Source organism: Micromonospora sp. NPDC005161 (assembly GCF_053599855.1).
In genome coordinates this window covers 1-57,022 of record NZ_JBSFYQ010000027.1, presented here as the reverse complement: position 1 = coordinate 57,022, position 57,022 = coordinate 1, and the positions used below count along the sequence as shown (strand labels likewise).

The following is a 57,022-nucleotide window of genomic DNA, read 5'->3' as shown; positions in this document are numbered from 1 at the left end:
AGGGCCTGGCGAAGGGCGCCTACGTGCAGCCGACGATCTTCGCGGACGTCGACCCGAACTCCGCGATCGCCCAGGAGGAGATCTTCGGCCCGGTGCTGACGATCATCCCGTACGCCGACGAGGATGAGGCCGTAACCATCGCCAACGGCACGCTGTACGGCCTGACCAGCGGCGTCTTCGGCGAGCCGGAGCACGCCCTCGCGGTCGCGAAGCGGCTGCACGTGGGCCAGGTCGACGTGAACGCCGGTCACTGGAACCCGCTCGCCCCCTTCGGCGGCTACAAGCGGTCCGGCAACGGCCGCGAGTTCGGCCGCTTCGGCCTGGAGGAGTTCCTGGAGACCAAGTCCATCCAGCGCTGATCGCGCCCGGCGTCCCGGCCCGCGCCGTCGGGCCGGGGCTGTCCCGCGCCGTCGGGGCCGGGCCGCCCGGTCCCGCCCTCCGCGCGCTTTTTGCTCTGCTTCAACCGGCGCAACACCGGTTGTCCGGATAGCGGACGTCTGGTGTTGCGTGGGGTGAAGCAGAGCAAAGGACTGATGCAAGGCCGCCGCCCCCGGCATCCTCGGGGCGCCGGAGCGGAACACCCCGCCCCGGTTCGCCTGTTGCAGTCACTGTGCCGGTCCCCCACCGGCACCCACCGATCGAGGAGCCACCGTGGACCGCGCCCAACTCGCCAGCTTCCTGCGTACCCGACGCGAGGCGCTCCAGCCCGAGGACGTGGGGCTGCCCCGGGGCCGGCGCCGGCGTACCGGAGGGCTACGACGCGAGGAAGTCGCCGCACTGAGCGGAATGTCCACCGACTACTACAGCCGGCTGGAGCAGCAGCGGGGGCCGCACCCCTCGGAGCAGATGCTCGCCGCCCTTGCCCGTGGCCTGCGACTCTCCCTGGCCGAGCGGGACCACCTGTTCCAGCTCGCCGGTCACGCCGTCCCGCACCGTACGGTCCGGGCCGACCACGTCAACCCGGGCATGATGCGGATCCTCGACCGGCTGCACGACACCCCCGCCCAGGTGGTGAACCACCTCGGCGAGACCCTGGCGCAGACCGTGCCGGCGATCGCGCTGCTCGGCGACGAGACCCGGCACACCGGGCTGGCGCGCAGCCTGCACCACCGCTGGTTCACCGACCCGCAGACCCGGCAGCTACACCCGGCGGAGGACCACCAGACGCAGAGCCGGCTCCTCGTGGCGCACCTGCACGCGGCGTACACCCGCGACGGCCGGGGCTCGCGGGCGGCGACGATCGTCGACTCCCTGCTGGCCACGAGCCCGGAGTTCGCCCAGCTGTGGCGGGAGCACCCGGTGCAGGCCGGCTACTGCCTTCCGAAGCGCTTCGTCCACCCGGAGGTGGGGCCGCTGGAGCTGCACTGCCAGACGCTGGTGGATCCCGACCAGTCCCAGACGCTGCTGGTCTTCACCGCCGTGCCCGGGTCGGAGAGCGACGAGAAGCTGCGGCTGCTCACCGTCATCGGCGCCCAGCTCGTCTGACCCCGGTCAGCTCCGCAGGAACGCGAGCAGATCCTTGTTGACCTGGTCCTGGATCGTCGCCGTCATGCCGTGCGGTGCGCCCGGGTAGTAGATCTCCTTGGCATTCGCGACGAGCTTCGCGGTCTTGTGCGCCGAGTCCTTCACGGGCACGATCTGGTCGTCCTCGCCGTGCATCACCAGCGTCGGGATGTCGAACTTCGCCAGGTCGTCCCGGAAGTCCGTCTCGGAGAACGCCTTGATGCTCTCGTAGGCGTTCCACATGCCGGACTGCATGCTCCACAGCCAGAACTGGTCGAGGATCCCCTTCGACACCTTCGCACCCGGCCGGTTGGCGCCGTAGAACATCTGCGCCAGGTCCTGGTAGAACTGCGACCGGTCGGCGAAGAGCTGGGCCCGCAGGTCGTCGAAGACGCTGATCGGCAGCCCCTCCGGGTTGTCCGCGCTCTGCACCATGATCGGCGGTACGGCGGACATGAGCACGGCCTTGGCGACCCGCTCCGTCCCGTGCCGGCCGATGTAGCGGGCCACCTCTCCCCCGCCGGTGGAATGACCGACCAGGGTGGCGTCCCGCAGGTCCAGTGCCTCGATGACGGCGGCCAGGTCGTCGGCGTACCCGTTCATGTCGTTGCCGCTGCGGGCCTGGCTCGACCGGCCGTGCCCGCGCCGGTCGTGCGCGACCACCCGGAACCCGTTCTGGACGAGGAAGAGCATCTGCCCGTCCCAGGCGTCGGCGCTCAACGGCCAGCCGTGGGAGAAGGTGACGACAGGCCCCTCGCCCCAGTCCTTGTAGTAGAGCTTGGTGCCGTCCTTGGCCTTGACGTAGCTCATGCCGATGCCTCCTGGTCGCGGGTCGGGAATCGGACGGACGGGCCACGGCGGGCACCCCGTGCCGGCGCCGTACCTGCGGACACCATTGAACGGGTCCGGGACGGTCCTCCCCCGATGCTAGGTGCGGCCGGCGGGCGGGACGGCCGCTTCGCCCGAACGCGGTCCGTGCCAGCGCTGCGCGGCCGGGTAGCGGGCCGGGCTGACGCCCAGGTGACGCCGGAAGTGGCGGGTCAGATGAGCCTGGTCGAAGAACCCCGCCGCGGCGGCGACCTCGGCGGGACGCCGCCCCTCGAGGAGCAGGCGACGCGCGAGCTCGACCCGGCGACCGGTCAGGTACGAGTGCGGCGGCAGCCCGTGCACGTGGGTGAACGCCCGGACCAGATGGGTCGGGTGGGCGTGCAGCAGGGCGGCGGCCTCCCGCAGCGGGACGCCCTCGACGGTGCGGGCGTCCAGCAGCTCACGCAGTTGGACGGCGAGGCCGCGCGCGGCCGGCTGGACGCTGGCTCGGGCCGGCTGCCTGAGCTGCTGGCGGAGCCGGTCCAGGATGAGCGCGAGCTGGCTGTCGGCCTCGAACTCGTCGCCGGGTACGGCGAGCACCTGATGCAGGTGGTGGATCCGGTGCCGCAGTCGCGGATCGGCCAGGTTCGGCTGGTCGACCGCGCGGCCGACCAGCTCCGCACCGAGCGTCGAGGTGTCGAGATACAGGACCCGCTTGCGGAAGCCGTGCGGCGTGGCGGCGCGGCCGTCGTGCGGTACGTACGGCGGCAGCAGGGTGACGGACGTCCGCAGCGCGCCGTGCCGGTGCCGGTCGAGGTCGAACCGGACCGCGCCATCGTCGACGATCAGCAGCGTCCACGCGTCGTGGGTGTGCGGCGGGTACGCGTGATCCACGAAGTGGGCGTGGAAGACCTCGGCGACCCCGGCTACCGAGGGTCGCCACGCGCTGACGTGCGAGCCCGCTGGCCGGGTGACCACGCTAAGAACGTACAAGACCTGCCGGTACCGGTTCGGGCAGGTTCGACGCCATGACCGAACCGATCCGCTTTCCCACCAAGATTGCCGTGCTGCTCCGCAACGACCTGGCGGGCTGGCAACAGCTGAACGTCACCGCCTTCCTGATCAGCGGCGTCGCGAACGCCGAGCCGGAGTTGCTCGGCGAGGAGTACCGCGACGCGGACGGCACCACGTACCTGCCGATGTTCCGCCAGCCGGTGCTGGTCTTCGCTGGCGACCGGGCCGTGCTGGCCGGCGCGCACTCGCGTGCGCTCAGCCGTGGGTTACGCCTCTCGATCTTCACGCAGGAGCTGTTCGCCACCGGTAACGACCGGGACAACCGGGCCGCCGTGCGGGCGGCGGGTCGGGAGAAGATCGACCTCGTGGGGTTGGCGCTGCACGCCCCGCGCAACGTGGTGGACAAGGTGCTCAAGGGTGCCACCATGCATCCCTGACCGGGTCGCCGCGGGTCGGCGCCGGGCTTCCGGCGCCGACCCGCGGCGGTGCTCAGCCATCGGCCCCCAGCGCCACCACCGGGCTGACCCGCGACGCCCGCCGGGCCGGCAGTACCCCGGCCAACGCGGTCAGGACGATCAGCGCCACGAAGAGCCCGACCAGCGGCAGCACCGGCACGGTCAGCGGCGCGTTGATTCCGAGGGTCTGGACCGCCAACCAGGCGTACGGGACGCCGAGCAGCAGACCGATGGTCGCACCGATCACCCCGTAGAGGCCGGACTCGACGGTCAGCATCGTGCGCAGGCCGGGCCGGGACAGGCCGATCGCCCGAAGCAACCCGGACTCGCGTACCCGCTCCACCACCGAGAGCGCGGTCGTGGAGCCGACGCCGACGACCGCGATCAGCACGGTCAGGCCGACCAGGCCGACCGCGATCCAGACCAGGGTGCTCACCACCTCGTCGTTGCGGTCCCGTTCGTCGGCGAGCACCGCGAGGCCCACCCCCTCGCTGCCCCCGATCGCCTGCCGCAGCGCCCGCACGCCGGCGGTGCGGCCGTCCTCGCCGGAGCCGGCCGCGTCGGCCAGCAGACCGGTGTACGCCGTCGGCACGCCGAGCCGGTCCAGGTCAGCCCGGTCGGTGAGGATGCCCGCGTGCAGCGGGCCGTCGCCGGGCAGGACCGCGGCCACCCGCACGTCGACCCTGCGCGCGGCGATGGCGAGCGTGACGGCGTCGCCGGCCCGAAGACCGGCGTTCCCGGCGACCCAGCTGTTCAGCACGATCCGGCCGGGGCCGCGGTCGGCCAGCGTGCCCTCCGCCACGTCCAGATCGCCGGTGCTCGGCAACACCGCCAGGTCCAGGTCGTTCGTCGGGTACCCGAACTCGGCGTCGCCGAGCCTGTCGGCACCGCGCATCAGCGTGACGTCGTCGATGCGCCGGTAGGGCACCACTCGGGACAGCGCGCCCCGCGCTGCCTCGGCCCGGGTCACGACAGCGGCCGGCAGTGTCCCACCGTTGCTGGTGACCTCGAAGTCGCTCGGTGCCGAGAGCGCCATCTCGCGCTCGGCGAGCACCTGCAGCGACGCGCCGCCGATGACCACCCCGGAGATCAGGGTCACGCCGAGCGCGACCACGACGGAGACCGCTGCCGCCCGGCGCGGCGCCCCGCCGATCCCGCCGACCGACATCCGCCCGAGCGACCCGAGCTGGCGCAGCGGCCAACCCACCACGGCCAGCACCGGACGCACCAGCAGCGGCCCGAGCGCGACCAACGCGAAGAACGCCAGCGCACCGGACCCGACCAGCAGGAGCAGCGGCTCCGTCGGGTCGTACGACCGCTGCTCCGGCTCCGGCAACTGGCTGATCGTCGCGACAGCGGCCAGGGCCGCGCCGGCGACCAGGAGCAACCCGAACACCAGGCGCAGTACGCCGATGCCGCGCCGACCGGCGGTGGTGCTCGCCGTGCGCAGTGCCTCCAGGGGGGAGACGCGGGCGGCCGAGAGTGCCGGCGCCAGAACGGCCAGCACGGTGATCACGACGGCGCCGATCACCACCGCGACCGCCGCCGCCAGTGGCAGGCCCGGCGACGAGACCGCGTGGCCGGTGGAGCGCAGGACCGCCGGCAGCGCGTACCCGAGGGCGAGGGCGCTGGCGACGCCGGCGACGCCGGCGACGAACCCGGTCACGGCTCCCTCGGCGGTCAACGCCCCGACCAGGGTGCCCCGGTTCGCGCCGACCGCGCGCAGCAGCGCCAGCTGCCGCATCCGCTGGGCGAAGACGATGCGGAAGGTCGAGGTGACCACCAGCGCCGCCGCGACGACCGCGATCGAGACGAACATGCCGACCAGGATGAAGAGCCTCCCGATCTCCTGGGCCGCCGCGTCGGCCTCCGCCTGGCGTACCTCCGCGCCGGAGCGGACCGGCTGGCCTGCCGCGACCACCTCGGTCACCCGTTGACGGACGGCCTCCGACTCGCCCGGGGCCGCCCGCACATCGACGCGCTCCACGGTCGTCAGGTGCGCCCAGGAGATCACGAGACGGTCCGGGGCGTACGCGTCGGAGCCGGCGTCGACGGCGGTTTCGACCACGCCGGTCACGGTGAGCCGGGTCGGCGTGGTGAGTTCACCGGCCGTGCCGTTGGTCGTGCTGCCGACCCGGAGCCCGAGCCGCTCGGCGGTACGCGGGGTGATCGCGATCTCGCCGGGGCCCTCGGGATAGCTGCCCTCGACCACCCGGACCGTGGCCAGCGGGCCGGTGCCGGGGTCGGCCTGCAGGTTGAGGTATCCCTCGCCGAAGGAGACCCCGATCGCCACCCGGCCCACCGCCTCGGCCACACCGGGCACGGCGCGAACGCGCTGCAAGTCCGTCACGGTGGGTGGCGGCTGCTCGGAGTCGCCGATCACCAGGTCGGTGGCGGCCGGGGTGCCGCTGAGGTTGTCCCGCACGGTCCGTTCGGTGATCTGCTGCACCAGCACGGTGCCGAAGACGACGAACGACGCGACCAGGATCGCCAGCCCGGTCAGGACCAGCCGGCCGGGGCGCCGGGCCGCGGCGCTCGTCTGGGTACGCAGCACCGTCGCCCTCACGCGCCGGCCGCCAGATCACGCAGCGCGTCGGTGACCGACATCTGGTCCGGCTTGTCGATCTCGCCGGCGACCCGGCCGTCGGCGAGCAGCACCACCCGGTCGGCGTACGCGGCGGCGATCGGGTCGTGGGTGACCATGACGACGGTCTGGCCGAGGTCGCGTACCGAGTCGCGCAGGATGGTGAGCACCTCAGCGCCGGAGCGGGAGTCGAGGTTGCCGGTCGGCTCGTCGGCGAAGACCACCTCGGGGCGCGCCACCAGCGCCCGGGCCAGCGCCACCCGCTGCTGCTGGCCACCGGAGAGCTCGCTGGGGCGGTGCCGGAGCCGCTGGCCGAGCCCCAGCACGCCGACCAGGTGTGCGAAGAGTTCCGCGTCGGGCTGCCGGCCGGCGAGATCCAGCGGCAGGGTGATGTTCTGCGCGGCGGTGAGCTGCGGCAGCAGGTTGAAGGACTGGAAGACGAACCCGATCCGCTCGCGGCGCACCCGGGTCAGCGTCCGGTCCGACTGGCCCGTCAGCTCCGCCCCGCCGAGCAGGACCCGGCCCGAGGTGGCCGTGTCGAGGCCGGCCAGGCAGTGCATCAGGGTCGACTTGCCGGACCCGGACGAGCCCATGATCGCGGTGAACTCGGCCCGGCTGAAGCCGACCGAGACCCCGTCCAGGGCCCGGACCGCGGTGTCCCCGCTGCCGTACACCTTCACCAGGTCGACCGCGGCGACCGCGGCGTGGCTGGTCTCCGGCGGGGCATGCGTCGTCATTGTTCCTCCAGTGGCTGCGATGTGACGTGGGAAGCGTCGCCGCCGCCGGACGGTGGGCGCATCGGCCCGGGGTGAGGTATCGCCAACGCCGGGTCTGTCTTTCGGCTGATCTGGCAGCCCCACCTGGCTGGCTACGCTGGGTCACCATGAGCACGCCGGACCTTCGACGTCTGTCGGTACGCCTGGCCCAGGCTGCCGGCCTGTTGGCCATTGGCCTGCTCACTCTCTTCGACCTGCGGTTCAGCGCGTCCGGGAGCATGAGCACGGGCGCTCTCCTGCTCCTGCTGGTGCGGCTGGGGCTGGCGGTGGCGACGGTGCCGCTCTGGCTGCCGGTGCACCGTCCGAACTCCCGCCGACTGCCGCTGGGCGCCCTGGCGCTCGCCACCGCCTCACTTGCCGTGACCGCGGGGATCCGGGTCGTCGCCCATAACAGCGACGTGCTCGGCGGCAGCTGGGGGCTCGCCGAGTCGGCCGGGCTGCTCGGGGTCGTTTTCGTGGTGACCCGCTGGGGCGCGCCTCGGCTCGCCCCATGGGCGGCGGTGGCCGCCGGACTGGCCGTCGCCGCGGTGCCGCTGCGCACCGGCACCGACAGCCTGCTCGTGATCTTCGGTCTGCTTCAGGTGCTCGCCGCGGCCGGCGCCGCCGGGGTGGGGCTCTACCTGCGGATCATCGCCGCCGGTCGGGAGCGGGCGATCGCGCTGGTCCGGGCCGAGCAGCGCGCCGAGTTCGCCCGTGACCTGCACGACTTCATCGCCCACCACGTGACCGGCATCGTGGTGCAGGCGCAGGGTGCCCGGTTCGTCGCCGAGCAGGACCCGCAGCGGGTGATCGTCGCCCTGGAGCAGATCGAGCGGGCCGGCGCGGAGACGATGGCGTCGATGCGGCGGATGGTGGGGATCCTGCGCAACCCGGACGCCCCGCCGGACGCGCCGCTGGCCCCGCTGGCCGGTGTGGCGGACCTGGCGCCGCTGCTGACGGGGTTCAACGGCACGGCGAGCGCACCGGCCCGGCTACACGTCGACGGCGACCTGGACGGGCTGCCGGTGGAGGTCTCGACCTCGGCGTACCGGGTGGTGATGGAGGGGCTGACCAACACCCGTCAGCACGCGCCGGACGCCCGGTCCGTGGACGTGGCGGTGCGACGTACCCCCGACTGGTTGCTGGTCCGGGTGGCCGACGACGGCGCGTCTGCGCGCACCACGCCGGCCCGGGGACACGGCTTCGGCCTGATCGGCCTCACCGAACGGGTACGCGCCCTCGGCGGCACGATCTCCGCCGGGCCCGGCGTCACCGGCGGCTGGGTGCTCGATGCGGCGTTCCCGCTGCGCACGGCGGTGAGCCGATGATCCGGGTGCTGATCGCCGACGACCAGGCGATGGTCCGCACCGGCTTCGGCATGATCATCGGGGCACAGCCGGACATGGAGGTGATCGGCGAGGCCGCCGACGGGGTCGTCGCCGTCGAGCTGGCCCGGCGACTCCGCCCGGACGTGGTGCTGCTGGACATCCGGATGCCCCGCCTCGACGGCCTCGAAGCGCTGCGGCTGCTCGCCGGGCCGGGCGTAGCCGACCCGGTCCGGGTGGTCGTGGTGACGACCTTCGACCTGGACGAGTACGTGCACACCGCACTCTCCAACGGCGCCTGCGGTTTCCTGCTCAAGGACTCCGGCCCGGCGCTCCTCGTGGAAGCGGTCCGCGCGGCCGTCTCCGGTGACGCGCTGATCAGCCCGTCGATCACGGTACGACTGCTGGAGCACCTCAGCTCACCCGCTCCGGCGCGCGACGACGCCGGCCTGTCCCCGCGGGAACTCGACGTCGTCAAGCTCGTCGCCCGGGGCCTGACCAATGCCGAGATCGCCACGCAGCTCTTCATCGCCGTCGGCACGGTCAAGACCCACCTGGCCAGCGTGCAGATGAAGCTCAAGGCCCGCAACCGGGTCGAGATCGCCGCCTGGGCCTGGGAACGCCGCCTCGTCGGCTGACCCGAGGTCTGGCGCAGAGCGCGGCATCTTGCGACGCTAGCGGTTGTGTATGACTACGACCTGGTGGTGCTGGGCTCCGGACCCAGCGGGCAGAAGGCCGCGATCGCCGCCGCCAAGCTCGGCAGGCGGGTCGGCATCGTGGACCGCCGCGACATGATCGGTGGGGTGTGCATCAACACCGGCACCGTCCCGTCCAAGACGCTGCGCGAGGCTGTGCTCTATCTGACCGGGCTCAGCCAGCGGGACCTCTACGGCAGCAGCTACCGGGTCAAGGAGGAGATCACGGTCAGCGACCTGGCCGCCCGGACCCAGCACGTGATCACCCGGCAGACCGACGTCATCCGCAACCAGCTCGCCCGCAACCGGGTCGCGATGATCACCGGCACCGGCAGGTTCGCGGACGCGCACTCGATCTGGGTCGACGGCGGCTCCGGCCGCGAGTCCAGGGTGACGTTCGACAAAATCATCATCGCGGCGGGCACCCGCCCGGCCCGCCCGGACAGCGTCGACTTCGACGACCGGACCATCGTGGACTCCGACGGCGTCATCAACCTCCAGGCCGTACCCCGCAGCATGGTCGTGGTCGGCGCCGGTGTCATCGGCATGGAGTACGCGTCCATGTTCGCCGCCCTCGGCACCAAGGTGACCGTGGTGGAACGCCGGGACCGGATGCTCGAATTCTGCGACGAGGAGATCGTCGAGTCGCTCAAGTACCACCTGCGCGACCTGTCCGTGGCGTTCCGCTTCGGCGAGGAGGTCGCCGCCGTCGAGAAACACCAGACTGCGGCGCTGTGCATCCTGAAGAGCGGCAAGAAGATCGTCGCGGACACGGTCATGTACTCGGCCGGCCGGCAGGGCCAGACCGACGACCTCGCTCTGGAGGCAGCCGGGCTGGAGGCGGACCGGCGCGGCCGGATCAAGGTGGACGCCAACTACCGCACCTCGGTGGAGAACATCTACGCGGTCGGTGACGTGATCGGCTTCCCGGCCCTCGCGTCCACGTCGATGGAGCAGGGCCGGCTGGCCGCGCAGCACGCCTGCGGCGAGCCGATCCGGGAGATGCACGGCCTCCAGCCGATCGGCATCTACACGATTCCGGAGATCAGCTTCGTGGGGCAGACCGAGGCGCAGCTGACCGACACGTCGACGCCGTTCGAGGTGGGCATCGCGCGCTACCGCGAGCTGGCTCGCGGCCAGATCGTGGGTGACTCGTACGGGATGCTGAAGCTGCTCGTCTCACCCGACGACGGCCGGCTGCTCGGCGTGCACGTGTTCGGGACGGCCGCCACCGAGATCGTCCACATCGGGCAGGCCGTGATCGGCTGCGGCGGCACGATCGACTACCTGGTCGACGCGGTGTTCAACTACCCGACGCTGGCCGAGGCGTACAAGGTGGCCGCCCTGGACGCGTCCAACAAGATCCGCAACATCACCCGCATCGACGGCTGAACCCCTCCAGGTCGGGAGAACGCATGGATGCAAGCTCAATCATCGCGGCTTGCGCGACGACGATCGCTATCGCTTCCCTGGTGGTGTCGATCGGGGAGATGAGGGCGACGCGGCGACACAACTGGCAGTCCGTCCGACCTTTGTTGGGCTTCGAATGCCTACGAAACGACGGGCATACGGCAGGCATCAAAATCACCAATGCCGGCCTCGGGCCAGCCATCATCAAAACCACCATGCTGTTCCTCGACGGCGAAGCCGTCGGCCCATGGGAGAAGCACGTCGTCGACCCCCTGCGCGGCACCTTCCCGCTCTGGCCGCACTTCGTGTCACTCCGTCCCGGCAGGCACATCCCGGTCGGTCACGAGATGATGATCTTTGCTCTTGAGGCGTATGACCCCGCGAGAGACGCCGATTTCTGGACGGCGGTGAAGCAGCGAATCACAATTCGGGTGCAGTATGAGTCGCTCTACGGCACGGAACACGAATCCTGGTTCGAGGGGTCGTGGGCCCACGGCGCCACTGAGATCACGCACACAGCATCACGGTCGGGAACGCCGGGAGTCGAGCACGGCAACCCTGCGTAGCCCGGCCGTACGTCGGTAGCTGGCGTCGAGTAACTCGTCGACTTCGTCCCAGTCGGTGTCCCCGGTCAGGTCCACCCCGATCCACCCGTAGGGCCCCAGGTAGGCCGGCACGAAGCAGCGCTCCTCGTCCAACAGCGCCGCTCGCTCGTCGGGATCAACCAGCACGAGCAACGAATGTTCATGCTGCCGATGGACCCCGTCGACTTTCACCGATCCCCCGTAGTAGGCGAAGACCTTGGTGGTGAAGAAGGCGGGATGGCCGTGGGAGATCTTCTCGGCCGCGTCGGGGAAGGCCAGGGCGAGCGCCCGCAGCCGGCTCAGGAGTGGGTCTGCCTCGTCAAACATCATGGGGTGCGGCATATCGGAAGGTAAACACACGGTGGACCGCAGTGGTGTCCTGCCGCCAGGGCTGCCTTGAAGATGAGTTTCCGGGATGGTGTCGTATCGAGGCGCAGCCGTTCGTGGAACCAGTGGTGCGGCCGGCCGGCCGGGCCGACGGACACGAGGAGTCGGGAAAGGCCCTCGTCCGGGGACTGAGAGGAGACGACCATGACGGAGTACCTGATCACCTTCAACGACGAGTGGGTGCCCGACCACACGGCGGAGGAGATACGCGAGAAGGGCACGGCCGCCCGGGTCGTGATCGAGGAGATGCAGGCCGAGGGTGTCCTGATCTTCAGCAACGGCGGGCTCGACCGGTCCACCGCGGTGTGCAGTGTCGAGCGGGTTGACGGCAAGCCCGTCTTCACCGACGGCCCGTACGTCGAGACCAAGGAGCACCTCGGCGGCTTCGCCGTCGTGGACGTGCCCGACGACGCGGCGGCGCGATACTGGGCCGGCCGGCTCGCGACCGTGCTCGACTGGCCGCAGGAGGTTCACCGGTTCCGAGGTCCCGGGGAGGCCCGGCGTGACGGCTCCGGGAAGGAGTGAACGCGGCGCCCAGGCACCTACTGTCCGAGAAATCCGTCCGAGCGCTGCCGGAGCCGTGACCGATCCCACCGTCGAGCAGGCGATCACCCGTGTCCACCACGAGGAGTGGGCGCGGGTGGTCGCCGGCCTCGCGCGCCGTTTCGGCGACCTCGACGTCGCCGAGGAAGCGACGGCCGAGGCGTTCGTAGCGGCGGCGGAGCGGTGGCCGCGTGACGGCGTACCGCCCAGTCCCGGCGGTTGGCTCGCCACCACCGCGACCCGCAAGGCGATCGATCGGCTCCGTCGCGAATCGCAGCGCGACGCCAAGCACGAGGCGGCCCGGATCGTGTACGACGACACCCCTCATGAGCCGACCGGCCCGGTCGAGGACGACCGGCTCAGACTGGTCTTCACCTGCTGCCACCCTGCGCTCGCGTTGGCGGCCCGGGTGGCGCTCACCCTGCGCCTGCTCGGCGGCCTCACCGTCCCCGAGATCGCCCGCGCCTTTCTGGTGCAGGAGACCACGATGGCGCGACGGATCACCCGCGCCAAGGCAAAGATCAAGGCAGCACACATTCCCTACCGGGTGCCCAGGGACGACGACATCCGCGAGCGGCTCGCCGGTGTGCTCGCGGTCGTCTACCTCGTCTTCAACGAGGGCTATCTCGCCACCGAGGGGGAAGAGCCGGTGCGCGTCGACCTCACCGGCGAGGCGATCCGCCTTGGCCGCCTGCTCCGAACTCTCCTGCCGGACGACGGCGAGGTAGCCGGCCTGCTTGCCCTGATGCTCCTCACCGACGCCCGGCGGCCGGCGCGCGTGTCCCGCACCGGGGAACTGGTGACCCTCGACGAGCAGGACCGCGGCGCCTGGGACCGCACCCTCATAGCCGAGGGCAGAGCCTTGATCCGCGAGCGGGTCGAGGTGGTGGCGGCCGGCGGTGACCCAGCGGGGCGCTACCAACTGCAGGCCGCGATCAACGTGGTCCACATGGATGTCTCATCCGCCCGAGACACCGACTGGTCCACCATCGTCGCCCTCTACGGCCGCATGATGCTGCTCGACCCCTCGCCGATCGTGCGGCTCAACCGGGCGGTCGCGGTCGCCGAGGTCGACGGACCCGAGGTCGGGCTCGCCGAGATCGACCGTCTCGCCGAGATCCTCGACGGCTATCACGCCTTCCACGCCGCGCGCGCCGACCTGCTGCGGCGACTCGGGCGCGGCGGCGAGTCGCGGGCGGCGTACGACCGGGTCATCGGTCTCGCCGGCAACCCCGCCGAGCGGGCCTACCTCACCCGCCGCCGCGACCAACTCGCCAGCTGACCGACACGTGGAGCCAGCCCGTTCCAGCACCGGTTCGCGGGATGAGCGTGCGTCGTTGGTAGGGTCGCCGCGGCAGGAAGGTGGGCGTTGGGTGGGCCATTGGCGGCGGTTCGAGCGGGTCCAAGGCGGCGCCTGTGAGTTCTGGCAGATTCGTCAGGAAGGCATCCGCTGCTTCATAAGTTGGGGCCGTGACGGTAGCCGTCGTGGCGGGTCGACGACCGTGGCATTGCTGGATGAGCGTCACGCGAAGTCGCACGTCGAGAAGAAGATCAGGGGACAGCTTCGCAAGGGCTTCCTCGAGGTAGCCGGCCTACCCGCACCGATCGGCGACCCGGACGCGCTCGTGGTAGGGACTATCGCCGACGCGGTAGCAAAGCGGGCTTACGGGCTTCCGCGACCGCAGTATCGGCCCGTGGAGGAATTCCGTGACGTGGTTTGCCACGCACAGATCTATCCGAAGTCTCCAGGTAAAGGGTTCTACCGCTACCTGATCTTGCGTGACCAGGGCCGCAGTGCTCTCGCGTTCAACGTCCACGAATCGTCGCATCGACCGGAGTCCGTCGCGGAGTTCCTGGAGACGGTCGTCACCGTTCGCGACCTTCCCTTCGACGGGCAATCGCACCACAAGATCGCCCTGTCGCGCCCGGCAGGGCCGTTCAGCCACGCGCTGCTGTGCTCGCCCGCGCTGGGCCAAGCCGCCGTCGCTCACCCGACGATCGCAGCCAAGGTGGCCACCGTCTTTCCGATCTACGACTGCGAGATCGGCGACGCCGATGCGGAGGCCTTCGTCGACGCCCGGATCCACGGGCACGGGGCGCTGCCCTACAGCGACTGGGCGCGTCGACCGCATCCGGTCGTCGACCTGCGCTTCGACATCCAAGGCCCCTACCCCGAGCGCGATCGCACGTTCAAGGTGTACCCACGCCCCCGCCTGGACACCCTGCTGCCCAAGCTCGCGGCAGCCGCATCTGACAGCTGGCTGGAACTCCGGTCCTTCCGCGGCGAGGTCCGTCGGCTGACCCCAACCAATCTCGCTGCCCCCGGCGACCTGCACCAATTCCTGCTCGACTCCCACCCTGCGGTATAGCTGCTCGGCGGGATAAGCAACGCACTCATCTCGTCATATTGGTACGCCGCGGCTCGGAGACCAGCACCCTCGCGCGGTCCGGGTGCCCCGGTCTAACCCGGTCGTGGATCTCCATGCCGGCTGTTAGCGTCGCGGCATGTTCGCCACCGACCGGGTCCGACTGCGCCCGCCCACGCCCGACGACGCGCCGAACATGTTCCGCCTGTACGGTGATCCCGAGTTGCACCTGATCACAGACGGCGAGCCGTTCCTGCCGCGCCACGTCGGCCAGGTCCGGGCCCGGCTGGAGAAGCAGGTCACCGAGCCGCCCGACGGCCAGACCACGGTGTCGCTGCTGGCCGAAACCGTGGCCGACGGCACTTTCCTCGGTGGCAGCGTGCTGTGGGGGATCAACGCGTTCAATCAGTACGCCCACCTCGGCATCTCGCTGCTACCTGAGGCGCGTGGCCAGGGGTACGGGACCGAGGTGATCCGGCTGCTCTGCCGGTACGGCTTCCGCAACCGCAACCTACGCCGTCTGGAATTGGAGACGCTGGCCAGCAACACGGCCATGCGGCGGACCGCGGAGACGTGCGGCTTCACGCACGAAGGCACCCAGCGGGAGCGCGAGTACGACGGCGACGGCTTCGTAGACATGGTGATCTACGGTCTACTCCGACGCGACTGGACGCCGTAGCCGGCCGGTGCGGCGGCGTCCGGTCGTGATCGGACGGCTCAGGCGTCCGAGGCACGTCGGGACTGCCGTCCACCCGGGAGCGATTCGCATCTTCCTCGGGGCCCTGGCTACACCACATAGAGCACATTGCGCTCATCGACGCGCTCATGCGTCGGGCGCCACCACACGTCCATCCGCGGCGAGGCGACGTCCACCCGTTGCCGTGCCATGCGCACGGTCGCCGGTATGAGCTGTCACGCTGTACTGAGCGACCAGCGCCCGCCGTCGTCAGCGTCGAGGATGACGAAGCCGCGGCATGACAGTCCGTTTGCGCCGCGACCGAAGCCACTTCCGCATTGGGGCAATCCCGCTGGCTCGGGGAGTGGCGGGCGCGAAGGGGCTGTCAGACATAAGGTCGGCCCGACACGGCGACCTTCGCCAGACCAGGACGGGGCAGGACATGGACCAAGGCACCCGCGACGAGGTGCTCGGCCGCCTGGCTGAGGCAGTCGGGTCCGTCACAGCCGCACACCCGACGCGGGTTGCCATCGACGGACCGCCCGCCGCAGGCAAGACCACCCTCGCCGACGAGCTGGCCGTCGTCTTGCGCACACAGGGCCACGACGTCATCCGCGCGACGATCGACGATTTCCTCTTCCCCCGGACACAGCGCTATCCGCGCGGCGAGTACTCGGCCGAAGGCTGCTACTTCGACGCCCACGACTACGAGGCGCTGAACCGGGTTCTGCTCGATCCGCTCGGCCCGGGCGGAGATCGGCGTTTCCAATCCGCGGTCTACGACCACACGGCGGATACCGCGTTGTCCCCGCCGGTCACGACTGCGCCCGCCGACGCCGTGCTGGTCTTCGACGGCGTCTTCCTCATGCGCCCGGAACTGATTGATCGGTGGGACCTGCGCATCTTCGTGTCGACCGCGCTCGAGAAGACCGTGGATCGTGCCGTGACCCGAGAGCGCCGGGTGTCATCTCGGGCCGACGTCGAACGGCGCTGGCGCGAGCGATACATCCCCTCCCAACAGCTCTACTACGCTACGGTCCGCCCAACCGATCACGTCGACGTCATCGTGCACAACGACGAGCCCCAGCAGCCGGCCTGGGAAACCCGAACACACTGACCGCGCTCAGTTCGGCACGACCGGGTGCGGGCTTGGTGCAGTTATGGCGACGGCTGCGTAGCGTACGGTCTGCGGCCAAAGCGGGTGCCGACCCTGACAGCTGCGAACTCGGTGGCGTGAACACTGGGCCAGGCGTGAGGATGCCTCCATGGCTTACAAAGCCGAATCGCCGTGGGCGCGGGCTGGCACGTGCCGTTGCCTCCGTAGCAGCCGCGGACGGTTTGGCGAACCATCTGCTGCCGCAGTGGCGGGCTCGACCGGAACCGTCGCGCCGAGTGGCGCGGGCGCTGGGATTCCGCCAGCGCGTGCCCTCTGGCTGGAGCGAGCTTGTCCTATCCCTGTGCTCTAATCCCGTCATGCATGTCGTCGTCTGCGGCGCACTCGTGGAGAACGGCGCGGTCCTGCTGGTACACCGCAGCCCGACCCGCCGGGCATACCCGGATCTCTGGGATCTGCCCGGGGGGCACGTCGAAGCGGGTGAGTCGGAACTACAGGCCCTCGCGCGTGAGATGCACGAGGAGCTAGGGGTTCACATTGTGGCGGAGTCCTCGTCACGGTTGGGCGACCTGCATGCCGGCAGTGGCGAGGACGCCGTCCACGTGGGCGTCTGGCAAATCAGAGACTGGGTCGGCTCTCCCACCAACCGTGCACCTGAGGAGCATGACGACATCGCATGGGTCGGGATCGGCGAGCTGGGCGGCCTTCCCCTCGTGTTTGGCGCCCTGCCGGCATTGCTTCGTTCCCTGCTTGAGCCTGACCGGCTGCCTCGTCGCGACGAAGCACGGACAACCGCATCGCCGAGCGGCCCGTAGATCCATCGCTGCTCGGCACTTCCGTCCGGTTGAATCCCCTGCATCCGGTCATCGGCTACTTGTTTCATTGACCTGCGACCGTGGCCCGGCCAGCGTGCGGAGGAAGAGCTCATCCCGAACGAACACGCGAGTCTCAATGCCGACACCGACGTGGGTCTACGGCCGTCCGGGCTGGGGGCGGCGGTCGGCGCGCGTCGCGCCCGCGACAGGGACAGGGACGTACGGTCACGGGCCCACATCTGGGGCAGCTCGACAGGCACGAACCAGCACAGCCCTGAGCGTCCCGCACGGCCGACCCGATCCAAGGTGCCGCCGCCGGGCGCAGCCAACCGCGGCACGGACGCCGCAGGCCAGGCACGCTGAAATGGCACGGCACACCGGTGCTGGGCGGACGGCACCGTACGCCTGCTCAACGGCCCGACCGACGAGCCAGCCCGGTCACCCGTTGGCGGGATGGTCCGTCGACCTGCTCGATGCCAGAATTCCCGCATGCGACGCGCCATCGTCGGGCGGGACGAGGTGTTCGACCAGGCCTGGCGCCTCCTGAGCCAGCCTGGGCCGGTGCTGTTGGAAGGGCCTGCCGGCATCGGCAAGACCGAGCTGTGGCGGGCGCTGGTCGCGCGCGCGACGCAGGCCGGGTGGCTGGTGTTGAGCTGCGCGCCCACCGAGGCCGAATCCGAGCTCCCGTACGCGGCCCTGGCCGACCTGCTCCGCCCGCTCGCCGACCGGGTCGCCGAGCTGCCCCGGCCACAGCGGATCGCCGCCGAGGTGGTGCTCCTCTCCGGCGACGCCCACGAGGCGGTCGACGTACGGGTGGTCGGGGCGGCCACCCGCTCGTTGCTGGAGGCCGCGACGGCGGCGAGCACCCATCCGACGGTGCTCCTCGCGGTCGACGACGCGCCCTGGCTGGACCGGCCCAGCGAACGCGCGCTGCGGTACGCCCTGCGCCGGGTGACCGGCCTGGCGACCCTGCTGAGCCGCCGACGTGGCCAGGGCACACCCGACGACGTACCGCTCGGTCTCGGTGCGGGTCACGTCGGCGGCCCGGTCGGACGGGTCGAGGTGCCTCCCCTGGACGTCGGCGCGCTCCACCACGTCCTGCGCGGGCAGCTCGGGGTCACGCTCAGCCGGCCGATGCTCGTGCGGGTGGCACGGGAGGCCGAGGGCAATCCGCTGCTGGCCATCGAGGTGGTCCGCGCCGTGCAACGCCTCCCGCGCCAGCCCGCACCCGGCGACGACCTGCCGGTGGCCGCGTCCATGCACCACCTGCTCGTGGACGTCCTCGCCGGGCTGCCCCTGGCCAGCCGCACCGCGGTGCGGCTCGCCGCGCTGCTGACCGTGCCCACCCTGGCCGACCTGGCGGCGGCGGGGGTGTCCACCGCCGAGCTGGACGCGCCCGAGGAGGCCGGGCTGATCGTGGTGACGCCGAACGGCGTGCGGTTCACCCACCCGGTGTACGCGGCGGCCGTCCGGGCCGGTATCCCGCCCGGGGTCCGCCGCCGCCTGCACCGCCAGCTCGCCGACCTGCTTGCCGATCCGGACGAGCGGGCCCGGCACCTCGCGCTCTGCGCGACGGACCCGGACCCGGTGGTCGCGGACACCCTCGCCGCCGCGGCCGAACGCTGGCACAGCCGGGGTGCGCCCGACCTCGCCGCCGATCTGCACGACCGCGCGGGCCAACTCACCCCCGCCGACGACCGGCCACGCCTGGGCCGGCGGCGACTGGCCGCGGCCCGCTGCCGGTTCGACAGCGGCGACTTCCCGGCGGCCCGGGAGGCGGCCGAGGCGGTCGCGGCCGAGTTCACCGGCGAGGTACGGGCGGAGTCGCTGCTGCTGCGGGCCGTCGTCGCCTGGTCCGGCGGTGAGGCCAGCCGGGTCGCGGTGGACAACGGCACCCGGGCGTTGGCGGCGGCCCCGGCCGGCTCGGCCCTGGCCGGCCGCATCCATGCCCACCTCGCCGTCTTTCAGGACCACACCGAGTCGGCCCGGAAGCACGCCGAGGCGGCCGCCGCCCTGCTGGACGGACGCGACGACGACCACGACCTGCTCGCCGCCGCCCTGGTCCTGCTCTTCTTCCAGGAGGTACGGCTCGGGCGGCCACCGCGTACCGACCTGCTGGACCGGGCCCTCACCCTGGAGGGCGACGAACCGGCGTGGCTGGCGAGCACGGTGCCCGCGATCTGGTGGAAGTCGATCGACGACGCGCAGCGGGCCCGACTGCGGCTGCACCGGATGCTGGGTCGTGCCGAGGCGAGGGGCGACGAGCCGCTGCAACACGAGCTGCTCTCCCACCTCGGCGAGGCCGAGTTGCTGGCCGGGCGGTGGGACGACGCCGAACGGCACATCAGCGCGGCCCGGGAGCTGGGTGACCAGCTCGGCACGGGCCTGGTCGGTGAGGCCTGGCTTGCCGCGCTGCTCGACGCGCACCGGGGCCGGCTGGCCGACGCGAGCCGGGTGGCCGAGTCCGGCCTGCGGCTCGCCGACGAACTGGACGACGACTGGTGCCGACGGATCCACCAGCAGTTGGCCGGATTCGTGGCGCTCTCCGCCGGCCGGATGGCGGAGGCGGCCGCCGCGTACACCGGCCTGGCCGCGACGATCGACGCGAACGGGCTGGTGGAGCCGCTGGCCATGCGGTTCGAGCCGGACTGGATCGAGGCGTGCGTCGGGGTGGGCGACCTCGACCTGGCGGCGACCGTGCTGGCCCGGCTGACCGCCCGACACCGTCGGTTGCCGCGTCCCTGGACGATGTTGGGCGCTGCTCGGGCCCGCGCGCTGCTGGACAGCGCGACCGGTGTCGACCCCGGCGCGGCGCTCGACGCGCTGACGGCGGCACGGGACGCCGTACCGCCGGAGGTGTTGCCGTTGGACCGCGCCCGCTGCCTGTTCGTGGCCGGCATCGTGCACCGCCGGGCCCGCCGCAAGCTGCCGGCCCGGCAGGCGCTGGAGGCGGCGGTCGCGGAGTTCACCGCGATCGGCGCGGCCGCGTTCGCGGATCGCGCCCGCGCCGAGTTGGCCCGCGTCGGTGGACGCCCGCCGACGCCCCGGCACCTCACCCCCACCGAGGAACGGGTGGCCCAGCTCGCCGCCCGCGGGCGGACCAACCGGGCCATCGCCGACGAGCTGTTCGTCAGCCCGAAGACCGTCGAGGCGAACCTCGCTCGGATCTACCGCAAGCTCGGCATCTCCACCCGGGCGGAGCTGGGTGCCGCGATGACCAGGGCCGACGCGCAAGCATAGGGAAACGCCCGATTCCTCGCCGCCCGCGGCGACCTAGCCTCGGGTTCATGGCCGGCTACCTGTTCGCACTCGAGCAGTACGACTGCTCCCCCGGCGCGGGCGGGACGGTGCCGGTGTTCGGCACCCCGGACTGCCGGCTGGTCGCGGCCGTCCGGTTGCCGACCGACGACGTCGTGATCGCGCTGGTCGAGGGGCCCGACGCGGAGGTGGTGGCCGCGGCCGCCGCGGCCGCCGCCTGGCGGGTCGACCGGCTGATCCCGGCCCAGTGGCTCTTTCCACCGGGCCTCACCAACCCGGAACTCCCCTGAGTGGCGAAGGAAGCATGACTGTGCGCCGTCTGATCGCACCCCTGTGGTGTTCACTGCTGCTCCTCCCGCTGGTCGCCTGCGGCCCCGACGACGCCGGCGGCGCCGACCCGGCCGGCCCGGTGGCCGGTGCGGAGCCGAGCATCGCCACCACGGTCGACGGCGACCCGCCGGCCGCCACGCCGGACGAGGAGTCGCCCGCCGCGTCCACCGTCGACGCCTGCGCCCTCGTGTCCAAGAAGGACGCCGAGAAGCTGGCCGGCACCCCGTTGGACGACCCACTGGAGAAGCCGGCGCCAGACCGGGACACCTGCACCTACACCGGTCCGGTCAGCGGCCCGACCGCCCAGGTCGAGGTGTTCGTCGGCCCCGGCGCGAAGAAGTTCCTCGACATCGAGCGCGAACTCGGGCACGAACTGACCCCGGTCAGCGGCGCGGGCGACGAGGCGTACGCCGAGGACGGCACGGTCTTCTTCAGCAAGGGCGGGGTGTGGGTCTCCATCCGGCTGGTCCGCACCGACGACCCGGCGAAGTACCGCACCGCCCTGACAGCCGTGGCCCGTACGGCCGCCGGCCGGCTCTGAGCTCGCGAAGAGGCGACATGCTGGCAGCCGGGTCCCGGGGTCGCCGGGCCATGACAGCGCTGGTCGCGGTGACGCTGTTGCTTCTCGCCTGCGACCGGGGTGGGGCGGGCCCGACGTCACCGGTTCCACCGGCCGGGGGCAGTGGCGCAGACCAGCGGTACGGGGCGGCGCCCGCGCCGGATCGACACGTGACCTACCAGCCCGACGTGGTGTTCGTTGGCGGCGGGGGCGGGTCGGTGCGCGGGCTCTCCGACGACGCACTCACCTGGCGCATCGACCCCGACGCCAGCGGCGCCGACCGGCTCGCCCGGGGGAAGATCATGTTCCTCACCGGGCGGTCGGTCGGGCGGGTGCTCGACGTCCGCCGCGACGGGAACGATCTGGCGGTGACCCTGGGGCCGGTGGACATCACCCAGGTGATCCGCGACGGCACCTTCGCCACCGACGGTCCGGTCTCCCTGGAGAATCCGATCCGCTACGACGCCGGCACGCCGTTCTGGGCCGAGTACGACGCCGAGGCCGGAGCCGGCAGCGGCGGCGGCGGATCGATGACGCCGGTCGTCGGCGTGCCCTTCGCCGTGGCACCGGCGACCGCGGCCGATGCACGAGGGATCGCCGGGTTTCCGGTCACCCCGATCTGCTGCGCGAACGGGGTCGGCGCGCATTTCAGCTACAACGGCGGCGGGATCCGCATCACCGGTACGGTCACCCTGCTGATGAAGAGCCCGTCGGCCCGGTTCCACCTGGAGATCCGGGGTGGCACGGTCCGTCGGGCGGAACTGCGGATCGACGGCATGTCCGGGCTGCGGATCGAGATCGCGGGCGCCACCGACGCCGGGCACAACGTCAACAAGCGCATTCCGATCCCCCTGGACTTCAGCGTGCCGGTCGGTCAGATCCTCGGCGTTCCGTTCGCCATCACCGCCAACCAGCTCATCGGGGTGCAGACGGCGTTCAGTTCCAAGGACGGCAACATCAAGGCGGCCGGCGAGTGGTCGCTCGGCGGCTCAGTCGGGTTCGGCTACGCCGACGGCGCCTTCGGCGTCACGAAGCCGTGGAACCTCACCGTCCGCAACAGCATCACCGACTCGATCTACGGGCCATCAGTCGGCGTCAGCGGGATCATCGTCCACTACCAGGCCTTTTTCCGCGCCGGCCTGGGCGTCTTCGGGTTCACCGCCGGGCTGTACGCGACGGTCACCGCCTCGGTGGGGTTGACCGTCGGCTCCGCCCTGGGCGCGCCGATCGAGCTGTGCCGCAGCACCCAGCTCGGCGTGTTCCTGGAGTACGGCGTCGGCTACAGCATCCCAGCCGGCCTGGTGAAGGCGGTCAACACCTTCCTGAGGCTGTTCAACGCCGGCTCGATCGAGGAGAAGGCGGGTATCGGTCGGGTGGACAACGTGTTCAACAAGCTGGACGTCCAGCCGAACGTGAAGATCTGCCGAACCTGACCGCCCTGGCCGGTGTGGAGGATTCGGGGCCATCCTCCACACCGGCCGGTGTGCGTCAGCCCGCGGCGCAGGCCGGGGTCAGGCCGCCGGCGGTGCCGTTGGCCTGGAATCCGAACTCGGTGGACTGCCCGGCGCTGACCCGGCCGTTGTAGGCCACATTCGTCCAGCGCGTCGTTCCGGCGTCAGCGCTGCGGTTGGCGTTCCAGGCGTTGGTGACCGTCGCGCCCGACGGCAACGTGATCGTCACCGCCCAGGAGCTGATCGCCGCTGATCCGGCCGTCACCCGCACCGTCGCCACGAAGCCACCCGTCCACTGGTTCACCGCCACCGTCGCGGTGCAGCCACCGGGTCCCGGGGGCGGAGTCGTCGGGGGCGGAGTCGTCGGCGGCGGAGTGGTCGGCGGCGGGGTGGTCGGCGGTGGGGTCGTCCCGTTGTTCAGCGCGGCGAGTACCGCGTCGTACGCCGGCTTCTTGGCGCCGCCGCTGGTGAACAGCAGCGGGGTCTGCGAGGCCCGCCACGAGTCGCTGTCCCGGATGCCCCAGACGGTGATGCCGTTACAGCGGGTCACGGCGAGGCAGTCCTGCACGACGCTGCGGTACGTGGCCGCCGACGCCCCCTCGATGTCCAGCTCGGTGATCTGCACATCGACGCCGAGCGCCGCGAAGCTGGACAGCGTGGTGCGGTAGTTGCCGGGGTACGGCGAGCCGCTGTTGAAGTGCGACTGGAGACCGACGCAGTCGATGGGTACGCCACGCTGCTTGAAGTCGCGCACCATCGTGTACACGGCCTGGGTCTTGGCGTGTGACCAGTCGTCGGTGTTGTAGTCGTTGTAGCAGAGCTTCGCGCCGGGGTCGGCCGCCCGGGCGGCCCGGAAGGCCGCCTCGATCCAGTCGTTGCCGGTCCGCTGGAGGTTGGAGTCCCGCCGGGCGCCGGAGCCACCGTCGGCGAACGCCTCGTTCACCACGTCCCACGCGACGACCTGTCCCCGGAAGTGCGTCGCCACCTGCGTGACGTGGTTGAGCATCGCCTGGCGCAGCGCGGTGCCGCTCATGTTCTGCATCCAGCCGGGCTGCTGCGAGTGCCAGGCCAGGGTGTGACCACGCACCTGCATCCTGCGGGTGCGCGCGTGGTTGACGATCTGGTCCGCCGCGCCGTAGCTGAACTGGCCCTGCTGCGGCTCGGTGGCGTCGATCTTCATCTCGTTCTCGGGCGTCACCGAGTTGAACTCGCGGTTCAGGATCGTCGTGTAGGCGCTGTCGTTCAGCTTGTTGGCGGCCACCGCGGCGCCGAAATACCGACCCTGCTCGGCGGCGGACGCACCGAGCGTGGTGCCGGCGGCGGCGGGAGCAGCCAGGACCATCGCCACGCCGGCGGCGAGGGCGCTCACCGCGGTCAGCGCGAGGGCGGCTCTCGATACCGCCTTCCATTGCGCGTTTCTCATCGTGCAACTCCAATCGATGGTGGTGGTGTCCCGAGGGGTCAGGCCACCGAGCAGGCGATGCCGTTCAGAGCGAAGGACGAGGGCTTACCGGTGCCGCCCTCGTGGGTGGCCTGAAAGCCGATGTCGACCGACGCGTTCGGGGCGATGGCGGCGTTGTAGGAGACGTTGCGGGCGGTCACCGCACCGCTCGTCGTGGAGTACTGCGCGTTCCAGCCGTTGGTGATGCGCTGGCCGGTGGGCAGCGCGAACGTCAGGGCCCATCCGTTCACCGCCGTCGCACCGGTGTTGGTGATGGTCACGCTGGCGGTGAGGCCGGTGTTCCAGGCGTTGACCGCGTACCCGATCCGGCAACCACCGCCGGTCGGCGGCGGAGTGGTCGGGGGCGGGGTCGTCGGCGGCGGGGTCGTCGGTGGCGGGGTGGTGGGCGGGGTGCCGGTGTCCAGCCCGAAGAAGCGGATCACCTGCGCCGCGTCGACCGGCAGGTTGTGCGAGACGCCTTGCATGCTGATCGCCTCGACCGGGGCCGTTCCGCCACTGCTCCCGTAGCGGGTGCGGGTGTAGCCGGTCTGCGGCGAGTCGGTGTACGTCGGGGTCTGGCTCAGCCCGTGCACGTTGGTCCACTGTTTGACCTGCTCGCCGAAGTTCGGGTAGCGCAGCGTCTCGTCGTTGGTGCCGTGCCAGATCTGCATGCGTGGGCGACGACCCGTGTAACCGGGATAGGCCTCGCGGACCAGATCACCCCACTGCTGCGGGGTTCTGATGAGCTGTCCGTTCGCGCACTCGCTGTTCCACTCCGAGCCGCCCCCGGTGGCGAAGCAGCCGAACGGCACCCCGGCGAAGGACGCGCCGGCCGCGAACACGTCCGGGTTGTCGCCCAGCAGGACGTTCGTCATCATGGCCTCGGACGAGGTGCCGGTGGCGAAGATCCGCGCCGGGTCGGCGGCGTACCGCTGCCGTACGTAGTCGACCATCGACATGAGCCCGACGGGGTCGCTGCCGCCGCCCCGGCGCAGTGCCTGCGGGGAGGACACGTCCCAGCACAGGCTGCTGCGGGTCACCGACGGGTAGATCACGATGAACCCGTACCGGTCGGCGAGGGACGCGTACTGGGTGCCGGAGTGGTACGCCGGACCCGATCCGGTGCAGTAGCGCAGGGCGAGCAGGACCGCCGGCCGGGTGGCCACCCGGTCCGGGACGTACAGGTGCATCTGGAGATTGGTGGGGTTGGTGCCGAAGCCGGTCACCTGGGTAAGCGTCGCCGCCGACGCCGGCGCGGCGAACGTCAACGCGGCGGCGGCCAGTGTGACCACGGCCGTGACGACGCCGAGCGTTCTTGTTTTCAGTGTCATCGTTCGCGATTCCTCAGCAGAATGGCGCATGGAAGGGGAGTAAGTCGAGGACTGCCCTTCGCCCGACCCTGACCGCGGCTCGCGTGACCTTGTCAGCTTCAATCGAGAGAACTCGATTGTCAAGACTTCCGGAAGCCTTTCGGTGGTCGGGGTCGGCTGTGACCTGTGCATCGACGGGCACCGACCGAACCATCGACGGACCTGCCCGGCGGGGTGTTATCGGGATGCTTCCGGAAGCCGCCGGGTCAGTGGATGCGACGCCCGCGCGCGTCCGGCACGCCGGACTTGCGGAAGAAGTAGGTGTTGATCTGATCCCGCCACTCGGTGGCGCTGCGCACCTGCTCGTCGAGGCGCTGCTCCACCCGCTCGTACACGGCGGGGTCGATCAACCCCTTCAACGTCCGCCACCGCCCCCGCATCGCCGCCACCTCCTCGACGCCCGCGAAGTGGGTGTCGTAGATGTGCTGGATGACCGTGGAACCGTTGTGCAGGACGTGCCCGTACGGGACGTGGTGGAAGAAGAGCAGCAGCTCGTCCGGGCACCGCTCGGGCGACTCGAACACCTGGTCCCAGTACGGCGGGTACTGACCGGCGAAGCCGGTGCCCGACGCGCGGCTGCGGTCCACACCGACGCCATCGCGATCCGCGAAGTGGTACGTGCCCCACCGGGTGTACTCGTACCCGTCCACGTCGGGGCCGTAGTGGTCACCGGGATGAACCATGAAGCCGACGCCCAGCGGGGCGGTGTACCGCTCATAGGTACGCCAGGAGTCGTCCATGACCTCGTGCAGCGTCCGCCCGACCAGCTCCGGGTCGGCCATCGCGGACGGCGGGAAGGTCAGCGCGATCCACTCGTCGAGGACCGCCCGGGGATCCAGCCGGGGATCCCAGGCGAGCCGGCCGACGGTGTACAGGTTCGCCTGCGCCAGCGGGTGCCCGGTCCAGAAGAGGTCGTCGCCGACGTTGGCGACCGCGACCAGGCCACCACCCTCGCCCGCCTCCCCCGCGGCCACGTCGGCGACTGTCCGCCCGCCCGGATCCCACGGCGCGAACCGCAACACCTCGCTCCACCATGGGCCGAGGTGGCAGACGTGGCGCTGCTGGCCGGTGTACTCCTGGGTGACCTGCAACTCCACCGCCAGCCGGGTGGCCGGCATCGCGGCGAGCACCGGGGAGACCGGCTCGCGTGCCTGGAAGTCCACCGGACCGAACTTCACCTGCAGGACCACGTTGGCAGCGAACCGCCCGTCGAGCGGGACGAAGTGGTCGTACGCGGCACGCGCCCGGTCGGTGGACCGGTCCCGCCAGTCCTGGTGATGGTTGTAGACGAACGCCCGCCAGTGCACCACTCCCCCGTGCGGGGCGAGGGCCTCGGCGAGCAGGTTCGCCCCGTCGGCGTGGTCGCGACCGTAGGTGAACTGGCCGGGTTGCCCCTCGGAGTCGGCCTTCACCACGTAGCCGCCGAAGTCCGGGATGCGCTCGTACACCTGCCGGGTCGTCACGGCCCACCAGGCCCGTACCGCCTCGTCCCTCGGGTCGGCGTTCGGCAGGCCGCCCAGGACCACCGGCGCGGCGAAGGTGACCGACAGGTGCACCCGGATGCCGTACGGGCGCAGCACGTCCGCGATCTCAGCCACCTCGCCGAGCCGGTCGGTGAGCAGCCGCGCCTCGGTCCGGCCCACGTTGACGTTGTTCACCGAGATCGCGTTGATGCCGCAGGCGGCCAGGAGCCGCGCGTACTCCCGGACCCGGGCCAGGTCGCCGCGCGACCGTCTGCCCCGCCAGAAGATCGAGCCGCCGGCGTACCCCCGCTCCACCTGGCCCATCACCGGGTGCACGGCCACGTTGTCCCAGTGGTTCAGCATCCGCCGGCGCAGTGCGGGCCGGTGCCGTTCCGCCTGGCGGGTGGTGTCGAACGCCGCCGCGCCGAGCCGGACCAGGTGGAATAGCCCGTACAGCAGGCCGGCGGGCGCGTCGGCCAGCACGGCGGTCACGTCGCCCGCCCGGGCCAGCACGAACCCCTCGGCACCGAGCACCGCGTCGTTGCCCGCCTTCGCCAGCGCCGCCTCCCCCGCTGCCCGCGCCGCCTCCACCGCCGCGCTCGGCAACTCGTCGGCGCCGCGGAGCGCGAGCACCAGATCGACGTGCACGTCCCAGGACGGGGAATGCCACATCCGCCCGCCGTACCGGGCGCAGGCGCGGGCGACCTCGTCGAGCACGGTGTCGACGAGCATCCCGTCGCCGTGCACCAGCACGCGGCGCGAGCCGAGCGCCCGGAACGCCTCCGGCGGGAGCCAGGCGGCGTGCACCCGCGCTTCGTCGGCGCTCACCGGTCCTCCCGCAGCACCACGACCCTGTACGCCGGCAGCCGCAGCGACTGCCCGGTCTCCGCCCGGTCACCGGTGAGCAGGTCGACGCCGCCGGCCCGGGCGGTGACCTCGACCGGCTCGGTGCGGTGGTTGAGCAGGAACAGCAGCCGCGTCGGGCAGGGCGGTGGCCCGGCCGAGCACCGGATCGAGCAGGCGTTGCAGGCCGGCGTACGGCAGCGCGGCCTCCTCGGCCAGGCCGGTCGCGGCCAGCACGGTGCAGTGCTCGGCGGACCGGTGGGCGTAGTCGACCAGCGCGGTGCGGCCCGACCCCGGCTCGCCGCGCAGCAGCAGGGCGCCACCGCCGTCGGTCACGCCGTCGAGCAGGTTCCGGACAGCGCGGCACTCGTCGTCCCGGCCGCGCAGCACGGTTATTTGCACTCTTAATGCAGTAACCATGCATTCAGTGTCACCTATTGGTAACCGGATGGAAAGAGGCGGGCGGTATCGTCCGGGGCCGGCGTCAGCCGGCCGTCACCTCGGCCAGCAGCGCGCCCACGGTGCGGGCCATCACCCCACGGGCCTGGTCCACGCCCAACCCCAGGCCGTCGCGCAGCATCGACCAGGCCGGCCACATGCTCGCCGCCACCAGCGCGTTCAGCAGCTGCTCCCGGCCCCGCCCGGCCTGCGCCAGCTCGGCGGCGAAGAGCTGCTCGACCTCGTCCCGGACCCGGTCGATGTGCTTGAGGCGGTTGCGGTGCAACTGGTCGGAGACCGGCTCGCGCATCTGCGCGGCCCGCGCCGAAGGCGCGATGAGCTGGAGCAGCCGGGCCCGTTGCCGGCAGTACGCGTCGACCCGCTTCGCCAGCGGCAGCCCGGCTGAGACCGGCCGGTAGGCCGCGTCCTGCTGGCGGAGCACCTCCGCGCCGCTCGCCTCGAAGAGCGTCTCCATGTCCTTGAAGTTGGTCCAGAGGGTCCGCAGCGAGATGCCGGCCCGCTCGGCGATGCGCTCCCCGGTCGGCCGGAAGTCCCCCTCGGAGATGAGCGCCAGGTGCGCCTCGACGATGGCCACACGGGTGCGCTCGGCCCGGGCGGTCCGCCCGTCGACCCGGCCCGCGACCTCGACCCCGCCCATCCGTCCCCGCCCCTTCACCGCCATGACGTCCCCAGACGCACCGCCGAGTCTAGACAGGCGGTGATCATCGGCACCCGGGCCGCCGTCATCCGGCGCGGCCGGTCAGCGTGACCCCGCCGTCGCACACGATGGTCTGCCCGGTGATCCAGGCGGCGTCGGCGGAGGCCAGGAAGGCGACCGCGCCGGACACGTCCTGCGGCAGGCCGAGCCGCCCGAGCGGGTACCGCGCGGCGACCTCGTCCTCCCGGCCCTCGTACAGCGCGGCGGCGAAACGGGTCTTCACCACCCCGGGGGCGACGGCGTTGACCCGGACGGTCGGCCCCAGCTCCGCGGCGAGGCTCGCGGTGAGGTGGTTGAGCGCCGCCTTGCTCACCCCGTAGAAGGCGATGCCGGGCGACGGACCGAGGCCGGCGATCGACGAGACGTTGACCACGCAGCCACCCCGGTCGGTCATGCCGGCGGCGCACACCTCCTGCACCCAGCCGAGCGCGGCGACCAGGTTGACGTCGAGGATCTTGCGCGCGGCCGCCAGGTCAAGCCCCAGCAGCGGGCCGTGCACCGGGTTGATGCCGGTGTTGTTGACCAGGAGGTCCACCGGCCCGAACGCCGCGGTGACCTCTCCCACCGCGGCGGCCCGGTGCGCGGCGTCGTCGGCCCGACCGGGCACGGCCACGGCGTACGCCGGCCCGCCGAGGGTGGCGACCGCGTCGGCCAGCGCCTCCGGCCGTCGGGCGGTCAGACCCACGCGCGCGCCCTCGGCCACCAGCCGTTGGGCGATGGCCAGGCCGATCCCTCGACTCGCACCGGTGACGATGGCGACCTGACCCACGAGCCGACCTGAATCTGCATTCACGGTGCAGATATTATGAGCAGCGATCGGTGTCGGTCAACGTCGGGGGAAGCAGCGTCGACTCTCGGACAGCCCGCACTCGCCAACCGCCGGCCGGCGGCGATCAGATGCGGTCACGACGTCCGGGCAGCCGGACGACCGGGCGTGGTCACGGCGGTGTGCCGCGCGACCACACCCGGTCGACTGCCGGGCGTACGGGTCGTCAGGAGACGGTCGGCACCCCGTTCGCCGGCGGCGCCACCGGGGTGGCGGTGTACTCCTTGACCGGCCCGTCCGCCTCGTCCGTCTCGTACGCCGGCCCGAAGTAGCTCTGCACTCCCCCGCTCACCCGGCTCAGCCGCTGCCCGCCGTAACCGGAGTGGTCGGTCGCAGAGAAGCGCAGCGGCACCAGCCCGGGGCCTTGGAACCCGCCCTTCTGCACGGCCTCGAGCACCTTCTCCCGGGTGAGGTCCTTGCCCGCGGCCAGCAGCGCCTGCACGAAGAGATAGCCGACCGACATGCCGTAAACGATGTTGCCGTCGAACGGCGCGTCCCCGTTGTGCGACTTGTTGATCCTCGTGTAGAGCTGGATCCACGGGTTCGCGGTGTCGTTCTGCATCGGCAGGTAGTTGGTGCCGACCACGCCCTCCAGCAGCGGCGCGGCGGCTCCGAGCTGCTTGGCCAGGGTCGGCTGATCGGCGCCGACATTGGAGACCAGCCACTGCGTCTTGAAGCCCAGCCGCGCGGCGGTGCCGATGGAGAGCGCGGTGAAGCCGGGCACGGTGGCAAGCACGACGACCCGGCATCCGGCCGCCTTGAACGCGCCGATCTGCGGCGCCACGTTGGTGTTGCTGGTGACGTAGGTCTGCTTCACCGCCACGCCCCCGGCGCCGAGCACCTTCTCCACGCCGGCCAGGCTGTCGCGGCCGAAGTCGTCGTCCTGGCCGAGGAAGCAGAGTTTCTGGCCGGCCAGGTTCGCCTTGGCGTAGTTGGCGAGGATCTTGCCCTCGACCGTGTAGTCCGGGTTGAAGCCGAACGTGCCGGGATACTTGTCCGGCTGGTCCCAGCTGCGGCTGCCGGAGGCGACGAAGAGATCGGGCACCCGGTTGCTCTTGAGGAAGTCGAGCACGCCGGTGTGCGTCGGCGTGCCGAGGCCGTTGAGGATGGCGAAGACCTTGTCCTGCAGGACGAGCTGACGAACCACCTGCTGCGTGTTCGCCGGGTTGTAGCCGTCGTCCATGATCTTGTAGGTGATCTTTCGACCGTGCACGCCGCCGTTGGCGTTGACATAGTCGAAGTACGCCTTCGTGGCCGGGGCGATCTTCGAGTACCCGGCCGAGGCCGGTCCGGTGAGCGGCATGTGGGTGCCAACGACGATCTCGGTGTCGGTGACGCCCGGCACCGATCCCCCGCCGGGACCGGAACCGTCGTCGCCGCTGCAACCGACGGTGGTGATCAGCAAGGCGATGGTGCTGGCGATCGCAAGACCGCGTCGTGCCGTACGGTGCATGGGAAACACCGACCTTTCTCGGTCCGGTTCTCAATCGAACTTCGGTGGTGGTGGGGCGCCCGGCCGAGGCCGGACAGGGACAGCTCAGGAACGCCGGGCCGGCCACCGGGCCAGCAGTGCCCGGCCGAGACGCGACAGCAGACCCTGCACGCCGCCGGGTGCGGCGATCATGACGACGATCAGGGTCACTCCGAAGATCGCCAGCGGGAGGTTGCCCTCCAGCCGCTGCGCCACCGCGGGCGAGAGTGTGAACAGCTCGGTCACGGAGTGGGTGAGATCGGGCAGGGCGACGAGCAGGACGGCGCCCCACAGCGCACCGGTGAGGCGGCCCAGACCGCCGATCACCACGGCCATCAGCAGGAAGAGCGACAGGGTCAGCGAGAACGCGCCGGGCGAGACGCTCTGCGCGAGCACCGCCAGCAGGGCACCGCCGAGGCCGGCGGTGGCGGCGCTGACCACGAACGCGAGGACCTGGGTGCGGGCCACGTTGATGCCGGCGAGACGGGCGGCCACCTCGTCGTCGCGGACCGCCCGGAAGGTGCGCCCGAAACGACTCCGGATGAGATTGGCCAGCAGCAACAGGGCCAGCAGGGTGGCCGCGCCGGCCAGCCAGAGCTGCCACCGCTCATAGGGGAAGAAGGGGCCGAGCGACACCGGCGGCGGCTCCACCGGCACCGACAGCCCCTGCTCACCGTTGAAGACGCCGTCGAAGGTGACGGCGAGCGCCGGGACGACGACGGCCACGGCGAGGGTGACCCCGGCCAGGTAGGGGCCGCGCAGCCGGGCCGCGGCGACGCCGACCACCGCGCCGACAACGACCGTGCTGAGGATCGCCGCACCGAGCGATAGCGGCAGCAGCCAACCACCCGTCATCCCCCGATCGGCGAACGCGTTCTGGCAGAAGGCCACGGTGTACGCGCCGGTCGCCATCAACGCGCCGTGCCCGAGCGAGAGCTGGCCGTTGAGCCCGGTGAGGAGGGTCAGCCCGGCGGTGGCGCAGAGGTAGGCCGCCACGGTGGCGAGCTGGAAGTTGCGGAACGGCTCGACGGCGTAGCTGACCCCGACCAGCAGCAACCCGGCGGCGAGCGTGAAGGCGAGGTGGCGCAGCAGGGTGGAGCCGCGTCGCCGGTCGACCGGACGCTCGCCGGCGTCGGCCAGCGCCCGCTTGCGCGGCAGGGCCGCCCGGGTGGCGCTCACACCCGCCTCGCCGCGACCGGGGCGAACAGCCCACCGGGCCGGACCAGCAGCACCGCCAGCAGCAGGACCAGCACCGCCAGCGGGGTGAGGTCGCTGCCGGCATAGCCGCTGACATAGGAGAGCAGCAGCCCCACCACGAGGCCGCCGACGACCGCCCCTGGTGGACTGTCCAGGCCGCCGACCACCGCCGCGGTGAACGCCGAGACGAAGACCAGGTCCATCGCGTGCGGGTGCAGCCCGAGCTCGGTGGGGATGACCAGCATCGCGGCCAGCGCGCCCACGCCGGAGGCGAGCGCCCAGCCGAGGGTCAGCATGCCGCCGACGTTGACCCCGAGCAGGCGGGAAACCTCGGGAGCGAAGGCCGCCGCGCGCATCCGCAGCCCGACCGGGGTCCGGGCGAACATCCAGGCCAGCGCGCAGACCACCACCCCGATCGTCGCGAAGACGAACAGGTCGTACGGCGAGAGCACGGCGACCCCGCCCAGGCTGAGAGCGGACCGGCTGAACGGCGCCTCGGCCGGCCGGAACTCACTGCCGTACACCATGCCCAGGACGGCCTGGATCAGCAGCACCAGCCCGAGCGCGACGATCACCGGGTTGAGCGGTGACGTGTGGTCGACGAAGCGCATCACGGCGCGGTCGACCAGCGCGCCGAGCAGCAGCCCGGCGACGATCGCGACCACGAAACCCAGCCAGTACGACCCGGTATGCGCGGACACGGTGTAGGCGACGTACGCGGCGGCGACGGCCATCGCCCCCTGCGCGAAGTTGACGACCCGCGCCGCCCGCCAGATGAGCACCAGGGCCAGCGCGAACGCGGCGTACACCGCGCCCCGGGACAGGCCGTCGACGGTGAGGAAGACGAAGCGGTCCAACAGTCCTCCCTCCTGGGGACGAGGTGATGGTCAGAAACCGAGGTACGCGTGCCGTAGGTCGGTGTCGTCGCGGAGCGTGGCGGCCGGGGCGGCGGTCACCACCCGGCCGAGGGACATCACCACGCCCTGGTCGGCGACGGCGAGCGCGCTGCGCACGTTCTGCTCGACCAGCAGCACGGTCAGGCCGGTCTGGTCGCGCAGTTGGCGCAGCAGAGCCATCGTCAGGGCGACCACCCGAGGCGCCAGGCCGAGCGACGGCTCGTCGAGCAGCAGCAGGCGGGGCCGGCCGACCAGCGCCCGACCGAGCGCGAGCATCTGCCGTTCCCCACCGGAGAGCTGGTGGCCGAGGTGCCGACGGCGCCGGGCCAGCGGCTCGAAGAGCTGGTAGACCTCGTCGAGAGCGCGGCCGGCGTCGGCCCGGTCGCGGCGCCACAGCCCGCCGAGCCGCAGGTTCTCGTCGACGGTGAGTTCGCTGATCACGCCCCGCCCCTCCGGCACGTGCGCCATGCCGCGCCGGACGAGCTGCTCCACGGGCGTGCCGCGCAGGTCCTCCCCGGCGAGGACGACCTGCCCGGATGTCGGACGGATCATGCCGGAGAGCGCGCGCAGCAGGGTGGTCTTGCCGGCGCCGTTCGCCCCGACGACCGCGGCGATCGTGCCGGCCGGAACGGTGAGATCGACCGCCTGCAGCACGGGCGCGGCACCGTAGCCGGCCACCAACCCGCGCACCACGAGCAGGTCGGAGGCGCTCACCGCACCGTCTTTCGTTCGCGACTGCGGGGCTCGCAAACCCGGCTCACTCCTCGCGCTCACGTGGTGACCTCGTCGACGGCGGCTCCGAGATAGGCGTCGGTGACCGCCGGGTCGTCGCGGATCTCGTCCGGTGTGCCGGCGGCGATCACCCGGCCGAAGTCCAGCACCACGATCTCGTCGCAGACGGCCATCACCAGGTCCATGTGGTGCTCGACCAGCAGCACCGCGCAGGGGTCGGCGTCCCGCCGGGGCAGCTGCCGGACCAGCTCCGCCAGCTCGGTGATGTCGTCGGGCCCGAGGCCACCGGCGGGTTCGTCGAGCAGAAGCAGCCGGGGTCGGGCGGCGAGCGCGCGGGCCAGGGCGACCCGCTGGCGTACGGCGAAGGGCAGTGTGGTCGGCGCGGCGTCGGCGTGCCCGGCGATGCCCAGGCCGTCCAGGATGTCCAGGGCGTGCTGGCGCAGCCGCCGCTCGTCGCGGTCGCTGCTGGGCAGGCCGAGCAGCGCCGGGACGAAACCGGCCCGCGCGGTGTGCGAGGCGCCGGTCATCACGTTCTCCAGCACGGTGAGCCCGGCGAAGAGGCCGGTTCCCTGCAGGGTTCGGGCGATGCCGAGCCGGGTCAGCCGGTGCGGCCGTGGCCGCAGCGGTCGGCCGTCGAGGGTGAGCGATCCCGTCTCCGGCGCGACGAAGCCGCAGATCACGTTGAACAGCGTGGTCTTGCCGGCGCCGTTGGGCCCGATGACGCCCACCACCTGGTTGGGTGCCACCCGCAGCGAGACGTCGACGAGGGCGGTGAGGCCGCCGAAACGTACGCCGATGTGGTGCAGTTCGAGACCGCGCTCCATCACCCATCCCTCTGTTGTGGCGGGTGTTATTTACACTCGCAGTGTACGTTTCTCGGGTACCGCGTCAAGACCTTCAATGCCCCCTGTCGCCGGCACGCGGACGGGGCGGCCGCCACCGGCGACCGCCCCGGGATCGCGATCAGGAACTGGGGCAGGTGTTGCGGTACTCCTGGATCTGCGAGCCGCTCGGGCCGGGGCAGAGGAACTGCTCGTAGCGGGCGTCGTTGTCGACGAACGGCTCAGCCAGGCGACCATCTGCCGTACGGTCGGAGTGTTCACCGTCTGCGGGAAGAAGTGGCTCGCCCCGTTCAGCTCCAGGTACGCCTTCTCGGCGGACGCCGGGATGGTGTTGTAGAAGGGCTCCGAGTGCGACGAGACCGGCGCGACGGTGTCGCTCTCGCCACCGATGATCAGCGTGGGCACCCGGAGCTCGGACCAGCTCTTGTCGGTGTTCCACGGTGCGAGCGGCACCGCGGCCTGCAGCGACGGCCGCGCCGACGCCGCCTCCAGGCTCCCGCCGCCGCCCATCGAGTGGCCGGCGACCGCGAGCCGACTGCCGTCGATCCGGGTACGCACCGAGCTGCGCTCGACCAGGTAGTCGAGCGCGGCGAGCAGTTGGCGGCCCCGGCTGCCCGGCTGGTCCAGTCGGGAGTTGGTCTCGATGCCGATCACCACGAAGCCGTGCGAGGCGAGCCGCGGCCCGAGCCAGCTGATGCTGGACCAGGCGGCGGTGAAGCCCGGCGAGATCGCGATGGCGCCGAAGGTGCCCTCGCTGGTGCTGGTCGGATAGTAGATGACGCCGCCGCCGAAGCCGGTAACGCTCAGCGAGGACACGTTCTGCGAGGACGTGGCGAACGGACCGCGGCTGGCCTCCAGGATCGCGGTGGTCGGGGCCGGGCCCCGCTCGTACGGGTTCTCCGCCGCCTGCACGGCGCCGGAGGGTCCGGCCAGGACGCCGCCGGCGACCAGCGGCGGCCAGCGCGAGCCGAGCGGCTCGGACGGCCATGGAACGGGGACGGGTGGTGGTTGGTGACGACACGTCGGGCACTCCCTAGAGTCGAGGGATATCGACGTGCGTCAGTTTTGGCGTCACCACCCGGTCCCCGCATCGGTGAAATCACCAGTCCCGGCGGTGGGCCCGCCAGCGAGCCCGGCGCGACCACCGGACGCCGTGCTCACCGTCGGCGTCCGCACCCGGGTGACCGGGGTGCGGACATTCGCCGCGTTTTGACCACCTGACCTGGGGCTTAACCGGACGCCGACGAACTTCTTCGCGGAGACCGAGCAGGTCGCCTTCCACCTCGGCCACCTCCCGCCGGGCATCGACGTCACGAACGACCCGCTGCTGCAGGGCCGGCTGTTCTCGTACGTCGACACGCAGCTCACCCTGCTGGGCGGGCCCAACTTCCCCCAGATCCCGATCAATCGCCCGCACGCCGCGGTCAACGACATGTTGCGCGACGGCTTCCACCAGCACGCCGTCCACGCGGGGGTCGCGCCGTACCGGCCGAACTCACTCGACGGAGGCAACCCCTTCCCCGCGGGCGACGAGGACCACGCGTTCCTCGACGTGCCGGTGCGGGTCGCGGAGGCACCGAAGGTCCGCGCGAACCCCGTCTCGTTCGACGACCACTTCAGCCAGGCACGCCTGTTCTGGCTGAGCATGTCGCCGGTGGAGAAGGAGCACATCATCCGCGCCTACACCTTCGAGCTCGGCAAGTGCTACCACCAGGCGATCAAGGAACGTCAGCTCCAGTGCCTCGCCAACATCGATCCGGTGCTGTGCGCGCAGGTCGCCACCGGTCTGGGCCTGCCCGCGCCAGCGCCGACCGTGCCGCTCGCCGACGTCGCCCCGAGCCCCGCACTGTCGCAGGTCGGCGGGGAGTGGCCGGCCGACGGCCGCACGATCGGAATCGTCGTCGACCCCGACACCGACCTCGACGGTGTCAACCACGTACGCGAAGCCGTCTTCGCGGCCGGGATGGTGCCGCTCCTCATCGCCCCGCACGGTGGCACGGTGGGTCACCTGCCCGTCCAGCGCACCTTCGCCACAGGTCGATCTGTCGAGTTCGACACGCTCCTGCTGGCCGGCGCACCGGTGCCCGCCCCGGATGCGCTTCCCGCCCGCGACGAGAAGGCGGGTACGACGGACCGAGCCTCCGTGGACCCCCGCGTGCTGCTCCTCGTTCAGGAGTGCTGGCGGCACGCCAAGGCGGTCGGCGCCTGGGACGGCGGCGTCAGCGTGTTGGAGCAGGCGGGCGTGACCGGCACTCCCGGCGTCGTCTCGGCCGGCTCCGGAGTCGAGGCCCTGACCGCGGTGCAGCGGTTGATGGCTGCGCACCGGGTGTGGGAACGATTCCCCGCCTCGGTCGCCTGACACGACAAAGCACTGCCGAGGGCTGTCCTCCGGTTCCCCAGGAGGTCAGCTCTCGGCAGCACGGTTCACCCGGCGTTGTCGGGGCTTCTGTTCACAGTGCCCGTGCCAGCGCAACGGCGTCAGCCGATGTCGGCCAGCCGGGGCAGCACCTCGTCGCCGAGCCGTTGGGCGAACTCCACCGGGTGGCGATCCGGCGTGACCTGCACCTCGCTGACCCCGAGCGCGGCGTACGAGGACACCTCGGCGAGGAACGCGTCGACGTCGGCCAGGGGCGGCCGGTGGGCGACGACCGTCTTCTCGATGGTGTCGTAGTCGCGGCCCTCCGCGGCGCAGTGCCCGCGCAGCACGTCCAGCTTCCGCGCCACGTCGTCGGCGCCGGCGGCCGTGCCGAACAGGTTGCAGGCGTCGGCGTACCGGGCGACCAGGAGCAGGGTCTTCTTCTCGCCGCCGCCGCCGATCATGATGGGCGGGTGCGGACGGCTCAACGGCTGCGGCGAGTTGATCGTCTCGGCGAGCTGGTAGTGCCGCCCCGCGAACGGCCCGTTGTCGTCACTCCACATCTGCTGGACGATGCGCAGCGTCTCCTCCAACCGCTCGAACCGCTCGGCCACCGGCACCACGGGCACGCCCAGCCCGCGCTGCTCCCGCTCGTACCAGGACGCGCCGATACCCAGCCGGGCCCGGCCGCCGGAGAGCACGTCGAGCGTCGTCACGGTCTTGGCGAGCAGCCCCGGGTACCGGTACATCACGCCGGTGACCAGCACGCCCAGCGTCATCCGCTGGGTCTTCGCCGCGACGAAGCCCAGCGTGGTGTACGCCTCCAGCATCGGCTCCTCGGCCGGGGCCACCGCCTCCATCTGGAAGAAGTGGTCCATGACCGTGAAGGACGCGACGCCGGCCTGCTCGGCGGTGGTCGCCGCCTCGGTCAGGGTCGGTGCGATCGCCCCCGCCTCGGCCGGGGTCGAGTAACTCCAGTAGTGCAGTCCGAGTTTCATGCCTCGCGACACCTCCGGAACCAAGCCTAGTGGTCCTGGACGCCAGCGACGGGCCTGTTGATCGACAACGGCGGCGAGTCCGCCCCCGCGGGCAGCGGATCGCGACGGACGCCAGCGGCGGGTTCCATTACCGGTTCATGACAATTCGCGGATCACTCCGGGATATCCGGCTGACACCTTCGGTCGGGTGATCCGACAGCCGACATCCACCGACGCCCGGCCCCCCGAGCACGAGCCCGACGTGACCCACGTCCGGTTCCGTCACCGGAGGCACCGGACGCTGTCCGGCCCCGCAGCGGGACGGCCACACCGAGCGGAGTGGGCCGACGCCGCGAAGGGGGGCTGCATCATCCTGGTCGTCCTGTGGCACGTCGTCGTCAAGGACTACCTGCAGATCGACTGGCACATCGGCGTACCGGTGCCGGGCCTGTGGGGGGCGCTGGGTGAGCAGTTCCTGCCGCTGCGGATGCCGCTGTTCTTCACCATCTCCGGCGTCTTCGCGGCGAACGCCGTCCAGCGGCCCTGGCGGGTCGTCGCCCGCGGCCGGATCGCGGGGTTCCTCTACCTGTACGCCGTCTGGCTGCTGATCCACACCGCGGTCCTCGCCGCGGCCCCGGACTTCCCGACCGACCGGGCCACGTCCGCCCTCGGTCTGCTGGAACAGCTCACCATCACGCCCTCCAACCTCTGGTACCTGTACGCCCTGGCGCTCTACTTCACGCTCGCCAAGGCTGTTCGCCGGGTCTCCCGCGTGCTGGTTCTGGCGCCCGCCGCGGTGCTGTCCGCCGTCGCCGCCGCCGGGCTGCTCGACACGCCGGGCAACCGCGCCGGCCTGTACCAGAAACCTGGTCTTCTTTCTCGCCGGCCTGTACCTGCGGCCGCAGATCGAACGGTGGGCCGCCACCGCCACCGGGCGCCGGCTCGCGGTGACCTCGGGCGCGTACGTCCTCGTGCTCGCCGCGATGGCGGCGGTCGGCGCGCAGCAGTGGTTCGGCGTGTGGCCGGTGGTCTCCGTCGTGGCGGTCGCCTTCGGCGTCACCGCCGCCGCCCGGCTGGGCCGGTGGCCGGCCGTCAGCAACCGGCTCGCCACCCTCGGCCGCATCACCCTGCCCATCTACGTCATCCACATGCCGGTGCTGGCGCTGCAGCACCGGCTGCTGCTCGGGCCGATCTCCGGGCTGGACCAGGTCGGTCAGGGACTGCTCGTGCTCGGGTACCCGGTCCTGCTGACCGGGCTCGTGATCGGCGTGAGCCTGGCCGTCCACCGGGGGCTCCTGGCGCTGCACGCACGCTGGCTGTTCGCCCTTCCCGGCGTCCGGCGGGTGGAGGCGGCCGGATGAGCGCCCTCGGCGAGGCCGTGGTCGACCTCGACGCGATCGCCAGGAACGTACGGACGATCGCGTCGGTCACCGGCACCGAGCTGATGGCCGTGGTGAAGGCGGACGGGTTCGGCCATGGGGCGGTGCCGGTCGCGCTGGCCGCGCTGCGTGCCGGCGCCGGCTGGCTGGGTGTGACCTCGGCGTCCGAGGCGCTGGCGCTGCGCTCGGCGGGCATCACCGCGCCCACGCTGAGCTGGCTGCACCGCCCCGACGACGACTTCGACCGGTTGATCGCCGCCGGCGTCGACGTCGGCGTGTCGACCACGACCCACCTGCACGCTGTCGCCGACGCCGCTCACCGACTCGGCGTGCCGGCGACGGTGCAGCTCAAGGCGGACACCGGGCTGTCCCGCAACGGCGCCGCCGGCGACGACTGGCCCGAGCTGGTCGGCTGGGCCCGCAAGTACGAGGTGGAGGGCGGTGTTCGGGTGCGCGGCGTGTGGTCACACCTGACCGACGCCGACGTACCGGGCAGCCCCGTGCTCGCCCGGCAGGTGGCGGTCTTCGAGGAGGCGCTGCGGGTCGCCCGGTCCGCCGGCCTCGACCCGGACCTGGTGCACCTGGCGAACTCGGCCGCCGCGCTGGCGGCGCCCCGGACCCGCTTCGACCTCTGCCGGATCGGGCTCGCGCTGTACGGCGTGGATCCGTTCGGCGGGACCGGGCCGGGCCAGGTCGGACTACGCGCCGCCATGACGCTGCGCACGACCGTGGTCAACGTGAAGCGGGTACCGGCCGGCACCGCGGTCTCCTACGGGCCCGAGTACGTGACCGGCGCGCCGACCACCCTGGCTCTGCTGCCGCTCGGCTACGCGGACGGCCTGACCCGGGCCGCCGAGGGTCGCGCCGAGGTGTGGCTGGGCGGCCGGCGTCGCCCGATCGTCGGTCGCATCGCGATGGACCAGTGCGTCATCGACGCGGGCGACCTTCCCGTGGCCATCGGGGACCCGGTCGTGGTGTTCGGCCCCGACCGGGGCGACCACGCCCCACCGACGGTCGCCGAGTGGGCGCGGTGGGCAGGCACGAACCCGCACGAGATCCTGACCGGTGTCGGGGCCCGGGTGGCCCGCGACCACCTCCACGAAAGGGCGGCAACGTCATGACGATCCGACTGGCAGTGCTCTACGGCGGGCAGAGCGGCGAGCACGAGGTGTCCCGCCGCTCGGCGGAGAGCATCCTCGCCGGCCTGGACCGGGAGAGGTACCGGGTCACCGAGGTGCTCATCGGTCGGGACGGCGGGTGGCACGTCGACGGCCGTCCGGTGCCACTCCCCCTGGCGCTGCGCGTGTTGCGCGCTCAGGACGTGGTGTTCCCGGCCCTGCACGGCCCGTACGGCGAGGACGGCACCGTCGCGTCGCTGCTGGAATGGCTCGGGGTGCCGTACGTCGGCAACGGTGTCTTCGCCAGCGCGGCCGGCATGGACAAGGGCGTCACCAAGAGACTGCTCGCCGCGGAGGGCCTGCGGGTCAGCCCCGGGGTGACCCTGCGTCCCGGCGAGGAGCTGTCCCCGGCCGAGCAGCGGAGGCTGGGCCTGCCGGTGTTCGTCAAGCCCGCCCGGGCCGGCTCCAGCCTGGGCGTGGTCAGGGTGACCGACTGGGCGGGACTTCCCGCCGCGCTGCGGCAGGCGCGGGAGGTCGACCCGAAGGTGCTCGTCGAGCAGGGGGCGCGCGGACGGGAGATCGACGTGGCCGTCCTGCAGCATCCCGACGGCCGGGTGCAGGCCGGTCCGCCCCTGGAGATACGGGTGACCGGTGCCGGCTTCTTCGACTACGACGCGAAGTACGACGGCGGGGCGGTCTTCCAGATCCCCGCCGCGCTCGACCCGGCCACCACCCAGGTGCTCCAGGACCGCGCGATTCGTGCCTTCCACGCCCTCGACTGCCGCGGGCTGCTCCGCGTCGACTTCTTCCTGCCCACGCAGGGGTTCGCCGAGCCGATCGTGAACGAGGTGAACACCTTTCCCGGATTCACCACCGCCTCGCAGTTCCCCCAGATCTGGCAGCAGGCCGGGATCGGGTTCGCCACCCTGCTCGACATCCTGATCTCCGGCGCGCTGGCCAACCAGGCTCGGATCCGGTCCAGTGGGTTGCCCCGGCCGGCACGGGCGGTGGACCTGGTCTGAGCGGCCGTCGCCCCGGTCACTTGATCGGACAGGGCCGGGGCGGCCGGGCGCCGTCCGGCCCGGCGATGGTGACCGGGGAGAAGCTGTTTCCCTGGCCGGTGAGCGCCACGGCACCGGCCAGGGTGCAGATGATCTGGTCGGCCGCGGCCGCCGACAGCGGCAGCACGGCACCCGTCATCGTCACCGTGACGCCGGATCCGTCGGCGTTCGACGTCACCAGGGAGGCCGGGACCAGACCGGCCGGCACCTCGCTGACGAAGCCCTGGCTCCGTTCCGACTCGTCCGGGCCCGCCGCCAGCATGCCGAGCGTCTTCTCCGGCGAGACGCCGCTGCGTGCCTTGGTGTCCCGGATGACCAGCGTGGGTCGTCCGTGCGAGAGCAGGTAGAGGGCGGCGCCCGCGGCTGGGCCGGTCGTCGCGGAGCGGCCGGTGATGACGTCGCTGGGCCGAACCCCGCAGCCCGTCGCGAGCAGCGTGACCAGGAGCCCGCCGGCGAGCAAGGCCCGGCCGGCCCGGCGGCCGGTCACCGTACGCCTCCGGCGTCCGCCACGTCCGTGGCCACGCGCGGCAGCCGGAGCGTGAACACCGCGCCGCCCATCGGATTGTTGCCCGCGACGAGACTTCCGGCCTGCCCGGCGTGCTGGTGCAGGCGCGCGTTCTCCCACGCGATGGCGAGGCCGAGGCCGCTGCCCTCCGAGCGGGTCCGGGCGGTGTCCGCCTTGTAGAAGCGGTCGAAGACGTGCGGCAGCACCTCCGGGTCCAGGCCGGGCCCCTGGTCGCGGACCTCGATCGTGATCCAGTCCGGCTCGGCGCGCAGGCGCACGGACACCGGCTCGGCGCCGTGCCGGAACGCGTTGCCGACCAGGTTGGCGACGATGACGTCCAGCCGGCGGGGGTCCAGGCGGGCGAAGACTCCGGACGGCAGCTCCGCCCGCACCCGATCGGCCCAGCGCCGGACGCGGAGGGTCGCGGTCACCGCCGCGGCCACGTCGATGTCGTCGAGGGCGAGCCGCGCGGTGCCGGAGTCGAACCTGCTGACCTCGATGAGGTCGTTGACCAGCTGGGTGAGGTTCTGCGTCTCCTGACTGACGAGCCGGGCGGCCCGGCCGGCATCCCCGGGCAGCCGGTCCGCCTCCTCGTCGAGCACGTCGGTGACCGCCGTCATCGCGGCCAGTGGCGTGCGGAGCTCGTGCGACACGTCGGCCACGAAGCGTCGGGCGTCGGCCTCCATCCGCCGCAGCTCACCGACCTGCCGCTCCAGCGTCCCCGCGGTGTCGTTGAAGGTCCGCGCCACGTCGGCCAGTTCGTCGACGCCCCGCACCGCCAGCCGGGTGGTCAGGTCGCCCTCACCGAGCCGGCGCGCCGCCCGGCCCAGCTCGCGGACCGGGCGCAGCACTCCCCGGGCGGCCAGCAGGGCCAGCAGGACCGCGAGGACCAGGGAGAGCCCGCCGGTGAGCCACGCCAGGGTGGCGAGCCGGTCGATGCTCCGCTGTTCGGAGGCGAGGCTGCGCACCGAGTAGACCTCCACGCCGGACGGCACCGACCCGCCATCGGTCCGGTCGATCTTCAGCTGGGTCCCGATGAGCAGCACGGGTTCTCCGCCTCGCGAGACGCGTTGCCAGGCGATGACGCCATCCCCGACCGCCTGCCGCAGCTCCGGGGTGAGCGGCTCGGGCACCTGAGCGCCCTGCGCCCGCATGTCACCGTAGAGGACCACCGCGTACCCCTCCCGGTCGGAGAGGAGCTGGGCCATCGTGTCGAGTTCCCCCTGGGACGGCGGGAGTCGGCGTACCGGGTAGGCCTGCCTGAGCTGATCGGTCAGCGACGCCACCGCGGCGTCCTGCGCCTGCTGGAGGATGACCGTCCGGGCCTGGAAGTAGCTTCCGCTGGCCACCACCGCGGTGGTGGTCACGCCCAGCAACACGAAGGCCAGCAGCAGCCGGACCCGCAGGCCCGACGCTCGGCCACCGGTCCAGCGCCACGGCGTCACAGCGGCCCGAACCGGTACCCGAAACCGCGGACCGTCTGGATGAAGACCGGCGCCGACGAGTCGTCCTCGATCTTGGCGCGCAGCCTCTGCACGCAGGCGTCCACCAGCCGCGAGTCGCCGAGGTAACCGTGCTCCCACACGGCCTCCAGCAGTTGCTGACGGCTCAGCACCTGGCCAGGAGTCTGCGCGAGCTCGAGCAGCAGGCGCAGCTCCGTCGGGGCGAGGCTGACCGGCAGCCCTTCCTTGCTGACCACGAGCGCGGCCCGGTCGATGGTGAGGGCACCGTGCTGTTCCAGGCCGGACCGCTCGCCGCCGGTGCGCCGCGACTCGCCAGCGGTCCGCCGCAGCACCGCCCGGATCCGCGCCTCGAGCACCCGGGCCTGCACGGGCTTGACCACGTAGTCGTCGGCGCCGGCTTCCAGCCCCGCCACCACGTCCATGTCGTCGTTGCGGGCGGTGAGCATGATGATCGGAAGGTCGCCGAGCTGCCGGATTCGGCGACAGACCTCGAACCCGTCCATTCCGGGCAGCATGAGATCGAGGACCACGACGTCGGACGAGGCCACCCGCAGCCGCGCCAACCCCTGCTCACCGGTGGCCACGGCGTCGACGGTGTGGCCCTGTCGGGTGAGCGCCAGTTGCAACCCGTCGCGCACCGTCTGGTGGTCTTCGATCAGCAGGACCTGAGACATGTCGGCAAGTATCCCATCATGAATAGGTTTAGCGTTCGGTCGATGGCCGGACGGTCGCGTCTCACCCCTGCGGGGCCCCGCCGTCCCGGCTGGTCGCCGTCGCGTGCCGCTGGGCGCGCTGCCACAGGCGGGGCGGGACGACGAAATTCGCCGACCGCACCAGGAACACCACCGAGCCCACCGCCACCATCGTCGCCGCGGTCACCGCCACGATGGCGACCAGCAGCCCGGGCTGCACCGATGCGGCCAGACCGGGCAGCACCACCAGAAGCACCCAGAGCAGCACGGCCAGCCCCACCGCTCCCCCGACCAGCCCGCGCCCCACCGCGCCGCCCGGTTCGCGGCGCGGACCGGCGACCGGACCGGCGTCACCGCGCCGACCCGCCAACGCCGCCGCGGCCAGGCAGAACAGCGTCACACCCAGCAGGACGCCGCCGAGAGCGTCACTGAACCGGTGCCAGCCAGCGATCATGGTGGCCGAGGCGATCACCGAGACACCTGCCGCGCCCGGCACCGCCAGCCAGCCTCGGGCCCACCCGGGCACGACCAGCATGAACGCCAGCAGCAGGGCCGTCGCGCCCGCGACGTGACCACTGGGGAAGCTGTTGTGGGTGCTGGAACTCACGATCTGGAAGTCCGGGCGGGCAAGGGCCGACTTCGCCGGGCCGGCCACCACCACCGCGCAGAGGACCATGCCGACGCCCACCACTCCCGCCAGCATCCGTCGGCAGAGCACTCCCACCAGCAGCACCGTGCCGAGCATGGCGGCCAGCAGCGTCGGGCTGCCGAAGGTGGCCAGCACGGTCCGGGCCGGACCGACCAGGACGGTCTGCTGCTCGTAGCCCCCGCCCCGGTCGGCACGCGGCAGGAGCAGACCGTCCAGCCACTGACCGGGGTGGGTGCGCACGAACACGGCGTAGGTGAGGCCCAGGGCGAGCAGGTGGCCGACGGCCGCCCCGAGCAGCAGCCGGCCCAGCGGCGCGGCTGCGCGGACATGTGGCAGCGGTGGCGCCGGCCGCGGGGCGGGCGCCGACCGTCCGATGTATGACGATCCGAGGGACATACCGGCCATCGTCGTGCCGCCAGATCCGGACGCCGTCCGCGGATTGTCTTCGTTCTGTCACAGTTCCCGGCCAGGGCCAGAGGAGAACGGGTGGACCGCGCCGGGCACGGCGACCGGCCAACGGACGCCGCAACGCGTCGATTTCCCAAATTCACCAGCAAACCCGGCCAAGTCATCTCGAATGACTTATGCAAAGCGTGAAGGGTCATTCATATGCTTGCATGCAACTATGTTTTACCCTGCCGAGACGCAATACCACTAAGGTCAGGACGCCGATCAAGCAATGTTTCGGTCGGCGATGCGAAAACCATCCGGAGCACGTTGGGGAACCGGAAGGGGTTGGGGAAAATGCAGGGGATTCCGGTCGCCTCCCTGGTCATCGGCATCGCGTCCACGCCGGCCGAGCGCAGGCAACTGGCCCGGCTGCTCGGCGGGAGTGACGCCTTCCTGATCGTCTCGAATGTCGATCAGGCGCGGGAGTTTCTCGGGGTGGTCGAGATGCCGGCCGCCACCACGGTGATACCCACCGCCCAGAGCGTGGTGCCCGACGTGGCGCAGAGCCCGCAGGCGCCGCCACCGCCGGACCTGGCCGTCGATTCCGACCGCCGGGTGCTGCGGTGGCGCGACCGGGAGATCGACCTGACCCGGTTGGAGCATGACGTCCTGCTCTGCCTGGTCGACGCGCCCGGGCAGGTCTGGACCTACGAGCGACTGCATCTCGAGGTCTGGGGCAACCGGCACCTCGGCCGCGGCTCGGACATCCACTCCGTGATCCGCCGGGTACGCCGCAAACTCGTCCGGCTCAACGCCGCGGCGACGATCCACGCGGTCCGCGGCGTCGGCTTCCGGCTCGCCCCGGTCTGACCGCCGACGAACATGGTCCGGCCCGCCTGGTCAGCGACCAGGCGGGCCGGATCTGTCACTTACCGGTCAGGCGTTCAGCACCGGATCGGCGACAACCCGAAGTTCTCCACCGTGGGCGTGGTGGTGTCGATCCTCGTCTGACGGGTCTGCGGCTTCCAGCCGTCCTTGGCGACGATCATCGTGAGCGGGTTGTTGCGACGGTCCACCCAGTAGGCGTACTTGCCCTGGGTGTCGGTGGCGAAGGTCCACGACATCGCCCACGAGTCGACCTGGACCACCGCGCCGGCAATCGGCGAGGTCGCACCCTGGCAGCTGGTCCCGGTCACCGTGCCCATGAGCTTGCCCCAGGTCTTCGGAGGCGTCGCGGTCATGGTCACCGCCACCGGCGCCACCGTGTACGGCGTGTTCTCCTTGATGCCGACCGAGCCGGAGTAGGTGCCCGGCTGGTCCACGTTCGCCGTCATCCCGACGGTGACCGTGACGTTCTGACCCGGCGTCAGGGTGACCGCCGACTTGTCGATCGTCATCCAGCTGACATCGGCCGCCGCCTCGGCGCAACCCTCGAAGCCCGGCAGCACCTCGCTGTCCGGCGCCGCGCTGAAGCTGCCGGACGAGCCGCCGATCTTGTAGAAGCCGCACGCCGCGCCACCGCGGTACCGCGCGGTGTTGGAGTTCGGCAGGTTGGACCACGAGCTGGTGCCCGGGTCGTAGGCGAAGCCGGCGTTGCTGATGGCCCCGCCCTGCGAACCGCCGACGACGAGGAGCTTGCCGCTGGCGACAGCGAACGAGCTGGCCCAGTTGTCGACCGGCGCGTCGGCGATGGCGGTCCAGGTGTTGGCACCCGGGTCGAAGGAGTAGCTGGCCTTCTGCGCGGCGGCCCCGTCGTTGCCGCCGGTGCAGTAGATGGTGCCGTCGATCCCGCCGCAGGAGGCGAAGGCCACCGACTTCGGGTAGTTCGCCATCGTCTCCCAGGTGTTGCTGCCCGGGTCGTACCGGACGACGGTGTTCGACATCGGCGTACAGGCCGCCGTGGTGCAGCCACCGATGGCGTACAGCTTGCCGTCGACGACAGCCTGCCCGGCGGCAGCTCTCGGCGCCGGGTTGTCGGCCAGATCCGTCCAGGTGTTGGCCGCCGGGTCGTACGACCAGGTGGCCGCGTCCGGGCCGCCGTCCGCCCAGCCGCCGGTCGCGATGATCTTTCCGTCCACGACGCCCACCGCCAGGGCGTTGCGGGCGCCGGGCAGATCGGCGATCGCCGTCCAGGTCTGGGCAACCGCGTCGTAGGCGTAGTTCTTCGTGGTCGAGCTGGACCCGTCACCACCGCCGATCGAGTAGACCTTGCCGTCCAGCGTCACCACCCGGTTGTCCATGATGTTGGCCGGGTAGTCGGTGATGTCCGTCCACGGTGCGGCCTGCGGGGTGACCGCGGCGGGGACCGCCATGGCCGCCTTGCCGGACGCCTTGGCGGCGAACGACGTCGGGACGGTGAGCCGCTGCTCCGGTGCGCCGGTGGCTCCGAGCACCTGCTGCCTGGTCATCCGGGACCCGTCCGCCCGGAGGAGTTCGAACCCGTTGTCGCGCTCACTGAACTCGACCTCGACCGGCGCCCCGCCGGTGTTGGTCACCGTGAACGTCTTGCTGGCCTTGCCGTTGGGCATCTGCACCGTCGCGCTCACCTGGTCCGGCGCCACCGACAGCCGGCCGGCCGCGAGCTGGAAGTTCGCGGCGGTCGCCCAGTCGGCCTGGACGTCGACCTGCTTGCTCTGGCTGACGTAGTTGCCGGCCTTCGCGGTGAACTTGTGCGTGTCGGTCAGGGTCGAGTAGAGCCAGTAGAAGCCGTCGGGCAGCCCTGGGTCGTCCGGGGTCGCCACGGTGACGGCACTCTCGGCGGGCCGGTCGGCACTGGTGACGGTGGCGCCGTTGACGTAGCTGCTGTCGTTCTTGTCATGGACGTGACCGACGACCAGACCGCCGTCGACCGGCACGCAGGTGACCTGGCTGCCGATCAGTACGTTGTCGACCTCCCACCACCACTCGTACGAGGCGTCGTAGTAGTGGAACCGCACCTGGACCTGCGCCTTACCGGCCGCCTGCGGGATCGGGATCTCGGTGACCTTCGGACCCCGGACGTCCGTCTCCTGCCGGAGCACGTTGGTCCAGGTGGCACCGCCGTCGATGCTCAGATCGACATCGCCGGTGTCGTCGGCCAGTTGGTTGAGGTCCTGGTTGAACCGGATGACCGGGGCCGTGACGTCGGTCAGGTTGACCACCGGGCTGACCAAGGAGGTGTCCTGGCTCCCGCCGGCGCCGTACGCGTCGCTGTCGACCACCGCGAAGTTGCCGGTGCCACCGGTCAGGTTGCCGCGGTTGCCGTCGTCGGTGAACTTCCAGACCTGGCCGTTGCCCTTGTTGTCCACCACGGACCAGCCGGCCGGCACGGTGGCGCCGTCGAAGGTCTCGTACTCACCGTCGGAGCCGAACGTGTAGCCGGGCGCCGTCGTGCAGGTGTTGGTGTTCACCGGCACCGCGACGTTGGCGGTCACGTTGCGCGAGCCGACCACCACCTCCTTGGTGACGGTCTGGTAGCCCGGGTACTGCGACTCGTACGTCAGGGTGTAGGTCTGCCCGGCCGGCAGCTTGATGCTGTAGCGGCCGTTCGCCGGCGTGGTGTAGTCGTACACGCCCGACACGCCGGTCACGGTGACCTTGGCGTACAGCGGCCAGCCGTGTCCGGAACCGTCGGTGACCGCTCCGGTGACGTTGACGCTCGCCACCGCCGTCAGCGCGACGTTGAGCGTCGTGGTCGCGCCGTCGGTGACGGTCGCCGGCTTGGTCGTGCTGCCGTACCCGAACGCCGCCACGGCGACCTGGTAGTCACCGACCGGAAGCGTGGTCGAGTACTTGCCGTCGGCGCCGGTGGACACCTCGCGGCCGGTCGGTCCGGTGAGCGTCAGGGTGGCACCGGCGATCGGGCTGCCGGTGGCCGCGTCGGTGACCGTGCCGGCCAGGGTGCCGGTGTCGCCGGTCGGGGCGGCGTTGAGCAGGGCGAGGGCGTCCAGTCGGCCTTCGCCGTAGACGTTGTTGTCCGCCGGGGTGCCACCGCACTGGTCGTCGGCCTTGTCGATCGCGGCGCCGTTGAGCAGCGCACGGGTCGCGTTGACGTCACCGACCAGCGACGGGACCGCCGAGTACAGCAGGGCGATCGCGCCCGCGAGGTGCGGGGCGGCCATCGACGTGCCACTGATGCTGCCGTAGGAGTTGCCCGGAATGCTCGACCGGACGTTCACGCCCGGCGCCGAGATGTTGGGCTTGATCTCGCCGTTCTGTCCGACGCCCCGACCCGAGAAGCCGGCGACGTTGTTGTTGATGTCGTACGCGCCGGTCGAGTAGTTGCTGACGAGGCTGCCCGGCGAACCACTGGTCTGGCACGCCGGTCCGCTGTTGCCGTTGGACCAGACCCCGAAGATCCCGGAGGCGGCCCAGGCCAGCGTCACGTCCTCCATGAAAGGCTCGTTGGACGGGTTCTGGCTGCCCCACGAGTTGTTGATGATGTTCGGTCGCTTGCTCGCGTCCGCGTTCTGGCCGTTGAGGTCCATCGGCTCGAGCATCCACTGACCCGACTCGATCAGCGCCGCGTCGCTGGGGCAGCAGCCGTTCGCCGCGATCCACTTGACCCCGGGAGCGACACCGATCTGGTTCGCGCCGTCGGAGCCGGCCATGGTGCCCATCGTGTGCGTACCGTGGCCATTGCTGTCACAGGGCGCGGTCGCGCACGTCCCGGCGGCGTTGAACCAGTTGTAGTTGTGGTCGAACGTGCCGTCGCCGTTGTTGCCGCGGTAGGAGCCGACCAACGCCGGGTGGTCGAACTGGACCCCGGTGTCGATGTTCGCGATGGTGATGCCCTCGCCGGTGACGCCGTACTGGCTCCAGACGTCGTCGGCGTTGATGTTCGCAATGCCCCACTCGAGGGCGTTCACGGTCTTCTCGTCGGCGCCCTTCGTGGTCTCGGGCACCTTGTAGGCGACCGGGGCGTAGAGACCCTCCACCTCCGAGTGGGCGGCGAACTTCTGCACCATCTCCAGCGAGCCGCTGCTCACCTTGATGGCGTTGGTCGCCCAGAAGGTCTGGTACCTGGTGCCCGATCCGTCGAGTTCGGCCCGGATCTTGCCCTGGCTCTCCGCGGCCGTCTTGCGCAGTGCCTCCGCGACCGCCGTGCCGCGCTTGGACCAGTCCTTGATGGCGCTGGCCTTGCTCAGGTCCGCCCGGTCCTTGAACCGGATCCAGAAGTCCCCTGCACTCTTGGCCTGGAGCTGCTTCGCGAGCTCCGGTCGGATCTTGTCCCCCGGAGCGGCGCCGGCCCCCGTCCCGCCGGGCGCCGCCTGCGCGCCCGAGCCGATACTGGCCAGACATGTCGCGGCGAGGATCATCGCCGCACCAGCGCTCACCAGTGATCTGGCTGTGCGCCTCCATTGTGGACGTCTGAACATCGGTGCTGCCTCCCTCAGAACGACCCAGGGTGAAAAATGGGCCATGGTGAGGGTGCGGGAGATCCGCCTCGATGGAACCGAGCGGACGAACCCTTGATGCCTCCCCATGCACCGCGCGGGTCACGTCGGTTGCCCGAGTGGACACTATGATCGAGAAGAACGGACGATCAAGAACTTGCCGTGAGCAACTTGTCGCTAACGGTTGCCAGGCTGGCGGCACGCTTGCCCAACACTGTCAGGACCATGACGCGAGGTGGGCGGGATGATGCCCATGGATCCCGGGTGGGTGCTGTGGCCGAGGACGACGAGGCGGCGTTGGACGGGTCCGAGCCGGTCGACGAGCCGTTCCCGCTGCTGATCGCGGTGACCTCGTCGCCGACCGAGCGGATCCGGCTCGCGGAGCAGCTCGAGGGCATCGCACCGCTGCTGCTGGTGGCCGACCTCGACGAGCTGCGCCGGCTGATCGCGACTCCACAGCAGCCCGCCGGCACGCCGCCCCCGCCAGCGCCCGCCGTCGCGGCCGGCTCCGCCCTGGTCATCGACTCGCACCGGTCCACCGCCCGCTGTCAGGACCGCGAGGTCGACCTGACCCGACTCGAACACGACCTGCTGATCTGCCTGACCACCGTGCCGATTCGGGTCTGGAGCTACGCCGAGCTACACCGGTCGGTCTGGCGCGACGAAGGGCGCGAGCGCAAGGCGGACGTACAGTCGCTGGTGAAGCGGTTACGACGCAAGCTGCACGAGCTCGGCACCGGCGCCACGATCGAGGCCGTACGCGGCGTCGGGCTGCGGCTGACCGATCGCCAGGAGCCGCGGATCGGACGGGCCTGACGCGGCTGCCTGATGTGGGCAGCGCCCCGGTGACCATCGGGTGTCGATCGGTCAGATCAGCCCGGCGCGGGTCCACAGCAGACGGCCCGGCCCGGCCACCAGACCCACGCCCGCGAGATGGGTGTGCACCCGCTCTGCCGACCAGCGCAGGGTGGCGCGCCAGTGCGGGTTGGCGCGCGCGGCGGCCCGGCCGACCGCCGGTGGGATGCCCACCGCCGCGTACGCGTCGGGATGGACCAGGCGGTTGGCGATCGTGCCGGCGGCACGACCGACCAGCAGGCGGGCGTACGCCATGCCCACCGGGCCGGTGGCCGCGACCGCGGCGGCCAGTTCCTCGCGGGCGAACCGGACGTGTCTCGCCTCCTCCACCACGTGGATGCGCGAGACCATCCGGATGAGCAGCTGGAGCGACTCGTCGGCCATGATCTCGCGCTGGAACGCGTCGAGGATCTCCTCCGCGATGAGGATCGCGGCGTACATCCGGGGGCCGCTGGCGGTGGCCTTGAGGAAGCGCCCGAGGTGATGGTCCACCGTGCTCGCCCGGTAGACCGGGCAGCCCATCGCCTCGATCAGCCGCCCAAACATGATGGAGTGCCGGCACTCGTCGGCGACCTCGGTCAGCGCGTACTGGGCCTGCCGGCTGGTCGGGTCGGCGCCGTAGTACTCCCGGATCAGCATCTGCATGAGGATCGTCTCGAACCACAGCCCGGCGCTGGCCGCACTGGCCACCTCGTGCTTGGTCAGCTCGACGCGCTGCTCCTCGCTGAGCTGCTCCCACAGCGGCGTGCCGTAGAGGCTGCTGCGGTGCGGCGGGAGCCAGTAGGCGCCCGGAGTGTGCGGAGCGTCCCAGTCGATCTCGACGACCGGGTCGTAGCTGGTGCGGAGCGAGGACGTGAGCAGTCGCTCGGCGACCGCGGTGCGCTCCGATTCCGCCGGTGTCGCGTCCATGGCCCCTCCATATTGACGTGACGTCAGGTAACTGTTACGAGTAGTAGCATGCAATCGCCGCTCAAAGATGTCAATGGATCCAATCCGGCAGCCCCGGCCGCCGACGAGGGCCGGAGGGCGAAGGGCAACGGCCGCCGGGACCGGTGGGCCGACCATCGTGAGCAACGACGGCGGGAACTGATCGGGGCCGCTGTGCAGGCGTTGCTGCGGTACGGGCCGGAGGTCGACATGGACCAGGTGGCCGCCACCGCCGGCGTCAGCAAGCCGGTCCTCTACCGCTACTTCGCCGACAAGTCGCAACTCTGGGTCGCCGTGAGCGAGGTGGTGGCGGCCCGGATCATCGACACCGTGGCGCCCGCGGTGGAGCAGGTCCGTGAGGAACGCGGCCTGGTGCAGGCGACGATCGACGCCTACCTGGGGGTGATCGAAGCGCAGCCCACGCTCTACCGGTTCCTGATGCACCAGTCCGGTCATCCCGGCATCCACCAGGTCGTCGCCGGGACCAGCCAGCAGGTCGCCGCCGGGCTGGCCCGCGTGATCGGCGACCGGCTGCGCGCGCTGGGGCTGGACGCCGGCCCCGCCGAGCCGTGGGCGTACGGCCTGGTGGGCTTCGTGCAGGCGGTCGGCGACTGGTGGACCACGCACGGTCAGCCGATCAGCCGGGCAGCCCTCACCGACTACCTGACCGCTCTGCTGTGGAACGGGATCGAGGGCGTACGGGCCAGCGCCGACCTGCCCCGCGAGCTCACCCGCGCCCACGAACGGATCACGCCATGAGCGTGCGTCAGCGAGCGAATCATCAGCAGCGGGTGGCGGCGTGAGTTACCACGGCCCGGCGAGCCTCGCGGGCACCACCGTCCGGGTGCACCTCAGCGGGCGGTGGGAGCCGGTCGACGGCCGCTACCACTGGGGTGGACGAATCGAGCCCGACCCGCAGGTGGCGCAACTGCTGCGCTCCGGCCGGCGTGACGTCGAGCTGCGCATCGCCGACCGGGTCCGGCCCACCCGGCTGGCCGAGGTCGACCCGTGGGGCGGCGTACGGATCACCGGCGTGGGCGATCCACCCTGGCCACCGGCAGCCGAACCGGTTCCGTGCCCGAGCTACCGGAGAAGTGATGGAGCCACACCTCCGTGGAAGGGTAGTCATGACAGTTCACTTTCGCCGCGCGGGCAGCGGTGAACCGCTCGTGCTCATCCACGGCATCGGTCACCGCCACCAGGCCTGGGAGCCGGTTTTCGACCTGCTCACCGCCCACCACGAGGTGATCGCGCTCGACCTGCCCGGCTTCGGGAACTCTCCGGTGCCCGACGCGGGCATGCCCGCCGACATGGCGGCCACCGTCGCCGGGATACTGCCGATCCTGACCGGGTGGGGGCTGGAGCGCCCGCACGTGGCCGGCTACAGCCTCGGTGGGGCGATCGGCCTGGAACTCGCCGCGACCGGGGCGGTCGCCTCGGCCACCGCCTTCTCCCCCGCCGGGTTCTTCACCACCGCTGAGCGCCGGCGGGCACTGGCCATCCTCACGATGTTGCGGGCCAATTCGTACCTGCCCACCCCGATCATGCGGGTCGCGTTGCGGTCGGCGTACCTGCGGGCGATGTGCTTCGCGCCGCTGGTGGCCCGCCCACGGCTGCTGGACGCCGACCGCGCGCTGGGCGACGCGCTCGCCCTGCGGCGTGGGCTCGGCTTCAGCGCCGTGGCCCGGGCCGCCCGCGACTACCGCTTCGACGGTCTCCGGCTGGCCGACGCGGCGGTGCCGGTGACCATCGGCTGGGGTGACTGCGACCGCATCTTCGGCGTACACCAGGCCGAGCGTGCCCGGGCCGGCCTGCCGGCGGCCCGGGTGGTGACCATGCCCGGCTGCGGGCACGTACCGATGAGCGACGACCCGGATCTGGTCGCCGCGCTCATCCTGGAGACCACCGGCGCCGTGCCCCGCACCGGTCGAGCGGATCGGGCGGGTCACGAACATCACTTCACAGAATAAAAACTTGCACGGTACGCAACTTGCCCTCTAGCCTCCCCGGGTGACCGATACCGACCAGGCCGCCACCGGGCGTCGCGACCGCAAGAAGCGGCAGACGCGGGCCGCGCTCACCGCCGCCGCGCTGCGCCTGGTCGCCGAACGGGGCCTGGAGCACGTGACGGTCGAGGAGATCAGCGAAGCCGCCGACGTCTCCTCGCGCACCTTCTTCAACTACTTCACCTGCAAGGACGAGGCGCTCACCGACGACCCGGCGCTCGACGGCACACCGGTGGTGGCGCGACTTGCCGCCGCCCCACCGCACGTGCCCGCGTTGCAGGCCGTTCGACTCGCCCTCGACGAGGCGATCGACACGATGCAGGCCGACCGGGAGTTGTGGCGGCTACGGCTGGCCGTCATCACACAGAACCCCGCGCTGGTGCCCCGGCTGATGACCGGGAACATCGAGACCGAGCGGGCCATGGTCACCGCCCTCGCCGCCCGCCTCGGCGTCGACCCCGACCACGGCCACCCGGCGCTGGTCACCGCGGTGGCCGGTGCCACCTTCCGCACCGCGATGCTGCGCTGGGCCGCCGACGACAGCCGGCCCCTGCGCGACTTCGTGGACGAGGCGTTCGCCACGGTCGCCGCCGGCCTGCCGGATCCACCACACCAGTCCTGACCACCAGTCCCCCGGTGCACCAGGTTCCGGGGGCAGCCACTTTCGATCAAGACCCCGAAAAGGGAGCGTCAATGACCACCACCGCCCCGCCCGCTGACGTTGCCGACGTCGGCACGCGCATGTCGCGTCGGGAGGTTCTCCAGGCCCTCTCCGGCCTGATGGTCGGCATGTTCGTGTCCATCCTCGCCTCCACGGTGGTGGCGAACGCCTTGCCGCGGATCATCGCCGACCTGAACGGCAGCCAGACCGTCTACACCTGGATCGTCACCAGCGAACTGCTCGCCATGACGGCGACCGTGCCGCTGTGGGGCAAGATGGCCGACCTCTACAGCAAGAAACTGCTGATCCAACTGTCGCTGGGGCTGTTCGTGGTGGGTTCGCTGATCGCGGGCTTCACACCGAACGTCGAGGTGCTGCTGATCAGCCGAGTCGTGCAGGGCATCGGCGCCGGCGGCATGACGGCGCTGGCCACGATCGTCATGGCGGCGATGATCCCGCCGCGCGAGCTGGGCCGCTACGCCGGCATCTTCGGCGCGGTCTTCGGTGTCGGCACCATCGCCGGTCCGCTGATCGGCGGTCTGCTCGTCGACACGTCGTGGCTGGGCTGGCGGTGGTGCTTCCTGATCGGGGTCCCGTTCACCATCCTGTCCATCGTCCTGCTGCAGCGCACCCTGCACCTCCCGGTCGCCCGCCGCAAGTTCAAGATCGACTGGCTGGGCGCCGTCCTCATCACCGCGGGCGTGTGCACGCTGCTGATCTGGTCGTCCCTCGCCGGGAACAAGTTCCCCTGGGCATCGGGCTGGACGGCCGTCATGGTCCTGGGCGGTCTGGTCCTGCTGGCGCTGGCCGTTCTCGTCGAATCGCGGGCGGCGGAGCCGATCGTTCCGCTGGACATCTTCCGCAACCGCACGGTCTCGCTGGCCACCGCCGCCAGCGTGCTGGTCGGTGTCGCGATGTTCGGTGGCACCGTCTTCCTGTCCCAGTACTTCCAGATCTCGCTGGGCAAGTCGCCGACCGTCGCGGGCCTGATGAGCCTTCCGATGATCTTCGGTCTGCTCGTCTCGTCGACGGTGGCCGGCCAGCTCATCACGAAGTTCGGCCGGTGGAAGGCCTACCTCGTGGCCGGCGCCGCCGTGATGACCGTCGGGATGCTGCTCCTGGGCACCATCGACGCCAACACCAGCGTCGTCGTCCTGTCGGTCTACATGGCCGTGCTGGGCATCGGCGTCGGCATGCTCATGCAGAACCTCGTGCTCGCCGCGCAGAACGACGTGCCCGCTCACGAACTCGGCGCCACCACCTCCGTGCTGACGTTCTTCCGCAGCATGGGCGGCGCCATCGGGGTCAGCGCCCTGGGTGCCGTCCTGGCGAGCCGGGTTACCTCGCTGACGACCGAGCGACTCGGCCCGGCCGCGGCCGGTGGCGGCTCCGCCGAGGTGCCCGACCTGTCCACCCTGCCCGAGCCGGTGCTGCGCATCGTGCAGGACGTCTACGGCACCGCCACCGCCGACCTGTTCCTGATCGGCGCGCCGATCGCGCTGATCGCGCTGATCGTCGTGCTGTTCATCAAGGAAAAGCCCCTGCACACCCTCAGCGGGGACGAACGACGCGCCCAGGAGGAGGCGGCCGCAAACGCCGCGATTCACTGAGCCGTACTACAGCAGGCGGGGGCGGGCCGATCGGCCCGCCCCCGCACTGCGCCCACACCCCTGCCCCCGCCGGACCGCTCGGGCCGGGCGCGAGGGCCGGGCCCGGGCCCGGAGAACGGAAGAGCACACC

General features: G+C 71.5%; 50 protein-coding genes and 5 pseudogenes (1 of these 55 cut by a window edge). 30 read left to right on the top strand and 25 right to left on the bottom strand.

Going from position 1 to position 57,022, the window contains the following annotated elements; translation table 11 throughout:
• Both ACWD5O_RS24000 and ACWD5O_RS23995 read left to right on the top strand, forming a co-directional pair.
• A protein-coding gene (locus ACWD5O_RS24000; protein ID WP_450086613.1) for an aldehyde dehydrogenase family protein crosses the window boundary here: on the top strand, positions 1-359 show its final stretch. Its footprint begins 1,066 nt before the window's first position; 359 of the gene's 1,425 nt are visible here — the last part of the coding sequence; its start codon lies off the left edge, out of view; the stop codon is at positions 357-359.
• Between the two features lie 292 nt (positions 360-651).
• Positions 652-1,485 carry a helix-turn-helix transcriptional regulator gene (locus ACWD5O_RS23995; protein WP_450086612.1) on the top strand — a complete coding sequence of 278 codons (834 nt, stop codon included), beginning with the start codon at positions 652-654 and terminating at the stop codon, positions 1,483-1,485.
• Between the two features lie 6 nt (positions 1,486-1,491).
• On the opposite strand, the gene ACWD5O_RS23990 is transcribed toward ACWD5O_RS23995, so the two are convergent.
• Positions 1,492-2,313: an alpha/beta fold hydrolase gene (locus ACWD5O_RS23990; protein ID WP_354962479.1), complete on the bottom strand. Its 822-nt coding sequence runs from the start codon at positions 2,311-2,313 to the stop codon at positions 1,492-1,494.
• 117 nt (positions 2,314-2,430) lie between these two features.
• The gene (locus ACWD5O_RS23985) at positions 2,431-3,288 is read right to left on the bottom strand and encodes an AraC family transcriptional regulator (protein WP_354962480.1); all 858 of its coding nucleotides are present in this window, start codon (positions 3,286-3,288) and stop codon (positions 2,431-2,433) included.
• Between the two features lie 50 nt (positions 3,289-3,338).
• Between ACWD5O_RS23985 and ACWD5O_RS23980 the strand changes: the two genes are divergently transcribed.
• Positions 3,339-3,761 carry a DUF2000 family protein gene (locus tag ACWD5O_RS23980; protein WP_387322208.1) on the top strand — a complete coding sequence of 141 codons (423 nt, stop codon included), beginning with the start codon at positions 3,339-3,341 and terminating at the stop codon, positions 3,759-3,761.
• 52 nt (positions 3,762-3,813) lie between these two features.
• Here the strand turns inward: ACWD5O_RS23980 and ACWD5O_RS23975 are convergent, their stop codons facing one another.
• Both ACWD5O_RS23975 and ACWD5O_RS23970 read right to left on the bottom strand, forming a co-directional pair.
• Positions 3,814-6,345, bottom strand: coding sequence for an ABC transporter permease (locus tag ACWD5O_RS23975; protein ID WP_450086611.1), 2,532 nt, complete (start codon positions 6,343-6,345; stop codon positions 3,814-3,816).
• The gene (locus tag ACWD5O_RS23970) at positions 6,342-7,100 is read right to left on the bottom strand and encodes an ABC transporter ATP-binding protein (protein ID WP_450086610.1); all 759 of its coding nucleotides are present in this window, start codon (positions 7,098-7,100) and stop codon (positions 6,342-6,344) included. Before ACWD5O_RS23970 ends, ACWD5O_RS23975 begins: the two co-directional genes overlap by 4 nt.
• Positions 7,101-7,246: 146 nt before the next feature.
• On the opposite strand from ACWD5O_RS23970, the gene ACWD5O_RS23965 reads away from it, so the two are divergent.
• From ACWD5O_RS23965 to ACWD5O_RS23950, 4 genes are read left to right on the top strand one after another with little or no spacing between them, the layout of a single operon-like run.
• On the top strand, positions 7,247-8,446 hold the full coding sequence (locus ACWD5O_RS23965) for a sensor histidine kinase (RefSeq protein ID WP_450086609.1): 1,200 nt from the start codon (positions 7,247-7,249) through the stop codon (positions 8,444-8,446).
• The gene (locus ACWD5O_RS23960; protein ID WP_450086608.1) at positions 8,443-9,081 is read left to right on the top strand and encodes a response regulator; all 639 of its coding nucleotides are present in this window, start codon (positions 8,443-8,445) and stop codon (positions 9,079-9,081) included. The genes ACWD5O_RS23965 and ACWD5O_RS23960 overlap by 4 nt, the downstream gene beginning before the upstream one ends.
• Positions 9,082-9,126: 45 nt before the next feature.
• Complete coding sequence (gene sthA / locus ACWD5O_RS23955) at positions 9,127-10,530, top strand: Si-specific NAD(P)(+) transhydrogenase (protein WP_354962486.1); 1,404 nt, start codon at positions 9,127-9,129, stop codon at positions 10,528-10,530.
• A gap of 23 nt (positions 10,531-10,553) precedes the next feature.
• Positions 10,554-11,114 carry a hypothetical protein gene (locus tag ACWD5O_RS23950; RefSeq protein WP_450086607.1) on the top strand — a complete coding sequence of 187 codons (561 nt, stop codon included), beginning with the start codon at positions 10,554-10,556 and terminating at the stop codon, positions 11,112-11,114.
• Here ACWD5O_RS23950 and ACWD5O_RS23945 read toward each other — a convergent pair.
• A complete protein-coding gene (locus ACWD5O_RS23945) occupies positions 11,070-11,462 on the bottom strand; it encodes an MmcQ/YjbR family DNA-binding protein (protein WP_450086606.1) in 393 nt (130 codons plus the stop codon). The genes ACWD5O_RS23950 and ACWD5O_RS23945 overlap by 45 nt on opposite strands.
• Positions 11,463-11,663: 201 nt before the next feature.
• Between ACWD5O_RS23945 and ACWD5O_RS23940 the strand changes: the two genes are divergently transcribed.
• From ACWD5O_RS23940 to ACWD5O_RS23890, 11 genes and pseudogenes are all read left to right on the top strand, one after another.
• Positions 11,664-12,044: a YciI family protein gene (locus ACWD5O_RS23940; RefSeq protein WP_450086605.1), complete on the top strand. Its 381-nt coding sequence runs from the start codon at positions 11,664-11,666 to the stop codon at positions 12,042-12,044.
• Between the two features lie 55 nt (positions 12,045-12,099).
• A complete protein-coding gene (locus ACWD5O_RS23935; RefSeq protein WP_450086604.1) occupies positions 12,100-13,344 on the top strand; it encodes an RNA polymerase sigma factor in 1,245 nt (414 codons plus the stop codon).
• Positions 13,345-13,435: 91 nt separating this feature from the next.
• Positions 13,436-14,431: a WGR domain-containing protein gene (locus ACWD5O_RS23930; RefSeq protein ID WP_450086603.1), complete on the top strand. Its 996-nt coding sequence runs from the start codon at positions 13,436-13,438 to the stop codon at positions 14,429-14,431.
• Positions 14,432-14,567: 136 nt separating this feature from the next.
• On the top strand, positions 14,568-15,107 hold the full coding sequence (locus ACWD5O_RS23925; protein WP_354962492.1) for a GNAT family N-acetyltransferase: 540 nt from the start codon (positions 14,568-14,570) through the stop codon (positions 15,105-15,107).
• Between the two features lie 439 nt (positions 15,108-15,546).
• The gene (locus tag ACWD5O_RS23920; RefSeq protein WP_450086602.1) at positions 15,547-16,221 is read left to right on the top strand and encodes a cytidylate kinase family protein; all 675 of its coding nucleotides are present in this window, start codon (positions 15,547-15,549) and stop codon (positions 16,219-16,221) included.
• A 140-nt stretch (positions 16,222-16,361) separates the two neighbouring features.
• Positions 16,362-16,514: pseudogene (locus tag ACWD5O_RS23915) on the top strand (GNAT family N-acetyltransferase); the annotation flags it as partial.
• Positions 16,515-16,577: 63 nt separating this feature from the next.
• Entirely contained in the window at positions 16,578-17,033 is a 456-nt protein-coding gene (locus ACWD5O_RS23910; protein WP_450086635.1) for an NUDIX domain-containing protein, read from the top strand.
• A gap of 489 nt (positions 17,034-17,522) precedes the next feature.
• On the top strand, positions 17,523-20,273 hold the full coding sequence (locus ACWD5O_RS23905) for an AAA family ATPase (RefSeq protein ID WP_450086601.1): 2,751 nt from the start codon (positions 17,523-17,525) through the stop codon (positions 20,271-20,273).
• 47 nt (positions 20,274-20,320) lie between these two features.
• On the top strand, positions 20,321-20,581 hold the full coding sequence (locus ACWD5O_RS23900; protein ID WP_450086600.1) for a hypothetical protein: 261 nt from the start codon (positions 20,321-20,323) through the stop codon (positions 20,579-20,581).
• Between the two features lie 14 nt (positions 20,582-20,595).
• Positions 20,596-21,162, top strand: a complete 567-nt coding sequence (locus ACWD5O_RS23895; RefSeq protein WP_387322182.1) for a hypothetical protein — start codon at positions 20,596-20,598, stop codon at positions 21,160-21,162.
• A 50-nt stretch (positions 21,163-21,212) separates the two neighbouring features.
• On the top strand, positions 21,213-22,613 hold the full coding sequence (locus ACWD5O_RS23890) for a hypothetical protein (RefSeq protein ID WP_450086599.1): 1,401 nt from the start codon (positions 21,213-21,215) through the stop codon (positions 22,611-22,613).
• 55 nt (positions 22,614-22,668) lie between these two features.
• Here the strand turns inward: ACWD5O_RS23890 and ACWD5O_RS23885 are convergent, their stop codons facing one another.
• The 13 genes and pseudogenes from ACWD5O_RS23885 to ACWD5O_RS23825 form a co-directional block, all read right to left on the bottom strand.
• A complete protein-coding gene (locus ACWD5O_RS23885; protein ID WP_450086598.1) occupies positions 22,669-24,054 on the bottom strand; it encodes an endo-1,4-beta-xylanase in 1,386 nt (461 codons plus the stop codon).
• A gap of 38 nt (positions 24,055-24,092) precedes the next feature.
• Entirely contained in the window at positions 24,093-25,403 is a 1,311-nt protein-coding gene (locus ACWD5O_RS23880) for an extracellular catalytic domain type 1 short-chain-length polyhydroxyalkanoate depolymerase (RefSeq protein ID WP_450086597.1), read from the bottom strand.
• A 245-nt stretch (positions 25,404-25,648) separates the two neighbouring features.
• On the bottom strand, positions 25,649-27,733 hold the full coding sequence (locus ACWD5O_RS23875) for an alpha-glucuronidase (protein ID WP_450086596.1): 2,085 nt from the start codon (positions 27,731-27,733) through the stop codon (positions 25,649-25,651).
• Positions 27,730-27,870, bottom strand: coding sequence for a Beta-galactosidase C-terminal domain (locus tag ACWD5O_RS23870; protein WP_450086634.1), 141 nt, complete (start codon positions 27,868-27,870; stop codon positions 27,730-27,732). The genes ACWD5O_RS23875 and ACWD5O_RS23870 overlap by 4 nt, the downstream gene beginning before the upstream one ends.
• A gap of 43 nt (positions 27,871-27,913) precedes the next feature.
• Positions 27,914-28,168 (bottom strand): annotated as a pseudogene (locus tag ACWD5O_RS23865) (AAA family ATPase); the annotation flags it as partial.
• A gap of 64 nt (positions 28,169-28,232) precedes the next feature.
• Entirely contained in the window at positions 28,233-28,844 is a 612-nt protein-coding gene (locus ACWD5O_RS23860; protein WP_387322800.1) for a TetR/AcrR family transcriptional regulator, read from the bottom strand.
• Positions 28,845-28,929: 85 nt separating this feature from the next.
• On the bottom strand, positions 28,930-29,697 hold the full coding sequence (locus tag ACWD5O_RS23855; RefSeq protein WP_354962502.1) for an SDR family oxidoreductase: 768 nt from the start codon (positions 29,695-29,697) through the stop codon (positions 28,930-28,932).
• A gap of 199 nt (positions 29,698-29,896) precedes the next feature.
• Positions 29,897-31,183 (bottom strand): ABC transporter substrate-binding protein, encoded by a 1,287-nt coding sequence (locus ACWD5O_RS23850; protein WP_387322172.1) that lies wholly within the window; start codon positions 31,181-31,183, stop codon positions 29,897-29,899.
• An 84-nt stretch (positions 31,184-31,267) separates the two neighbouring features.
• Positions 31,268-32,380: a branched-chain amino acid ABC transporter permease gene (locus ACWD5O_RS23845; RefSeq protein WP_450086595.1), complete on the bottom strand. Its 1,113-nt coding sequence runs from the start codon at positions 32,378-32,380 to the stop codon at positions 31,268-31,270.
• Positions 32,377-33,255, bottom strand: a complete 879-nt coding sequence (locus tag ACWD5O_RS23840) for a branched-chain amino acid ABC transporter permease (protein WP_354962505.1) — start codon at positions 33,253-33,255, stop codon at positions 32,377-32,379. Before ACWD5O_RS23840 ends, ACWD5O_RS23845 begins: the two co-directional genes overlap by 4 nt.
• A 30-nt stretch (positions 33,256-33,285) precedes the next feature.
• Positions 33,286-34,008 (bottom strand): ABC transporter ATP-binding protein, encoded by a 723-nt coding sequence (locus tag ACWD5O_RS23835; RefSeq protein WP_450086594.1) that lies wholly within the window; start codon positions 34,006-34,008, stop codon positions 33,286-33,288.
• A gap of 56 nt (positions 34,009-34,064) precedes the next feature.
• Positions 34,065-34,850: an ABC transporter ATP-binding protein gene (locus ACWD5O_RS23830; RefSeq protein ID WP_450086593.1), complete on the bottom strand. Its 786-nt coding sequence runs from the start codon at positions 34,848-34,850 to the stop codon at positions 34,065-34,067.
• A 139-nt stretch (positions 34,851-34,989) separates the two neighbouring features.
• Positions 34,990-35,856, bottom strand: a pseudogene (locus ACWD5O_RS23825) (alpha/beta hydrolase family protein).
• 234 nt (positions 35,857-36,090) lie between these two features.
• On the opposite strand from ACWD5O_RS23825, the pseudogene ACWD5O_RS23820 reads away from it, so the two are divergent.
• Positions 36,091-37,227 (top strand): annotated as a pseudogene (locus tag ACWD5O_RS23820) (catalase); the annotation flags it as partial.
• A gap of 119 nt (positions 37,228-37,346) precedes the next feature.
• On the opposite strand, the gene ACWD5O_RS23815 reads toward ACWD5O_RS23820, so the two are convergent.
• Complete coding sequence (locus ACWD5O_RS23815) at positions 37,347-38,222, bottom strand: LLM class F420-dependent oxidoreductase (protein ID WP_354962507.1); 876 nt, start codon at positions 38,220-38,222, stop codon at positions 37,347-37,349.
• A 187-nt stretch (positions 38,223-38,409) separates the two neighbouring features.
• Here ACWD5O_RS23815 and ACWD5O_RS23810 point away from each other — a divergent pair.
• From ACWD5O_RS23810 to ACWD5O_RS23795, 4 genes and pseudogenes are all read left to right on the top strand, one after another.
• Positions 38,410-38,955: pseudogene (locus tag ACWD5O_RS23810) on the top strand (acyltransferase family protein); the annotation flags it as partial.
• Entirely contained in the window at positions 38,954-39,562 is a 609-nt protein-coding gene (locus ACWD5O_RS23805; RefSeq protein ID WP_450086633.1) for an acyltransferase family protein, read from the top strand. The pseudogene ACWD5O_RS23810 and the gene ACWD5O_RS23805, both read left to right, overlap by 2 nt.
• Complete coding sequence (gene alr / locus ACWD5O_RS23800) at positions 39,559-40,701, top strand: alanine racemase (protein ID WP_450086632.1); 1,143 nt, start codon at positions 39,559-39,561, stop codon at positions 40,699-40,701. The genes ACWD5O_RS23805 and alr overlap by 4 nt, the downstream gene beginning before the upstream one ends.
• Positions 40,698-41,720 (top strand): D-alanine--D-alanine ligase family protein, encoded by a 1,023-nt coding sequence (locus tag ACWD5O_RS23795; protein ID WP_387322163.1) that lies wholly within the window; start codon positions 40,698-40,700, stop codon positions 41,718-41,720. Before alr ends, ACWD5O_RS23795 begins: the two co-directional genes overlap by 4 nt.
• Before the next feature lie 16 nt (positions 41,721-41,736).
• On the opposite strand, the gene ACWD5O_RS23790 is transcribed toward ACWD5O_RS23795, so the two are convergent.
• The 4 genes from ACWD5O_RS23790 to ACWD5O_RS23775 all read right to left on the bottom strand — a co-directional run bounded on the left by ACWD5O_RS23790 (position 41,737) and on the right by ACWD5O_RS23775 (position 45,464).
• The gene (locus ACWD5O_RS23790; RefSeq protein WP_450086592.1) at positions 41,737-42,246 is read right to left on the bottom strand and encodes a hypothetical protein; all 510 of its coding nucleotides are present in this window, start codon (positions 42,244-42,246) and stop codon (positions 41,737-41,739) included.
• Positions 42,243-43,709: an ATP-binding protein gene (locus ACWD5O_RS23785; RefSeq protein ID WP_387322159.1), complete on the bottom strand. Its 1,467-nt coding sequence runs from the start codon at positions 43,707-43,709 to the stop codon at positions 42,243-42,245. The genes ACWD5O_RS23790 and ACWD5O_RS23785 overlap by 4 nt, the downstream gene beginning before the upstream one ends.
• Complete coding sequence (locus ACWD5O_RS23780; RefSeq protein ID WP_354962513.1) at positions 43,706-44,401, bottom strand: response regulator transcription factor; 696 nt, start codon at positions 44,399-44,401, stop codon at positions 43,706-43,708. The genes ACWD5O_RS23785 and ACWD5O_RS23780 overlap by 4 nt, the downstream gene beginning before the upstream one ends.
• A 61-nt stretch (positions 44,402-44,462) precedes the next feature.
• On the bottom strand, positions 44,463-45,464 hold the full coding sequence (locus tag ACWD5O_RS23775) for a phosphatase PAP2 family protein (protein ID WP_450086591.1): 1,002 nt from the start codon (positions 45,462-45,464) through the stop codon (positions 44,463-44,465).
• Between the two features lie 348 nt (positions 45,465-45,812).
• On the opposite strand from ACWD5O_RS23775, the gene ACWD5O_RS23770 reads away from it, so the two are divergent.
• Positions 45,813-46,328 (top strand): winged helix-turn-helix domain-containing protein, encoded by a 516-nt coding sequence (locus ACWD5O_RS23770; RefSeq protein ID WP_387322154.1) that lies wholly within the window; start codon positions 45,813-45,815, stop codon positions 46,326-46,328.
• 74 nt (positions 46,329-46,402) lie between these two features.
• Here ACWD5O_RS23770 and ACWD5O_RS23765 read toward each other — a convergent pair whose 3' ends face one another.
• Positions 46,403-50,773: a S8 family serine peptidase gene (locus ACWD5O_RS23765; RefSeq protein WP_450086590.1), complete on the bottom strand. Its 4,371-nt coding sequence runs from the start codon at positions 50,771-50,773 to the stop codon at positions 46,403-46,405.
• Positions 50,774-51,097: 324 nt separating this feature from the next.
• Here ACWD5O_RS23765 and ACWD5O_RS23760 point away from each other — a divergent pair, with 324 nt between their 5' ends.
• Entirely contained in the window at positions 51,098-51,649 is a 552-nt protein-coding gene (locus tag ACWD5O_RS23760) for a winged helix-turn-helix domain-containing protein (protein WP_354962517.1), read from the top strand.
• A 51-nt stretch (positions 51,650-51,700) separates the two neighbouring features.
• On the opposite strand, the gene ACWD5O_RS23755 is transcribed toward ACWD5O_RS23760, so the two are convergent.
• Positions 51,701-52,597, bottom strand: coding sequence for an AurF N-oxygenase family protein (locus ACWD5O_RS23755; RefSeq protein ID WP_354962518.1), 897 nt, complete (start codon positions 52,595-52,597; stop codon positions 51,701-51,703).
• A gap of 48 nt (positions 52,598-52,645) precedes the next feature.
• On the opposite strand from ACWD5O_RS23755, the gene ACWD5O_RS23750 reads away from it, so the two are divergent.
• The 5 genes from ACWD5O_RS23750 to ACWD5O_RS23730 all read left to right on the top strand — a co-directional run bounded on the left by ACWD5O_RS23750 (position 52,646) and on the right by ACWD5O_RS23730 (position 56,892).
• Entirely contained in the window at positions 52,646-53,374 is a 729-nt protein-coding gene (locus tag ACWD5O_RS23750; RefSeq protein WP_450086589.1) for a TetR family transcriptional regulator, read from the top strand.
• Positions 53,375-53,414: 40 nt separating this feature from the next.
• Positions 53,415-53,777, top strand: coding sequence for a DUF4873 domain-containing protein (locus tag ACWD5O_RS23745; protein ID WP_450086588.1), 363 nt, complete (start codon positions 53,415-53,417; stop codon positions 53,775-53,777).
• Positions 53,743-54,585, top strand: a complete 843-nt coding sequence (locus tag ACWD5O_RS23740) for an alpha/beta fold hydrolase (RefSeq protein WP_354962521.1) — start codon at positions 53,743-53,745, stop codon at positions 54,583-54,585. Before ACWD5O_RS23745 ends, ACWD5O_RS23740 begins: the two co-directional genes overlap by 35 nt.
• Before the next feature lie 40 nt (positions 54,586-54,625).
• A complete protein-coding gene (locus tag ACWD5O_RS23735) occupies positions 54,626-55,243 on the top strand; it encodes an acyl-CoA-like ligand-binding transcription factor (protein ID WP_450086587.1) in 618 nt (205 codons plus the stop codon).
• A gap of 71 nt (positions 55,244-55,314) precedes the next feature.
• Positions 55,315-56,892 (top strand): MDR family MFS transporter, encoded by a 1,578-nt coding sequence (locus tag ACWD5O_RS23730; RefSeq protein WP_450086586.1) that lies wholly within the window; start codon positions 55,315-55,317, stop codon positions 56,890-56,892.
• Positions 56,893-57,022 lie beyond the last annotated feature (130 nt).

What these genes read in the sequence shown, in the direction of transcription:
- ACWD5O_RS23990 (WP_354962479.1), bottom strand. Translation starts at nt 2,313, where the DNA reads ATGAGCTACGTCAAGGCCAAGGACGGCACCAAGCTCTACTACAAGGAC.
- ACWD5O_RS23980 (WP_387322208.1), top strand. Translation starts at nt 3,339, where the DNA reads ATGACCGAACCGATCCGCTTTCCCACCAAGATTGCCGTGCTGCTCCGC.
- ACWD5O_RS23970 (WP_450086610.1), bottom strand. Translation starts at nt 7,100, where the DNA reads ATGACGACGCATGCCCCGCCGGAGACCAGCCACGCCGCGGTCGCCGCG.
- ACWD5O_RS23965 (WP_450086609.1), top strand. Translation starts at nt 7,247, where the DNA reads ATGAGCACGCCGGACCTTCGACGTCTGTCGGTACGCCTGGCCCAGGCT.
- ACWD5O_RS23960 (WP_450086608.1), top strand. Translation starts at nt 8,443, where the DNA reads ATGATCCGGGTGCTGATCGCCGACGACCAGGCGATGGTCCGCACCGGC.
- ACWD5O_RS23950 (WP_450086607.1), top strand. Translation starts at nt 10,554, where the DNA reads ATGGATGCAAGCTCAATCATCGCGGCTTGCGCGACGACGATCGCTATC.
- ACWD5O_RS23945 (WP_450086606.1), bottom strand. Translation starts at nt 11,462, where the DNA reads ATGATGTTTGACGAGGCAGACCCACTCCTGAGCCGGCTGCGGGCGCTC.
- ACWD5O_RS23940 (WP_450086605.1), top strand. Translation starts at nt 11,664, where the DNA reads ATGACGGAGTACCTGATCACCTTCAACGACGAGTGGGTGCCCGACCAC.
- ACWD5O_RS23925 (WP_354962492.1), top strand. Translation starts at nt 14,568, where the DNA reads ATGTTCGCCACCGACCGGGTCCGACTGCGCCCGCCCACGCCCGACGAC.
- ACWD5O_RS23920 (WP_450086602.1), top strand. Translation starts at nt 15,547, where the DNA reads ATGGACCAAGGCACCCGCGACGAGGTGCTCGGCCGCCTGGCTGAGGCA.
- ACWD5O_RS23910 (WP_450086635.1), top strand. Translation starts at nt 16,578, where the DNA reads ATGCATGTCGTCGTCTGCGGCGCACTCGTGGAGAACGGCGCGGTCCTG.
- ACWD5O_RS23905 (WP_450086601.1), top strand. Translation starts at nt 17,523, where the DNA reads ATGCGACGCGCCATCGTCGGGCGGGACGAGGTGTTCGACCAGGCCTGG.
- ACWD5O_RS23900 (WP_450086600.1), top strand. Translation starts at nt 20,321, where the DNA reads ATGGCCGGCTACCTGTTCGCACTCGAGCAGTACGACTGCTCCCCCGGC.
- ACWD5O_RS23895 (WP_387322182.1), top strand. Translation starts at nt 20,596, where the DNA reads ATGACTGTGCGCCGTCTGATCGCACCCCTGTGGTGTTCACTGCTGCTC.
- ACWD5O_RS23890 (WP_450086599.1), top strand. Translation starts at nt 21,213, where the DNA reads ATGACAGCGCTGGTCGCGGTGACGCTGTTGCTTCTCGCCTGCGACCGG.
- ACWD5O_RS23885 (WP_450086598.1), bottom strand. Translation starts at nt 24,054, where the DNA reads ATGAGAAACGCGCAATGGAAGGCGGTATCGAGAGCCGCCCTCGCGCTG.
- ACWD5O_RS23880 (WP_450086597.1), bottom strand. Translation starts at nt 25,403, where the DNA reads ATGACACTGAAAACAAGAACGCTCGGCGTCGTCACGGCCGTGGTCACA.
- ACWD5O_RS23860 (WP_387322800.1), bottom strand. Translation starts at nt 28,844, where the DNA reads ATGGGCGGGGTCGAGGTCGCGGGCCGGGTCGACGGGCGGACCGCCCGG.
- ACWD5O_RS23850 (WP_387322172.1), bottom strand. Translation starts at nt 31,183, where the DNA reads ATGCACCGTACGGCACGACGCGGTCTTGCGATCGCCAGCACCATCGCC.
- ACWD5O_RS23830 (WP_450086593.1), bottom strand. Translation starts at nt 34,850, where the DNA reads ATGGAGCGCGGTCTCGAACTGCACCACATCGGCGTACGTTTCGGCGGC.
- ACWD5O_RS23815 (WP_354962507.1), bottom strand. Translation starts at nt 38,222, where the DNA reads ATGAAACTCGGACTGCACTACTGGAGTTACTCGACCCCGGCCGAGGCG.
- alr (WP_450086632.1), top strand. Translation starts at nt 39,559, where the DNA reads ATGAGCGCCCTCGGCGAGGCCGTGGTCGACCTCGACGCGATCGCCAGG.
- ACWD5O_RS23795 (WP_387322163.1), top strand. Translation starts at nt 40,698, where the DNA reads ATGACGATCCGACTGGCAGTGCTCTACGGCGGGCAGAGCGGCGAGCAC.
- ACWD5O_RS23780 (WP_354962513.1), bottom strand. Translation starts at nt 44,401, where the DNA reads ATGTCTCAGGTCCTGCTGATCGAAGACCACCAGACGGTGCGCGACGGG.
- ACWD5O_RS23775 (WP_450086591.1), bottom strand. Translation starts at nt 45,464, where the DNA reads ATGTCCCTCGGATCGTCATACATCGGACGGTCGGCGCCCGCCCCGCGG.
- ACWD5O_RS23770 (WP_387322154.1), top strand. Translation starts at nt 45,813, where the DNA reads ATGCAGGGGATTCCGGTCGCCTCCCTGGTCATCGGCATCGCGTCCACG.
- ACWD5O_RS23755 (WP_354962518.1), bottom strand. Translation starts at nt 52,597, where the DNA reads ATGGACGCGACACCGGCGGAATCGGAGCGCACCGCGGTCGCCGAGCGA.
- ACWD5O_RS23750 (WP_450086589.1), top strand. Translation starts at nt 52,646, where the DNA reads ATGCAATCGCCGCTCAAAGATGTCAATGGATCCAATCCGGCAGCCCCG.
- ACWD5O_RS23740 (WP_354962521.1), top strand. Translation starts at nt 53,743, where the DNA reads ATGACAGTTCACTTTCGCCGCGCGGGCAGCGGTGAACCGCTCGTGCTC.
- ACWD5O_RS23730 (WP_450086586.1), top strand. Translation starts at nt 55,315, where the DNA reads ATGACCACCACCGCCCCGCCCGCTGACGTTGCCGACGTCGGCACGCGC.